Origin of the sequence: Streptomyces sp. Act143 (assembly GCF_003143935.1) — a bacterium.
Classification (GTDB): Bacteria; Actinomycetota; Actinomycetes; order Streptomycetales; family Streptomycetaceae; genus Streptomyces.
Window position 1 is genome coordinate 2,188,704 of record NZ_QFRX01000001.1, and the last position, 55,645, is coordinate 2,244,348.

Sequence of the window (55,645 nt, forward strand, 5' to 3'; positions counted from 1 at the left end):
CTGCCCGAGGAGGCCCACCGCCTGACCGACCACCGGGCCCCGCTCCCAGGAGGAACGGCACGGCGATCAGCACAGCGGGCACACCGCCGCTCCGCGCGGCAGCCGTCTCGTGAGCGGGACCGGCGCTCGTCGCCGCTGCCGTCGTGGTGCGCTTCAACTTCAGTACAGGAGCGGGCCGTTCGGGCTCCGCGCCACCCGTCGACGGTTCGATCCAACGGGCGATCTCGCCGTCGCCGTAGGTGTCGACGGTCTTGAACACGAGCTGCCCGGCGTCCGGCAGCCGACGGATCCTGACCTTGTGTACGACGTCCACCTCGGTCCGCAGGGCGGGGCCCGCGACGCTGCAGCCGTCGGCTGCGGTTCGTGGCTTCCAGCCTCTCGGGGGGCCTCGGCGAGCGCGACGTCTCCGGGTGCGATGCCGTCGGGCAGGACGACACGCACCTGTGTGAAGCCGGCGCTGTCGGACTCGGCCTCGGAGACGAAGGTGGGGGTGACGTTCGGGCCAGGGCCCGCGGCGTGTCGGCCTCGACCTCCGCATGGGCGGAGGGGGGATCGGCCCGGTTCAGGACAGCCGTCAGCGCGGCGGCTCCGGCCACGGCGAGACGACCCGCCGCGCGGGCCGCACGGTGCACGGACACGGGGATGCTCCTTGCAGGGGAAGCCGGACAGCCCGAGAAGGCGGACCGGACGTGGAACCGGTCGGGACGGGGGCGTGTCCCGGAGGTCCCCTGCGCACCAGCGCGTTCCCGAGGAGCTGGGGCCTTGCCCGCACTGGTCGCGCGAGGCATTCGACGGGCGGCGCCACGGGCAGCGGGCGGACCTGAGTGCCGCCGGACAGTGAACGGACCCAGGAGCCAACGGCCGCCGCGACGCCTCTCACGGCATGCGCGATCCCCAGGGCGACCATCACGGCCGCGTCGGCGCGGTGCAGCAGCCAGACCACCGCCAGCGCGGAGAGCAGATGGACTGCGCTCATGGCGGCGGAGGCGTGGTGCCAGGTGTGTCCCTGGGCCGCGGCGGAGACCGCGTGACCGTGTTCGCCGCCCAGAGCGGGGTCCATCCCGCCCACGACGGTCAGCGTCAGGTGCACGGCGCCCTGCGCGGCGAGGGCGGATCCGAGGGCGGAGTACAGGGAGAAACCCCGACGGGCCGCGGGCCAGACAGCGGCGAACTGCGCTCCCGCCAGCAACAGTACGAACCGCCACGGCACCGCCTCGTCGGCGACCGCGTGGTGTCCGAGGGCGGCGATCACACTCCCGGCCAGGGCGAACACTCCGGCCCGGGCGCAGGTCGTACCACGGCCGGTCTCCGCCCGGCCGGGACGACGCGCGACGGTCGCGCTGCCCTCGCCCTGGATGATCTTCCCTCCTCCGCCCCGGCAGGTCCCTGGACCTGAGGGGATACGCGAGCGCCGTCCGCCGCGTTCACGCGCCAAGTGCCACCTGCCACGACCGGGTCGGTGTCCGGCCACAGACCAACGTTGGCGCAAGGCAAACACGGCAGGCATCAACCTACGCGCCCGATCGGCTTCGCCGGTCGTCACGTCCGCACTCCTCATCGCACTGACCGCCGGATGCACACACAGCAGCCCCACCGCCGCCCCCCACCCCCGCCCCTTCGGGGCGTCCGGCTCGCCCGGCGGAATCCCGCTGCTGAACGGGACCACCGTCACCTTCGGCGACGACGCCCCACACGTACTGTTCCGGCACGTGCACCGCGTCACGGCCCACCACACACTGCTAGTAGTACTCCAGTTCGAGGCCGCGGGACTTCTCCGGGTCCAGGCGCGGGTCGCCGTGGGTGAACCCGCGCCCGGACGAAGCGCCCCCTTGACACGTTTTGCATAATGCAAACATATGGAAGGGGAAGGAATGGGCACCACCCAGGCGGCCGGACCGGCGGCCCGACAAACGGCAGAACAGAACGAGCGGACCCGAACCACGAAAGACGCTCTCGCCCCCGCGCGCGGCACAGCAGGGTTGCGTACCGCCCCCTGGGGCCCGATGGCGCTCGCCGTGGTGGTCGGCGCCGGGGCGGGCGTCGGGTCGATCGTCTTCCGCTGGTGCATCACGGCCTTCACCCACCTCTTCTCCGGCCACGCGGACTACGCGGCCGCGCCCGGCACCGGCAACCCGCACGTGCCGTGGCTCGGCCCGTACTTCGTGCTGCTGGCCCCCGTGCTGGGCGGTCTGCTGTACGGGCCGCTGGTGAACCGGTTCGCCAAGGAGGCACGCGGCCACGGCGTGCCCGAGGTGATGCTGGCGGTCGCCCAGCGCGGCGGCCGTATCAGCCCGAAGGTCGCCGTGGTCAAGACGCTCGCCTCCGCCCTGACCATCGGCTCCGGCGGCTCGGTTGGCCGCGAGGGGCCGATCGTGCAGATCGGCTCGGCGCTCGGCTCCACCCTGGGCCGGGTGACGAAGGCGCCCGAGCACCGGATGAAGCTGCTCGTCGCGTGCGGCGCGGCGGGCGGCATCGCCGCGACCTTCAACGCGCCGCTGGCCGGGGTGTTCTTCGCCATGGAACTGATCCTGGGCACCTTCTCCGCGGAGGCGTTCGGCGCGACCGTCCTGGCCAGCGTCACCGCGAGCGTGATCGGCCGGGCCGCGTTCGGCGACGTCGCTTTCCTGACACTGCCCGCCTTCCACGTCGACCACTTCGCGCAGTACGGCCTGTTCGCCCTGCTAGGGGTGGTCGCCGCGGCGGTCGGTGTGGGTTTCGCCCGGGTGCTGTATCTGATCGAGGACGCCTGCGACTGGGTCTGGCGGGGCCCGGAATGGCTGCGCCCGGCGGCGGGCGGCCTGCTGCTCGGCCTGGTACTGCTCGCCCTGCCCGAGATGTACGGGGTCGGCTACCCGGTACTGGAGAAGGCGACCGGCGGCGGGTACGCGGTCGGCTTCCTACTGCTCTTGCTGGTCGGCAAGATGGTGGCCACCAGCCTGACCATCGGGATCGGCGGCTCGGGCGGGGTGTTCGCACCCAGCCTGTTCATCGGGGCGATGCTCGGCGCCGCGTACGGCACGGGCGTCCACCACTTGCTGCCCGGCGCGGCCGGCTCCGTGGGGGCGTACGCTCTGGTCGGCATGGGCGCGGTGTTCGCCGGGGCGGCCCGCGCACCGATCACCGCCGTGGTGATCCTGTTCGAGCTGACCGGCGAGTACTCGATCATCCTGCCGCTGATGCTGGCCATCGTCCTGGCCACCGCCACCAGCCGCCTGCTGACCCGCGACACGATCTACACCCTCAAGCTGCGCCGCCGCGGCATCGACCTCGAAGGCCCCGCGCCCGGAGCCCGGATCGGTGCCCAACAGGTGGGCTCCGTGATGGATCCCCTCCCTTCCTCACTGTCGGAGTCGACCGAACTCGCCGATGCCGCAGACTTGTTGGGTCTGTCCGGCTACGGCGCACTGCCGGTGGTCGACGAATCCGGGCGCTACGTGGGTGTCGTCACCGCTCAGGCGATCGCCGAAGCACTGACCGACCAGCCGGACGCGGCCCCGGCCAAGGTGGGCCAGCTGGCCGAGATGCCCGCCCCCGTCACAACCGACCAGCCCCTCGCGCAGGCCCTGCACACCCTGCTCTCGGCCGCGGGCACCGGCGTACCCGTCCTCGATCCCGCACACCGCGCACCGGTCGGCTGGCTCAGCCACCAGAGCGCGCTGCGCGCGGTGCACACGACCGCGTGAGCAGGCCCCGGAGGAAGACATCGAACCCTATATTGCACTGTGCAAAACTGGGTACTGGTGACCTCGACGGAACGGCCGTCCCCCAGGGAGGTGGACCATGCCCGCACGACACGTCCAGCGCGCCTACTCCTTCGCATGCCTCAATTGCGGACACGGCTGGGAGAGCACGTACGACATCGACCTGACGGTGGACCAGCACACTCGGATCACCGCCGTCTACCACCTCGGCGACCAGCGCGTGCCCTCGCCCCTTCAATCCCCGCAGTGCCCCGCCTGCGAGAGCCACAAAATACGCATCATGCGGCCGGGCCGAGCCGCGTCCGCACACCTGTACGAGACCTGAGCCCATGCAGCCGCACTTCCATCCCCCGGCCTGGCTGGAGGCGCTCGGCTGGGTGAGCCTGATCCTGGCCGGCGCGAGCGCACTGGCGATCGCTGCGGACATGACACTGCGCGGGGCACGCCAGCGCATGTGGATCATGCATGTGGTGTATCCGGTCACGGCCCTGTATTGGGGTCCCGCCACCCTGTGGTTCTACGCCGCTCACGGCCGACGCACCTCCCGCCCGGCGATCGAGGAACAAGGCGAGCCGGATTCGGAAAAACTGCCGGCGTGGGTGTCCTCGGCCAAGGCCATCAGCCACTGCGGCGCCGGGTGCGTTCTGGGCGACATCGCCGGCGAGTGGCTGGTCCACGCGACCGGCTTCACCCTCGCGGGCAAGCCGCTGTACGCGGACTTCCTGCTGGACTTCCTCTTCGCCTGGCTGCTGGGCATCGGCTTCCAGTACTTCACCATCGCCCCGATGCGCGACATCGGGCCTGGGCGGGCATTGTGGGCCGCCGTGAAGGCCGACACCCTCTCCATTGTGTCGTTCCAGATCGGCCTGTTCGCGGGCATGTGGCTCTACCAAGAAGTTCTCTTCGCACCGGGCCTGGCCAAGACGACCACGTCGTACTGGCTGTTCATGCAGCTCGCCATGGTCGCCGGATTCTTCACCGCCTGGCCGGTCAACGGCTGGCTGATCCGCGCCGGCTGGAAAGAGCGCATGTGATGCCGCCCCGAGCCGCGCCGGACTCGTGCGCGGACGGCCGCGTTGCTCTCATCGAGGTATTTTGCACAATGCAAACAAGCGTGTCGCCTCCACCACCCTGAACCGCCGCGGTAGTCCTCGGTAGGTCCAGGCCCGACCTACCATCGCGGAGGCACACCCGATGGCGCAACGCCCCCCACGCCGCACCACCCGCAAGACCCTGTTCGGCGTCGCGGCGTTCGTCGCGCTCGCCACGCTCAACGCCCCCGCCGTCGCGGGCTTCGCCCAGCATGCCTACCACCGCTGGGAGGTCAACCAGCCCGAGTACAAGGCGAAGTACGGCCACTGGGCGCTCGCCGACCTCCCCAAGAAGTACCAGCTGAACTCCATCCACGCGATCCTGCTGCACACCGGGAAGGTGCTGTTGATCGCCGGTTCCGGAAACAGCGTCAAGCAGTTCGACGGCGGTGTCTTCAGAAGCACCCTGTGGGACCCGACCGCCGACACCTTCAAGAAGATCGACACGCCGGCCGACCTGTTCTGCGGCGGCCACGCCCAACTCCCTGACGGCAACGTGCTCATCGCCGGCGGCACCGCCCGCTACGAGGTCCTCAAGGGCGACGTGAAGCGCGCCGGCGGCGCCATGCTGGTCAAGAACGAGGACCCTGACCGCGCCCGTACCTTCCCCAAGGGCACCGTCTTCCGCTCCCCGTCCGGGGTCGAGTACCGCTCCCGGTTCGCCGTCCGGGTGCCGCCCGCGAAGAAGACGCCCACCGGCCGGGGCGGCAACGTCAAGGTCACCGCCAGCGAGGCCCGGGTCTTCGTCGAGGCCGTCGACGAGGGCCCGCTGAGCATCACCAACACCACTGAGCAGTACGCCATTCAGGGACTGAAGGGCACGGACGCCGACAACCTCTACGGCATCGCCAACAAGCTCGGCCTCGACAAGAAGGACTTCCAAGGCATCAAGGACGCCTACGAGTTCGACCCGGTCACCGAGAAGTACACCAAGGTCGCCTCGATGCACGAGGCCCGCTGGTATCCGACCCTGACCACACTCTCCGACGGCCGGGTCCTCGCCGTCTCCGGCCTCGACGACATCGGCCAGGTCGTCCCCGGCAAGAACGAGCTCTACGACCCGCAGACGAAAACCTGGTCACCCGCCCCGACCCGCTACTTCCCCACGTACCCCTCCCTCTTCCTCACCGGCAGGCAGAAGGTCTTCTACTCCGGCTCCAACGCCGGCTACGGCCCCGCCGACAAGGGCCGCGAGCCCGGCCTGTGGGACCTCGGGACCAACACCTTCACCCCCATCGGCGGCCTCAAGGACCCGGACATCCTGGAGACCTCCTCCTCCGTGCTCCTTCCCCCCGCGCAGGACAAGAAGGTGATGGTGCTCGGCGGCGGGGGCGTCGGCGAGTCGCGGGCAGCCACCTCTCGAACCGCGATCGTCGACCTCGACGCCGAACGACCCGCCTTCACCACGGGCCCTCACCTGCCGATGAACACCCGCTACCTGAACAGCGTGATTCTCCCCGACGACACCGTGTTCACCACGGGCGGCAGCTCCGGCTACCGCGGTAAGGGCGCCAGCGACATTCTCAAAGCCCAGATCTACACCCCCGCGACAAACACCTTCGCACCGGCCGCCGAACCGTCCGTGGGACGCAACTACCACACAGAGGCCCTGCTGCTGCCGGACGGCCGCGTCGCCGTCTTCGGCTCCGACCCCCTATTCGCCGACAGGGCGGACTCGCGCCCAGGCCGCTTCGAGCAGCGCGTCGAGGTCTTCTCCCCGTCCTACCTCCACCACGGCGAGCGCCCGGACCTGGCCCTCGGCAGCAGAGTCGAGGTCGAACACGGCGGCCAGGTGGTCCTGCGCACCACCGATCCGACCGGCATCAGCCGCGTGCGGCTCATCCGTCCCGGTTCGACCACCCACGTCACCGACTTCGACCAGCGCTCCGTCGCCCTGGACATCACCCGGCGCGCCGACACGGAGCTCACCGTCAGCGTGCCCGACGACGCCTCCCTGGTCCCACCCGGCTGGTACATGGCCGTCGCCGTCAACGCCAAGGGGGTCCCGTCCCCCGCCACGTGGATCCATGTGTTCGCCTGAAACGAACGCACGGCCTCGCCGCCAGGCTCAAAAGCCACCGGTATGTGACCCACCCAACAAAGCGCAGTGCAAAATTTACCTAGTGCAATGAAGACTTCACAGCGCACCTTCGTACTCCCTGACACACGCTCGCTCACGTCAGGAGTCGCCATGCCCCTCTCCCGCAACTCGGCCGGGACGGTCATCATGGTCGGTGCGCTGGGTCTGACCCTCACCGCTCTCGCCTACCCCGCCATGCTGGGTGTCGACAACGCGGCGACGAACACGTCCCGGATCATCGCCAGCACGCAGTACGGGCCGTTGACCGAGGCCGACCGCGACTTCGTGGTCAAGGTGCGCGCGGCCGGGCTGTGGGAGTACCCGCTGGGGGAGATGGCCATGGAGCGGGGCACCACGAAGGAGATGAAGGAGGCCGGCGAGCACCTCGTCGTAGGCCACGCCGGGCTCGACCAGATGTGCCGCAGGATCGCCCCGGAGCTGAACATCACGCTGCCCAACCAGGCCAGCCCTCAGCAGCAGCAGTTCGTGGCGACCGTGGACTCCAAGCGCGGCAGGGAGTTCGACGTCACCGCGGTCGGCATCATGCGCGTCACGCACGGGCAGATCTTCCCGGTGATCGCCAAGATCCGCGCCAGCACCGAGAACACCCTGGTCCGCCAGTTGGCCGACCTGGCCAACGACACCGTCCTGGACCACATCACGGTCCTGGAGAACACCGGGCTGGTCAACCACCAGCAGGTCAACTTCCAGCAGACCACCCCGCCCAAGCTCCCCAAGGAGCAGCTGACCCCGCCCGCGCCCCAGCCCGGCGCTCCGTTGGTCGCCCTCACTCCCCGACCGGATCTGGACGTCAACACCAGCTCCCCGACGCCCACTCCCAGTCCCACCGTCCAGTGATCGGCGAGAGGGGCGGCCACCCTGCCGGCTGTCAGGACCCGGTGGGGGTCGGCAGAGCGGGAGAGGGAGACCAGGATGCGGGGCGCGAGAGCCGGTAGGAACGGACGACCGCGACCATGCTCGCGACGATCAGCGTGGCAGCCCAACCGCCGAGACCCCGTAGAGGGTCGGCCGGGGACGCACCCGCCTCCACACCGCGCGGAGCCACCAGCCCCCGCGAGTCGTAGGCAACGGCGAGTGTGTCGCCCGGCCGGGTGGTCTGCTCGCAGCCCCGCCAGATGCGCACCTTGAGCGGTACGCCGTCCTGGTCGGCCACCGAACACAGATAACGGCCGCGGCCGGAGACGGCTCCCGGCCCGCCCTCGACCGACGTCACCACCGCGGACTCCACTCGCCCCCGCTCCGCCAACACCACGCCCACAGCCGCCTGGGGCGCCTTGAGCGCGAGGCAGACGCCGAGCACGGCGACGATACCGACCAGCGCCCGCCCGGCGCGCACCACGCGAAGATAGAGCGCGAGGGCAGCCGCGCACACCAGACCGCCCTCGCCGTCCGCCAGCCCGGGAATCCCGTACCAGGCACCGGCGACCGCGGTGCCGACGATCGCCACCGCTCCGGCACACCCGACAGCAAGCGCTTCAGCCGCCAACCACCGAGGCGGCAGACCTACGAACTCGGCCGGCCCCCACACGGTGCTCCGCAGATGCGCCATCAGGTGCCGCTCCGGAGCGGGCAGGGGGCGACGCTGCCCGAACACGTCCGTCTCCCTCCCAGGTCCCTGCACATCCGCCGTTCCGGCCCGGCAGACGTACGGACCGCGCACACGCGGCCCGGCTGCCGAGATCGGGCAGCTTCGCCGCACTTTCACGATTCCCTTGCATTATGCAAAAGGTTCCCGACAGGGGGAAGCGCGGGCCGATGCCCGGCGCCTCTGGCTTGCCGCCGGGCCGGCATGGGGGTCACCCCGTCATGCCACCCGTTTCGATCCCTCCACTCCCGGCCGTGGCATGGCCGGCGACGCGGCCACAAGGACCAGAAACCCGCCCACGGCATGGAAGAGAGCCGCACCGGAAGCGAAGACACGTGCCTGAGCCTTGGACGCCTCGTGGTACTCGGCCTCCGAGAGCGCGACCCGCTCGCTGCGCAGCGTCGTGTTGTTCCACCGGGTGTAATAGTGACTGCCGAACTCGTCCGTCTTGGTGTCCCGCGCCTCGCCCCCGGCCGTCATGGCCAACAGCAGTGTGGCGAACACCACAGCGTAGGAGCACTTCAGACCGGTCGGCAGACTCCATACGAACCGGGCCATCCGGCCGCCGTTGCCCCTGCCGAGCAGGCTTCTGCCGCCCTCGGAGAACAGGACGCTCGCAAGGGCGACACCGACGACCGGGAAGATCGCGACGAACACGACGCCCACCGCGCCGAAGGGGACCTTGCGCGGGCCCGGCAACCATGTGGCCACCACGAGCAGCAGTGCCGCCACGCAGAGGACCCAGGCCATGACGAAGTGGACACGACCGACGCGCGACAGCCCGGCCAGTCCCATCTGGTTCATGCACGATCCCCCCGCTTTGTGCCGGTCCCTTCCGTGTTCCGGCGGCGCGTGCAGCATCGCGCGTGCGGGCAGCGGACGGAGGGCCCACCTCCGGCAACCTGCGGGCCCACTCGGTTCCGGATGCGAGCAACGAGACGCCGTCCGACCCGCGCACCGCTGCAGCCTCCGCTGTCGGTCAGGCCGTCCGGCCAGGCCCGGCCAGTCACTGGGCCGCCCATCGGCGACTGGAACCGACATCGTCTCCGGGGCCGCCGGGGCCGGTGGCGGTCAGGCGTCGTAGGCCACCGGGACGTCCACGGCCCAGCCCAGCGGGTGCGGTTCCGCATCGTCCAGCCCTGGAGCGGGAGGCTCGCCCCCGGCCTCGTTGAACGCGGCGAGCGCCTCGATGAGGGCCAGCCGCTGCGTCGGCCTGAGCCGTTCCACGATCCCGGCGATCTCGGTACGGCGCCGGGCCGTGACGTCCTCGACCGTGCGGCGCCCCTCCTCGGTGAGCTGAAGCAGGGTCTCGCGGCGGTTGGTGGGGTTGGCCTGCCGGTCGGCGAGGCCGGCCGCGATCAGCCGGTCGACCATCCGCATCGCGGTGGACGGCGCCACCTGGAGCAGGTCAGCGAGCGTGACCAGCTTGGTGGCCCCACGGGTGGAGAGCACCACGAGCATTCTGAACTGCGGGAGCGTCACCCGTTCCTCGACCTCGGCGAGGGAGCGGGCGGAGACCGCCACCAGCAGCCTGGACGCGGTCAGCACCGCACGCGTCACCACGTCGACATCATCCATCGCCCCCGAGGGGGTCTCACGCTCCGGCATAGGTCCTTTGTACCGTGCCGAACTCGCTGCTCACTCACGCGATGGGAACAGATTTTCCTTCCCCGTGACCGTGGTAGCGGAGCAGAAGCATCGCGGCGTCGTCATGGGGCGGTCCACCGGCGTGCTGGGCGAGATCCGCGCGCAGGGCCTCCAGGGCACGGTGTGCGTCGTGATCCTTCAGCAGGTGCGCGCGTTCTCCGACCGGGTAGAAGCGGCCGTCCTCGTCGCGGGCCTCGGTGACGCCATCGGTGTAGAGCAGGAGCTGCTCGCCGGGGCCGAAGTCCACTCGGTGGGGTGTCGGACCGTCGCTGCCGTGGGCACCCAGGCCCAGCGGGAGAGCGTAGGACGGCGGCTGCGGGAAGTCGACGCTGCCGTCCCGGCGTACGACCATCGGGGCCGGGTGCCCGTAGTTGAGGAAGACGGCCTCGTGACGTTCGCCGATCTCGGCGAGAATCGCGGTGACGAACTTCTCCCCCTCCAGCTCCCGGGCCACGCTGCGCTCCAGTCGCTCGCCGAGCCCCACCAGATCCGACTCGTCGTGCGCGGCCTCCCGGAAAGCGCCGAGGACGACCGCCGCGGTCTCCACCGCGGCCAGGCCCTTGCCCTGCACATCGCCCACAATCACCCGGATTCCGTGCGGCGAGGCCACCACCTCGTACAAGTCACCGCCGATGCGCGCCTCCGCGACCGCGGACGTGTACGACACGGCCGCCTGGAGCGGTCCGGCGGTCAGCGGGACCGGCCGCAGCAGCACCCGCTGGGCGACCTCCGCGATCGACCGCACGCTGGCCAGCTCACTCTCGCGCCGTGAGCGCATCACAGCCGCCGTGATCCCGACCCCGGTCACACCCGCCACCGACGCCAGCGCGGTGAACCCCCGCCGCTCCTCGAACAGTCCGTCGTACAGCCCGAGAGCCACGCACAACACCAGCGCCACGAGTCCGAACACCGCCGTACGACGCCACCCGCCGACCAGTCCGGAGAAGGCCGGCCCCAGCGACACCAGTGGGAGAAACCCGACTCCTGGGCCGGCCACCACGTCCATCACGGCGACCACCGCCATCACCACCGCCGGCATGCAGGACAGCACGGTCCAGCTCGACGGCGGATTCTTGTCGGTCATGACGCACTCCAGCGATGTCGCGGCCCTCGAGAGCCGCCTCCAGACCCTGCAGGCGCCCCTCCCCCACCTTTAGACTATGCAAAAGTGGCGCGCGCGAGGCGGTGCTCGCACCCGGTCCTTTACCCGATCGAAGCCGAGAACCGACATCCCCGACCCGCGGAGGCTCCATGGCCCACAGAGACACCACAGCCCGCCGTCCCCCGCTTCCCACCGGCTGGCGGCGCCTGGCCGCGCGGCTGCCGATCCTGCTCTTCCGCACCGGGCTCGGCTTCCTCTTCGGCAAACGACTGCTCCTGCTGCACCACGTCGGCCGGATCAGCGGCCTCGACCGCCTGGTGGTCCTGGAAGTGGTGTCCTACGATCCGGCGAACGCGAGCTGGATCATCGCCTCCGGATTCGGACCGAAGGCCGACTGGTACCAGAACCTGCGTGAACAGCCGAAGACCCTCATCCAGTTCGGCAACCGGCCGCACGCCGTCACCGCCCACTTCCTCACTCCGGACGAGGGCGCCGACATCATGGCCGACTATGCCCGTCGGCATCCCCGCACCGCCCACCGTCTGTGCGCGTACATGGGGCTGCCCGGCGGAGGCGAGGCGGCGTACCGCGCCGCCGGCCGCGCCATTCCCTTCGTGCGACTCGACGCCGACATCGGTCACCGTCAGCGCGGACGCGCACGCACGTGACGCCCCGGACGAGGTCTCCGGGGCGCCAGGCCGCGGAGGGCGCACAAAACCGGTCTCCGGCGTCCGACAAGGCCGGGGACTTTGCCGGGCTGCCCGCGCGAAAGCCCCGCGGACGCCGCTTTCGCAGCAGCTAGCGCTGAAGCAGCTTCGCCACCCGCTGATAGGAGTCGAGTCGCTGCTGTTCCCGGGCGGCCCGGACAGCGGGGTCGGGCGACCACAGGTCATGCCGACTGGGGTGATAGGTGCTGACAACCTCGAACCCGCCCTGCTCCATGAGCTGCGGATGGGCCTTCTCCAGCCGCCGCCAGGAGTCCTGGGCGTCGGCTCCCTGCAAGAGGACTACTTCGAGGCACGGAAGCAGGCCGAGGAGACGCGCCAGGACCGTCACTCCAGCCCGGCGCTCTTCGGCGTTGGGCGCACGGTTGATGTACCAGGGGTAGGCGTTCCAGGGCATGGTGTCGCGCGCCTCGATGCCGACGTCGGCGAAGCCCGCGCTCTGCCGTTCGGCGGTGGCGTCGTCGTTCTCTGTGCAGAGGAAGCCCGAGCCTGTGCCGTCCTGGGTTTTGGGGCCGGGGTCGCGGAGGACACTCAGCACGCGTGCCTCCGTGCCAGGGCGCCACCTACGGCATCCAGCCGCGGCCGTCCTGGTCGCGCAGCTCATCGACCATGTCATTGATCGCGCGCACATGCGGCGCGTATCGGTCTCTGTCCTGCTCGGCACGGAACGTGTCGTCCGCCATACGTCTCGCCACGTCGAATCTCCAAGCCCTCGGCTCGGTCGGCTCACCGTAGCGACGCCCTCCGACAAGCCCGCCGCCCGATCGGCATCCTGAAATGACCGAAGGGCTGGCGATCTCATTTTGCATCATGCAATGATCGACCTGGGGCCGACCCGACGGCCGGTTGCCGTCCGGCGCCCGAGAGTGACAGCGGCAAAGGTAAGTGGACGACGCACCGGCCGTCGGCGGGCCCCGCCTGAAGATCTGCGACCATCGCCGCACGTCACTGCGCAGCCTCGACGCTCGGGGGCGAAGGATGCGGATCACCGAAGCGAGTCGGCCCCTACCGACATCACGCACCACAGCCACCGACGAAGCGGGCCCTGCCCACAACCCCGTGGACAGGAAGGGAAGAGGGGGACCGTGACCATTCAAGGGCCGGACGGAACGGGGAGGCCCGAAGAGCCGGATGGCACGCCGGCCGGCGCCGAGGACGTTTGGTTGAAGTTCCTCACGGACAGCGAGGCAGCCATTCGCCGGTCCGCGCCAATAGAGCTCTCCGCCCGGGAACGAGCACCCGGGTGGCGCCTCCGAACTGCCGACGCCGACCGGTCGGAGGAGCGCTCGGGGCAGCCGCACGACGAGTCGGCCGCATACGAGACGGACACGGTCGGGGACTTGTGGCAGCCGGACAACCCGTGGGCCGGCCCGGCCTGGCGGGACCTGGACAATCGAGCCAAGCTCCGGCGCGCAGGCCGGGTGGCCGTCTCCGCTGCCGCGATCATCCTGGCTCTGGGGGCCTGGTCCTGGCTGTCCACCAGCTCGGACGCCCCCGGCAACCCGCCGGACGACACTGTCGTACAGCCGCTGGAAGAGCCACTTCCGGAGCTGTCTCCGACAACTCCCTTCCCGTCCGGGGCCTCCGTCACGTCGCCGTCTTCATCTGCAGTCACGGCCGGATGATGCGATGCGCGCCACCAGGGAGCAGCGTCTCGACGGTCACAGCGCTCCCCAACGGCGAACGAGCGGCAGCGACAAGCCCGAAAACACCTCCCCACCCGATCCACCAACCCTGGACGTGTGACTGATGAATGCTTGTTTAAAGTGCTGTACATGCGTTCAGCCCCTGACGATCGGACAGCGCGGGCGATGATCCGTGACGAGGCGTTGCGACTGTTCGCCGCCAGCGGGCCGGAGTCGGTGACCGTGCGGCAGATCGCCGAGGCCGCGGGCGTGTCGGCCGGGCTGGTGGCACACCACTTCGGTTCGAAGGACGGTCTGCGTGAGGAGGTCGACGCGTACGTCCTGGCCGTGTTCGACGCCATGCTGGGCGAGCTGACCGGAGAGGGGGGCGCTCGGCTGCTCGATCCGGAGACCGGAACGGGGTCCCTGAGCGAGGCGTTCGCCCGCCACCTCCCGGCCGACTCGCCCCTGCCGAGCTACCTGCGTCGGCTGCTGTTGTCCGACACCGATGCCGGACGGCTGCTGTTCCAGCGCCTGTTCGAGATCAGCCGCGCCGCCCTCGAAGGGCTGGCGGCGGCAGGGCTGGCTGCGCCGGGCCGCGAGCCGGCGGTGCGCGCGGCCTTCCTCCTCACCAACGACCTGGCTGTCTTTCTGCTCCGCGACCGGCTCGCCGAAGTCCTGGGCGCCGACCCGTTGTCGCCCGGCGGCATGGCCCGCTGGGCCCCGGAGATGCTCAGCATCTACGCGGGCGGGCTGAACGCGTCACCGCAAGGAGAGGCATCCCCAAAGGGCTAGGTCGTTTCTGATGGCTCTTGGACGGTGTCACGGACCCAGACGACGATCGCTGTGACAGCGAGGGTGCCGTTGAAGATGTAGTCGCGCTTGTCGTAGCGGGTGGCCACCGCGCCGAACTGCTTCCACTTGTTCACGCACCGCTCAACCGCGTTGCGGCGACGGTACTGGGTCTTGTCGAAGGCCGGGGGCCGGCCACCTGCACGTCCGCGATGTACGCGGTGAGCGCGTTGGTCGTCGGGCTGCGCGATGTTGGCTTTGATCCCGCGCCGTCGCAGGTAGGCGCGGTTGTCACGGCTGGAGTACGCCTTGTCGCCGCGGACCCGGTCCGGTCGGCTGCGCGGCCGGCCCGGCCCGCGCCGCCGGATGCGTAAGCCCTCCAGCACGGGGGCGAACATCGGGCTGTCGCCCCGCTGACCGGGCGAGGTCAGCCAGTGCAGCGGGCGGGCCCGGTCGTCAGAGAGCAGATGGACCTTGCTGGTCAGTTCGCCCCGCGAACGCCCCAACGCCTCGCGTCCATCTGCCTCCGCACGGGCCCCGCCCCCTTTTGCGGGTAGTCGGCCGGAGCCTTGCGGGGTGCCCCGGCCGCATGCTGATGCGCCCGGCAGGAGGTCGAGTCGATGTTCACGGCCCACTCCTGCCGACAAACCCGGCGGGAGTGGGCGCCGTCCGGGTCGTCGGCATCCGCCTCGATCTGCAGCTCTTGCAGGATGCTCTGCCAGGTTCCGTCGGCCGACCAGCGGCGATGACGCTCATAGACGGTCTGCCACGGCCCGTACCGGTCCGGCAGGTCGGGCCACGGCACCCCGGTCCGGGCCCGGAACAGCACCCCGTTGACCACCTTCCGGTGATCCGCCCACTGGCCTCCCGGCTTGCCATTACCGGGCAGAAGGGGCTCGATCTTCTGCCATTGCGCATCCGTCAATTCGTGTCGCCGCACCATGCAAGGCTGCTGCCCGGACAGCCACGAGATCCACCCGACCAAGAGCCATCAGAAGCGACCTAAGTCTCAAGGACGTCGACTACATCGACGCGTCCGGAGCGAAGGCACTGCTGACGTTCGTCGACCACTCACACAGGTCCGGTGTCGAGCTGGACATCAAAGAGCTGCCTCCGCATGTCGAGAACAGACTGCTCGCGCTCGCTGACCAGGACCAGCGCGACAAGCTCAAGGCGGTCCTCGAAATCGCCTGAGCAGCATCCCGTTGGCGACGCAGCGGAACTGATCAATTTCCTCCGCCATCATGGCGTTCATGACACAACGCGGACGCACGATGGGCGAGAAGCCAACGTGGGCAGACCTCCTGCTGCCCTTTGCTCTGATGGCGGCCATCCCTGTCACCTCCGGAGGGACCATGCCTCATCGGACTGACGATGTGGGCAACAGCACCGCTACGGCGACGCAGGCGACGCCGACACTCCGGATATAGCCCTATTTCCGATTCCGTACGCAATCAGAGTTGAGTCCTGCCGGCGCCGACCGAAGGAACTGTTCGCGACGTTTGCTGACATACCTCCCCAAGGGCGCCCCCTCAGGGAGGAGCCACTCGACAGGCCCCGACGGCGGAACAGGCCCTACCCGACGGGGCCTTGGAGACGGAGCACGCTATTGTCGTCCGGGAGTTCCCGGACGTAGATCTCCGACCAGAAGACGGGGCTGGTGCACATGTCGTTTCTGAGGTTCTTCTCCGATGACGTGAAGGAGATGGCTCGCACCCTGGAGAACAGCGGTGGACGCATGAAGGACGCGTCGAAGGAAATGTCGCGCTCGGACTCCAGTCAGATGGGTCACGGCGGTCTCGAGTCCGCGTGCAACGACTTCGCTGACTCCTGGGACTACGGCTTCGGCCAGCTCTCCAAGCTGACGAAAGGCGTTTCCAAGTTCGCCAACAAGGCTTCCGAGGAATTCCTCAAGCTGGACCAGGCACTCTACGACGAGCTGAAGAAGTCGGCACGGAAGAATAAGAAGTGAGCTCGGCCTGCCACTCGTCGGCGACCCGTCAGCCCATTGCCGTCATTCCGCTCAGGCGACCGCACGCGGGGGCCACTCCACACCAGCAGCACTCAGGCGGGCTGCGTGCTTGGCACGCCGGTAGCGCGTCACGGCGAGACCAACAAGATAAAGAGCAATGAGGACGACCCAGATGCCTCCAGCGATCACTACGCGTCCGGTGGTGTAGCCAGGAAAGATGAGGAAGATCGCCGCAACAACCGGGAAAAGGAGGATGTTACTCAAGACTCGCGGATTGTAGCGGCCACAGGCATCGACGATCATCTGCGAATACAGCAGATCTACTTCAGGTTGAGCTGACGCATCCGGTGTGAGCCCTCGGCCGGGGCGCATTCCAGGCAACACTCTGCCACCAGGATGGCCAGCCATGGTGGCTGCGGCTCGCTCCCGGGCATCAGGCGTGCGCTGGAACAAGAAGTAGGGATTGTTCAATGCGGCGTTGCCCGGCGCATGCCCCATGTAGCGATAGCCGAACCTTTCGGCAACATACGCGAAGGCAGCGAACTTCTTCATTCCAGGGAAGAAGGGCCTTACGACGTACTCGCTCTGCTCTTCCCCCACAGCCTTCATCAGCCCATTCAGCAGATGCTGTTCGTCCACGCCACTTCCTCCTCCGACTGCTACGAGATGGGGTACCCCCAGTGACACGCAAGCACCGCTGATAACTTACCGTCCCATCCTGAGAGCAGCCGAACGAAGGGGGATGTCGCATATGAGCGACATAAGGCCGCAGGGAGAAGTCCGATGAGTTCCGATAAGTACCCGAATCTGGGGTTCGATCCGGCACCGGGCGATGTCGAGTCCGTCCGGGATCTGGCCAAGGCGGTCGGGCGGGTCATCGAAGGAAGCGGCACGGCCCAGACTGAGCTCAACAAGATGGGCTCCTCCGACGGCGTGTGGGCAGGCAAGGCCGCCGACGCGTTCACGGACACGTTCTCCGCGGTGCCGCCGTACTTGAAGAAGGCCCTGGGCTCGCTGGACACGGCGCACCGCGCCCTCACCTCCTGGGAAACACAGCTGGACGGCTTCCAGACCAGGGCCCGGAAGCTGGAGTCGGAGGCAGCCGAGGCAGCCCGGCGAGCCAACTCCGCCCAGAGCTCCGTGGACGCCCTGCCTTCCTCCACGTCGGGGATGTCGGACAAGGAGAAGGAGAAGCACGAGAAGGACTCCAAGAGCAAGAAAGCTTACCTGGAGTCAGCGAACAGCGACCTTTCCGACATCCGCAGCCGAGCCCACACCCTCAAGTCCGAACACGACGAAGCCGCGAACAACGTCGCACGTCTGGTCCAGGACGCAGCCGACGACGCGCCTCCTGAGCCCGGCTGGTTCGAGGAAGCCCTCGACGCCGTGGGCGACTTGCTCTCGGACGCGTGGGACACCATCACGGACCCGAACTTCTGGAAGCTCATCGGCGACATCCTGGCCGACATCGCCATGGTCGTCGGCGTGCTCGCCCTCTTCTTCTCCGGCCTCGGCGTGGCCGCTTTCATCATCGCCGGACTCGCTCTGGCCTTCCATCTGGCCGCCAAGGCCGGCGGCGCCGACGTGACATGGGAAACCCTCGCGTGGGACGTGGTCGGCGTCGTCGCCGGCGGTGTCAGTCTGGCGGGTGCGCGACTCGCCCAGGCCGGCCGCCCCCTCATCGCTGCCGGACGGGAACTCCGCCTCTCCTCCGGCTTCATGAACGCGCTCGGCAACGTCAGGCTCGGCAACATCTGGGGTGGCCTGAGGGGTTTGCCCAGCGGCGTGGCGAACTCCGCCCGGGGCCTGGCCATGGCGGGCAAGGGATGGTCGTTCGTCGCCTCGGGCACCGCAATCGACAAGGCGGCCACATGGACCGGCGCCGCATTGGCCATCGGCTCCAACATGCACAACGGAACCTGGGACCAAGGCCGTTGGACCGACGGCGAGTTCAAGATCGGTGACATACCGGTGGTCGGTCCCTTCATGGACTACTTCGGCCCGACGAACGAGGGCAAGGTCATGGCTCCGGGCTCTCCCTCGTCGACGTTCGACGCACCCGCCACCCTCGCCTCCTCCGGTAGCACCTTCACCAAACACCTCGACCCGTCACAGATGGGCACGGCTGCGTGAGCGTCACCGAAGGCAGCATGAGCGGCGACATCGCACGCAGCGACACAGCACCGTTCCGTTACGCCTTTCACCATGAGGTGCCCGACGAATTCGTTCGGCTCCCCGAGCCGACGGCCTCCGAAGGCTGGCAGCAGGCCATGGCCCAGATGATGCCCGAGGCCGATGAGGAGCAACTGGCCGCCGCCAGTACGGGTTTGCGCCGGCAGCTACCGCTCCTGAGCGCCGGGGAGAACGTCGTCCTCACCGCCATGTGCATCGGTACAGAGGAGGTGGACGGGGGTGAACGGCTGTCCATGGGCCTGCTCGCCGTGACCGTGCGGTCAAGCGGGCACAGACCCGCGACACGGCTGTTCATCGCTGAGGGGATCTACCAGGCGACCGCGCGGAAATTCTTCGCCGGGGTGGCCCAGGACCGCCTTGAGGAGCTCAGCTTCCCGCTCGGTGAAGGCCTCCAGGGCCCCCAGGACATGCTGCTGGCTGCCAAGCTCCCCGCCGGGCCGGCGGTGATGTCCACCTCCCTGCGCACCCTTCATCTCCCGCCCATCGAGGCCGGGCTCGCCATGCCTCCCCTGCCGATGGCCGCTCTGCAAATGATCGTGCCCGCACCGCACAGCTACTGCGTGTACGTCACGATCTCCACCCCGTCCGTCTTCCTCCTGGACTCCTACAGCGCCCGCCTCGCCCATATCGGCCGCACCCTCAGGTTCGACGACCTCCCTGCTCCAGGCGGCGTGCCACACCAGCCGTAATCAACTTGGCGCCTGAATGGGGGACGGCGCTGCTCAGCAAGGCTCCGTCCCCCATGGCATCAACCGGGGGACGGCTTGGTTGCAGTGTCAGCAGTCGCCTCGTAGTGGCTCCGCGCCCCTGAGGTTCGGGTGCCTGGCCATCGAAGTGATCGCGTCGAGGTGGTCGCTGTGACTGATGCCCCCGACTCTTCCGTTCACCCGCCCTGACGACCGCTTGTTCCGCCCAGCCAGATCCGGGTGTTTGCACGCACTCCTTTGGGCTCCGCCATACCAACGAGTCGTGGCCCCGCTGATGCACCAAGTTGATCTGGCACCACCGGAATGACAGGGCGGCTCAATCGCTCTCTTAATGCCTCAGCCGACGGCTGTAAGGCGGTTGCACACAGAGCCGCTGGACGCGGCGCCCGAAGGCGTGCCGCCTCGGTTCGCGAACTCCTCATAATGAGCCATCGCGTTGACTCGGCTGGCACTGGGCCCTGGCTTGCCGTTCGACCGCTTCCGCAATGCCCCGTCCACCCGCCGCTCGCGAATTGCCCTGGGCCAGCCACCAGACGGAATGACTTGCCCCCAGCGCAGATCACCGCTCTCCAGCAAGGAGACACGCCGAACAATTCCTTCGAAGGCGCACGCTTCGAAGGCGCACGAAGCATCCCGACTCGCTAACCACTAGCTTGGGGCCCATCCCGCACCCGGTGGGCGCCTCATACACCCCATACGCCCCCTACCAAAGGGGCAGGGCGGGCAATACGAGCCGTATATCTTTGCATCGTCCCCCGCCTGAACGGTCCAGATTCGGTCCGGATTCGACCCGGCCAGTTTGTTCAACGAGTAAACGTGTCGTCTGACTTGCAGAAATAAAGAGGGGTAGACGAGCAGGGCTATACGCCGGGCACTTCAGGTGCGATGCCATGGGCTCCGGGTGCGTCAGCCGCGTCGGCAAACTCCCAACGGCCCCGAGCAACGCGGCCGGACCGCACTCCGGGCGAAGGCCTTGGGTGGGGTCCTGCTCGCCGAACTGGCGGTTCTCGTGACCTACGCCTTTGGCACCTGCAAGGAATCCCAGAGGAAAGAAGCCGCCTTCGACAACACCCGTGAAGACGCCCGGCGCTTCGTGGACAACGTCCTCACGTGTGAGGAGGTTGTCCCACCACCCGCCCGCGCACGGAGGACGTGCGCGCCGCAAGGATCGGCCGCACACACATGGGGCTCCAGCACCAACGGCGGCTCACCGCCTACGACGGCGGCCTCGCCGTCGCCTCCCTCGTGGAGGATGGCACCTCGGGCGTCGACTCAGCCGGATACGTCGTACGGGACATCCTCATCGCGCAGTGGACATTGGCCGGTTCGGCGGCTGCCGACCAGCGGGATTCATTTGCGCAGCCATGACCCGTCCATTACGTCGGTGACAAAACTATTCCGTTACCGTTCCATCCAGGGGCCCGTCGGCAGCAGCGCCGACACCGCCGTCAGAGGTGGCTGAGGAATGTCCAAACGCTGCTGCCGCGGGCTCCGCCCGAAAGGCGCCAATGAGTCCCCGTGCCGCAAGGGAGAGCCCATGTTGATCGAACTGGACGAGGACACCGCCATCCGGCACGTCACCGACCACCTCACGGTCTCGCACGGCGCGAGCCACACACCGGATGCCATCGAGGCCGCCGTTGCCGCGGCCCGCGCAACCCTGGAAACCGTGCCCGTGCGCAGCTACGTCCCCGTACTCGTGGAACGCCGGGCCCTCCGCATCCTCTCCGACCACGCCCCGAGCGCCTGAAGGCCGGACGGCGCCGTCCGCTCCGCCCTAGGCTGCGAGCATGCTCGACGACGCACTCGCCCGGCCGACCGAAGCCGACCTCCTCGCCACACCCCACCTGCTGGAAAGCGCGATCGTCGGCCTGCCCAACACCGCGGGCCTGTACGCCTGGTGGGCGCCACCCGACGTGCTGCCCGTCTTTGACGGTCCCGCCAACTACGGCGACCGTACCCAGCGGCTTCTCTACCTGGGCAAGGCCAAGCGACTGCGCTCCCGTATCGCCTCCTACCACCTCAGGGACTCCGGCAGGTCCACCCTTCGCCGCACCCTCGCCGGACTTCTGATGCCCGCCGAGGGCTACCGCACCACGTGGACCGACCGCGTCGTCCTGGTCACCGAGGACGAGCAGCGCCTCACCGACTGGATGCACCGGCACCTCACCCTCACCTGGAGCGAGCACCCCGACCCCGTCCCGCTGGAGAAGGCACTGATCTCCCGGCTGCGCCCGCCGCTGAACGTCGACGGAGCCGATCACGGCGTCGCCCTGGACCACGTCAAAGAGGCCCGGGCCCACTACTACGCCAGCGCCGGGCCCCGCCCTGACAAATAGCAGGGGTCAGGAGGCGTTCAGCAGTGCCGCGGCGGCGTCCGGGTGGCTCTCCAGCCAGGCCACGGCGTCGGGGTTCTCCCGGGTCCAGCGGGCACAGACGGCCCATTCCACGTGCTCGCTGCCCGCGTCGCTCAGCACCACGTCGGCGACAAGGGGCGTGCATTGCGCGGCGGCACCGTGTGCGCTGCACCTGTCCTTGGTGTTCGCGTGCGGGACGATGGAGAGGATCCTGGACGCCATGGCCCGGTCGCCTTCGGCGTAGACGCGGTCGAACCAGTCGATGAACTCGCGGACCGTCCCGATCTTGGCGACGCGGTCGTGCAGGGCCTTCTGGTCGTGCCCGGGCAGGAACCAGCCGACGGTGACCGGCGCGCCGCAGCCGCAGCCGCACTCCCGGGCTGCATGCGGGGACTCGAAGTACGTCACCGGGTTGCGGGTCGGTTCGACCGGCTGTGGCTTTCCGACGTACGCGTCGTAAACCGGGTGCCCCGCCTCAAGGAAACGTCCCTCGATCGCCCGGCGGCCGCCCGACACCGCGACCAGCCGGTCGATCTCGATCGCCTGACGCACCACGCCCTGCGCGGACAGCAGGGCGTACTGCTCCCGGTCGGCCCGTTCGCCGAGAACCCAGCATCCCCGGTTGGCACGGAACAGTGCCTCGTCGTCCATGTTCGGATCCCAGCCGACATGGTCACGGCCCAGTTGGTCCTCCTTGGGACTGACGTAACGCATCGGCCCGAGCGTGATGTGGATCATTGACGCCCCCATAGCTGGATAGACAGGGCCCCTTGCCCTGCAACTATCCACACCCTGCCCCACTCCGCCGATACCCGCAACCCCTAGGCCCCTATGGGTATCGCTCGAAAGAAGCTTCCGGCGGCGGCCCGGTCGGACAACGACCGAGCGACGGGGCCGTTCGCGGACCCGGCCCGGTGGCTGGATGAACTGCGGACGAATTCTCGCTTTTCCTCTGGTCAGAACCTGGTCAGGAACGCGGATCCGCCGTCACGGCCCACTTAGGCTCGGCCGCGCCGCCTCGTTCGTACGACCCCCCGGAGGCCCGGCGTGCCCGAAGCCGCCCCCGACACCGAAGCCGACCCCGGCCTCATACCACCCACTCCCAGCACCCCCACCCGGCGGCGCACGGCGCTGCTCACGGGCGGCGCCCTGGTGGCCGCGGCCGCGGTGACCGCGGGTGTGCTGATGGCCGCAGATTCCGGCCCGTCCACGCACACCTCGGCCTCCGCCGACGGCCTGCGGCACACCACCGTCGAGGTCGCCTCCTCCGCCTGCGGCCGCGGCTGGACCCAACCGAAGCCCGGACGCCAGGTGTTCGATCTCAAGAACACCAGCGGTGCGGCGGCCGAGGTGTACCTCACCGACGCGAAGACCGGCGCCGTCTACGGCGAGGTCGAAGGGCTCGCCCCCGGCACCGTCCGCCCGATGCCCGTGACCCTCGGCGACGGTGCGTATGCCTTCAAGTGCCTGCCCGATGACGCGGACGCCGTCACCGGGCCCACCGTGCGGATCACCGACGCCGCGGCGGTGAAAAGCGGCCCGGCTGCCCTCCCCGTCTCCCAGCAGGACCTCATCCCGCCCACGCTGGCCTACCAGAAGTGGATCCAGGCCCGCACGATGGAACTGGCGCAGAAAACGGACCTGCTGCGGAACGCCGTCGACCGCGGGGATCTCGCCGCCGCCCGTGCCGCCTGGCTGCCGGCACACCAGGTGTACGAGCGGATGGGCGCCGCGTACGGCACCTTCGGCGACGCCGACGCGGAGATCAACGGGACCACGGCCGGGCTGGCCGGCGGGGTGCGGGACAAGGACTTCGCCGGGTTCCACCGCGTGGAGTACGGGCTGTGGCACGGCGAGTCGGCGCGCAGCCTGCGTGGCCCGGCCGACCGACTCGCCCAGGCCGTGCACGCGTTGCGGGACAGCTGGCCCGGTCAGCGGATGGACCCGGCCGACGTCGGCCTGCGGGCGCACGAGATCCTGGAGAACACCGTGCAGTTCGAGCTGACCGGCCGCACCGACTACGGCAGCGGCACCAACCTGGCAACCTCCCGCGCCAACCTCGATGGCACCCGCATCCTGCTGGGCTATCTGCGCCCGCTGCTGAAGACCCGCACCACCGGACTTCCCGGCATCGACACCTGGATGCACCGCACGCGGCGCACCCTCGACGCCTTCGACCACGCCGGCCGGTGGACCCCGCTGGCCGATCTCACCCTCGCCCAGCGCGAGAAGGTCAACGCCGACCTGAGCGAACTCGTCGAGCGGCTGGCCGACGTGGCCGCCCTCACCGACGTACGGAGGACTGCGTGAACACCGTGGGCCGCAGAGGCTTCCTGGCGGGTGCGGCGGCCGTGGCCGGCACCGGGCTCGTGGCCGCCGACGGCAGCGCGGCCACCGCCGCCGGTGCGGACCGCAGAAGCGCGCGCGTGCCCTTCCACGGCGCGCACCAGGCCGGGATCACCACCCCGGCCCCGCGCGCCACTGCCTTCGTGTCCTTCGACACCACCGCCGCCGACCGCGCCGAACTGACCGACCTGCTGCGCACGCTCACCGACCGGGCCCGCTTCCTCACCAGCGGCGGCAGCCCGGCCCCGCTCGGCATCACCGCCCCGCCCTCCGATTCCGGCACCCTCGGCACGGACGTCCCGGCCGACGCGCTGACCGTCACCGTCGGCGTCGGCGCCTCGCTCTTCGACGGCCGCTACGGCTTGGCGAGCCGCAGGCCGCACCGCCTGACCGCGATGCCGTCCTTCCCGGACGACGACCTGGACGCCGCCTGGTGCCACGGCGATCTGAGCGTGCAGTTCTGCGCCGGAAACCCGGACACCGTGCTGCACGCCCTGCGCGATGTCACCCGGCACACCCGCGGCGGCATGCAGGCGCGCTGGCGGATGGACGGCTTCATCAGTCCGCCCCGCCCTTCCGGCACCCCGCGCAACCACCTGGGCTTCATGGACGGCACCGCCAACCCGCCCACCACCGCCCGGGAGATGAACCGCCTGGTATGGGTGGGCCGACGCAGCGGCGAGCCGGACTGGACGACCGGCGGCAGCTATCAAGTCGTACGGCTGATCCGCATGCTGGTGGAGTTCTGGGACCGGGTCTCCCTCACCGAGCAGGAGCGGATGTTCGGCCGCGCCCGCGACACCGGCGCCCCGCTCGACGGCCGCCACGAGAAGGACACCCCCGACTACGCCCAGGACCCCAAGGGCGACATCATCCCGCTGGACAGCCACATCCGGCGGGCCAACCCACGCACCATCGCCACCGAGGATCAGCGGATCCTGCGCCGCGGCTACAACTACGACCGGGGCCTGGACAGCAACGGCAACCTCGACATGGGACTGCTGTTCTGCTGCTACCAGCAGGATCTGGCCCGGCAGTTCGAGGCGGTGCAGAAGCGGCTGGCAGGGGAGCCGCTGGTCGACTACGTCTCCCCGTTCGGCGGCGGCTACTTCTTCGCCCTGCCCGGAGTGCGGGACGGCTCCGACTGGCTGGGACGCACCCTGCTGGCTTGAGCTCTTCCGGCTGCACCGGTCAAGAACGGGCCAAGACACCATGGGTGTTTCCTGACCGAGCATGGACCTTTCCTGACCGCGCGTTCGCCCGCCGGTCTCACCCCTCCCCCAACATGTGCCGAGTAGGGCCGTGCCCGGCACGGCCACCGACGCATCAGCAGCGCAACTCCGCGCCCCGAAAGGCGAGACAGCATGATCGGCACAGCAAGAATCTCAGGCACGCGGCGTGGACTGTCCCGCGTGGGCGCCCTGCTCGGCGCCGCCGCCCTGGCGACCGCCGGCGGCGCCGTCCCGGCGTCGGCGGCCACGGCCCACGGCGGTACGCACACCGCCACCCCGATCAAGCACGTGGTCGTGATCTACGACGAGAACATCTCCTTCGACCACTACTTCGCCACCTACCCCCAGGCCGCGAACACCGACGGCACGAAGTTCACGGCCTCGAAGAAGACCCCGAAGACCATCGACACCCTCGCGCACGCCGGGCTACTGACGAAGAACCCGAACCTCTACGCGCCCAAGCGACTGACCCCGGCCCAGGCGATGACCTGCGACCAGAACCACTCCTACGGCCCCGAGCAGTACGCGGCCAACGGCGGCAAGGCCGACCAGTACGTACAGAACACCGACGTCAGCAAGTGCACCGGGCTCTTCGGCGAACCCGGCCTGGTGATGGATTACTACGACGGCAACACCGTCACCGGCCTGTGGAACTACGCCCAGCACTACGCCATGAGCGACCGCTCCTTCAGCTCGGTCTACGGCCCCTCCACGCCCGGCGCGCTCAACCTGATATCGGGCCAGACCCACGGCGTGATCTCGGTCGACCCGGCCTCCGGCACCGAGCACCCCAAGCAGACCTCCAAGCCCGACTCGTACACCGTCGTCTCCCCTGACGCCAAGGGCGTCGGCACGGTCATCAACGACCCCGACCCGGCCTACGACGACTGCGCCGACAAGGACCACACCAGCACCAGCGCGCTCGCCGCGATGCAGGGCCGGAACATCGGTGACTTGCTCAACTCCAAGCATGTGAGCTGGGGTTGGTTCCAGGGCGGTTTCCGTCCCTCGACCGCGTGGGACGGCAAGCAGGGCGACTACGCCCGGTGCGCCGGTACGACCCACACCAACGTCGGCGGCGCGGCGGTGGAGGACTACAGCCCCCACCACAACCCCTTCGCCTACTACAGGTCCACGGCCAACCCTCACCACCTCGCCCCGAAGAACATCGCCGAGATCGGCCACAACGGGCGTGCCAACCACAACTACGACCTCACCGACTTCGACGCCGCCCTCAAGGCCGGCCGCCTCCCGGCAGTCAGCTTCCTCAAGGCCGGCGAGTACCAGGACGGGCACGCCGGCTACTCCGACCCGATCGACGAGCAGCACTTCCTCGTCAAGGAGATCAACGCCCTCCAGAAGTCCCCGGAGTGGAAGTCCACCGCGGTCGTTCTCGCCTACGACGACTCCGACGGCTGGTACGACCACGTCACCTCCAAGGTCCTTAACGGCTCCAAGGACTCCACCGTCGGTTCCAACGGCAAGGCCCTCGACAGCCCCGCCTGCCAGGCCGGCCCGGCCGCAAAGGGCGGCTACGCGGACCGCTGCGGGCCCGGTACCCGTCAGCCGCTGCTGGTCATCTCCCCCTACAGCAAGGTGAACTCGGTCGACCACACCGCCACCGAGCAGGCGTCGATCACGAAGTTCATCGAGAACAACTGGCACACCGGCCGCATCGGCGACGCCTCCTTCGACCAGCGCGCGGGCAGCCTGACCGGCATGTTCGACTTCCGGCACCCCAACAACAAGCAGGTGCTGCTGAACTCGGACGGCTCGGTCAAGTCCGTGAAGCCGATCCCGCACCACTACGCGCAGACGTCGACGTCGGCCCAGGGCGCGTACCCGCCCTACGTTCAGGACCTCAAGGCCCAGAACGTCGCCGCCAGCGCCTCCGTGTCCCCCACCCTGCCGATCGCCCTGACCGCCGGTCTCGTCACGGCCGGCGCGGTCACCACGGCGTTCGCCCTGCGCCGCCGCAGGAACCACTCCGCGGCGGTGTGAACCCCACGGATCCGCAGCGCTGAGCGCGGCGTGCCGGTCATGTGACCGGCACGCCGCTCTTGTGTGCGCACCGTTCATACGCCATTTCGCGTCGGGAACCGGCTCGGCCCTCCCGCGAGGGTGACGTCGAGGCCGGTCTCGGTGACGTCGACCGAGGTGGCCTTGAGGCCCAGGGGGTAGGCGGTGTCCGTCCGGTCGGTCAGGTTCTTCTGGATCCGGTCGACGAGCGCGGTGGGTGCCGGGTTGCCGAGGATCTCGGCGTCTTCGAGGCGCAGGCTCAGGTGTCCGTTCCGCAGTTCGGGCTTGAGGGTTGCCTGTCCGAGGCCGCCCTGGCCGAGGGCGAGGGTGAGTGTGTCGGCCCGGGCGTCGAGGCGGACACCGGAGACCGGGAGCCTTCCGTTGGGCGTGGTGGCCAGGCTCTGCAGGGAGGCGGCGGGCACCTCGACCTCGGCATGGGTGCGGGCGACGGTGCCCGAGTGGTCGCCGGTCAGGCGTATGTCGTCCAGGCGGGCGTGGACGGACACGTCGGGGAGACGGCCGATGGTGGCATGGTCACTGCTGACGGTGACGGCGTCCAGATGGCGTTCGAACAGGTCGAGCAGGGCCGGCCCGCCGTCGATGTCGACCTCGCTGCCCTGGCCGAGTTTCCGGTCGACCGTGGCGGCGAGGCGGCCCTCCAGCAGGCCACGGGCGGTGAGTTCGGCGGCGGTGACGATCAGGAGCAGGGCGGCGAGGGCGACGGCGGTGATCGACGCGATGCGATGTCGCCGGAAGACGTGGAGCACGTACCGTTTCACCGCTGCTCTCCCAATGTGGCCGGGGCCTCGGCGGATTCCGGTCGCTCATGGCCGCACATGTCCTCCGCATCGGGCGCGGTCGGCGCCGGTCCTTCGGGGTCCAGGCGGGGCAGGAGGCGGTCCAGCCAGTGGGGCAGCCACCAGTTGGCGCGGCCGAGCAGGTACATGGTGGCGGGCACCAGGACGAGCCGGACGACGGTGGCGTCGATGACGACGCTGACGCCCAGTCCGAGGGCCAGCATCTTGATCACCACGTTGGTGGAGAGCAGGAAGGCGAGGAAGACGCTGGTCATGATCAGGGCGGCGCAGGTGATGACGCGGGCGGTGCCGGCCAAGCCGGTGGCGACGCTGAGGTGGTTGTCCTTCGTGTGCAGCCAGGACTCGCGGATGCGGGAGAGGAGGAAGACCTCGTAGTCCATGGACAGGCCGAAGACGATGGCGAACATCATCATCGGGACGTACGACTCGACGGGTACGGGTTCGTCGACGCCGAGGAGTGAGCCGCCCCAGCCCCATTGGAAGACCGCGACGACGACTCCGTAGGCGGCGCCGATGGACAGCAGGTTGAGCAGGGCGGCCTTGAGCGCGACGAGGAGGCTGCGGAAGGCGGTCAGCAGCAGGAGGAAGGCCGCTGCGACCACGACCGCGATGATGACCGGAAGCCGGTCCACCACGACGTCGCGGAAGGTGAGTTGGGCGGCTGTTACGCCGGTGACATGGCCGTGGGCGCCCGTGCCGGCCAGGGCGTCGGGCAGCGTGTCGTCCTCCAGTCGGTGCAGGAGGTCGGAGGTGGCCTGCTCCTCGGGGCCGGTGTCGGGGGTGACCGTGGTCACGAGCAGGGCCTGGTCCTCGGTCGCGCTCGGATTGGACGCCTGGGCGACGCCGGGGGTCGCAGCCAGCGCGTCGTGCAGGGAGGCGGTGAGTTCCTTGATGTCGGTCTGCTGTCCGCCGAGGTCGACGACGACGGTGAACTGACCGTTGGCGCCGGGTCCGAAGCCGTCGGAGATCAGGTCGTAGGCGCGGCGGTCGGTGTAGCCGGTGGGGTCGGCGCCGTGGTCGATGTGGCCGAGGCGCATCGAGGCGGTGGGGATGCTCAGGACGCCGAGGACGACGACGCCGAGGACGAGGAAGAGCCAGGGGCGGCGGCCGACCGTGCCGGCCCAGCGGTGCCAGGTATCAGTGGTTCCGGTCGGCTCGTCCACCGGGGTGCGCACCCGCCAGCGGTCGATGCGGCGGCCGGCGATGCCCAGCAGGGCGGGGGCCAGGGTGAGGGCGGCGACGGCGGCGACCACCACGGTGAGGCCGGCGGCCGCGCCGAGGCTGCCGATGAAACCGACACCGGAGGCGTACAGGCCGCCGAGCGCGAGGGCCACGGTCGCCGCGGCCACGATCACCGCACGTCCGCTGGTCGCGACCGCCCGGCCCGCTGCCTCGGCCGGGTCGGCGCCGGCGCCGATGTCCCGCAGCAGCCTTCGGTGGCGGGTGATCAGGAAGAGGGTGTAGTCGATGCCGACGCCCAGCCCCATCATCGTGGCCAGGGTCGGTGCGGCGTCGCCGAAGGAGACGGCGGCGGCCAGCAGGCCGAGCAGGGAGATGCCGGTGAGCAGGGCGACGATCGCGGTCAGCAGCGGCAGTAGGGCTGCCGCGACGCTGCCGAATCCGACCAGCAGCACGACCACGGCGGTGATCAGACCGATGGCCTCGGACAGCCGGTCGGCGGCCTTGGGACGCGCCAACTGCCCCAGCGGGCCTCCGTATTCGACTTGGACGTGGTCCGTGCGCAGTGGCCGGACGGCGTCGTCGACACGGTCGAGGTAGGACTTGTCGAACTTGGCCGGGCTCTGCGTGAAGCGGACGGTGACGATGGCGGTGGCGCCGTCGGCCGAGACCGCGCCCGGGGTGGTCAGCGGGTCGGCCACCGAGAGCACCTCGGGCAGCTTCCGCAGGTGCGAGACCGTGTCGCCGACCGCGTCCCGGTGCGCGTCGAGCGTCCCGCTGTCCGTGTGCAAGGCGATCTGGGAGGCCGTGCCACGCACCTCCCGGGAACCGTGCGCATTCAGCAGGTCGGCGCCGGTCTGCACGGAGGTGCCGGGCAGGGAGAAGTCGTCGTCGTACGTGCCGCCCCAGGCTCGGTCGGCGCCGATGGCGGCCACCGCCACCAGCAGCCAGGTGCCGAGCACGCACCAGGCCCGGCGGGCGCACCAGCGGCCGAGCCGGTGCAAGCGGCCGACAGGAGTGGGCGGTTGGGAGGTGGTGTCAGTCGGGTGGTTCGTTGTCATGGTGTCGCTTCTGTTCGGGCCCGGGTGGGCGTGGGACAGGCTCAAGGGTGTCGGCGGGGACGGGGTGCCGGCGGGTGGGGCGCAGGAAGACGGCGAGCGTGGTGAGCAGGCCGGTGGCGATGGCGGGGCTCAGCCCGAGGAGGGCAGCTTCTCCCGGGCGGACCGAATCCGCTCCTCCCGAGCCGGCCGCATCAGGTCCGGTGGCCCGAGCCGGGGGCCGTCCGTCGGACGCGTGGTCTCGGCGATCACCTCGCGGACGGTGGGCCGGATCGGCGCCCCGACCGATCAGCAGCGCCGCCTCCGCCCCGACTTGGGGCACCGACATGGACCTACCGCACTTGCGGGCGTAGCCCCCGGGACGCAGGGTGCGGCCACCGAGCGGGGGTCGCCGCAGTTGGAGAACCCGGCCGTACTGCCGCGGGCGCAGCGGATCGGTACCGGCGGGAGCGGCGCCCGTCAGCGACTGGACGGCGACGAGCACGGCCGAAGGCACTTCGGCTCTCAGGGGTGTCATGTTCAGTGCTGCTGCCAGAAACCGCTGCGCCGTTCCGCCCACTGCCGCACCCGGTCGCCGTAGTCACCGTCGAGCGCCTTGTCGCGGATGTCCACGAGTCCGCCGCGCAGTTCGTCTCCGCTCAGTCCGCGCAACTTCCCCAGGTCGCCCCGCAGTTGCTCCGGAAGGAGCCGGTAGCGCTGCTGTGCTCGCTCGGCCCGGAGCTTGACGACGGTGCCGTAGTCACCGTCCAGTGCGTCCTGCCAGATCCGTGCCGCCGCCTTCTGACGCTGCTCCGGGTCCATGCCACGCAGCTGTCGCAGGTCGGTGCGGAGGTCGTCCGGGATCCAAGCGGGCAGCATGTGCGGGTCGGTGTCTGCGACGGCCACGGCGAGTGCCGAAGAGGCCGTAGTAGCCGTGGTGGCCGTAGTCGACCCGGACGATGCCGCCCACAGCGGTCCGGTCACGGCAGTGGCAGCGACGGTGATGGCCAGCAGCGTCCTTCGCGCGCGGCGGGCCGCCACGCTGGTCAAACGGTTCACAAGATCCTCCCCTTGCTCGATCTGCGGCCCAGCGTGTCGAAGGGGTGCGAGGAGGAGGTTCGGCGAATGTTCGGGGCGTGTAAGGGCCCCTGGCGCGGGTGCTCGCGGGGGCCGCGCCTGGTTAGCATCGAGAGCCGGATCGGGAAGTGAGAGGCAGATGCCGGAGAGCAAAGGGCTCGTCCTGGTCGTGGAGGACGAGCGGAACATCGCGGACCTGCAGCGGCGCTACCTGAGCCGGGAGGGATTCGGCGTCCACGTCGAGACCGACGGCCACGCCGCCCTGGCCGCCGCCCGCAGGATGCGCCCGGCGGCGATCGTGCTGGACATCGCCCTGCCCGGCATGGACGGCATGGAGCTATGCCGACGGCTGCGCGAGCAGGGCGACTGGACTCCCGTGCTGTTCGTGACCGCGCGGGACGAGGTCACCGACCGGATCCTCGGACTGGAACTGGGCGGCGACGACTACCTCACCAAGCCCTTCTCGCCGCAGGAGCTTGTCGCCCGCGTCAAGAGCCTGTTGCGCCGCGCGGCGGATCCGGGGCGGGATCCGGTGCGCCGGCTGGGCCGGCTCACGCTGGACGCCGGACGGCGCACCCTCCGGGTGGACGAGCGCCCCGTCGAACTGACCACGACCGAGTTCAATCTGCTCGCCTTCCTCATGCACCACCCCGAACAGGTCTTCACCCGCGAGCAGTTGCTCGCGCAGGTCTGGGGCTACGCGGACTACCGGGACACCCGTGTGATGGACGTCTACGTCTCCCAGCTGCGCGCCAAACTCGCTGACGCCAGCCCGATCCGCACCGTCCGGGGCGTCGGCTACAGCGTCACCGATGCCGATACCGCCCGATGACGATCGCTGCCCGCCGCGGCTCCCTGAGGGGGAGCCTCGTCCTGCTCACCACCACGGTGGCCGCGGTCGCCGTCGTCCTGACCGGGTTGTTCGCCTGGCGGGTCATCCGCACGAACGCCGAGGTGCAGGAACGCGACCAGCTCTCCCGGCAGGCGGAGGTCATGGCCCGCACTCCGCCCCTGGCGTCGTGGATGCTGGACCGGCAGCAGCGCATCGCGGGTCCCGACGAGATCCGGCTCGCCCTGGTGCGTCCCTCCGCCGAGGTCGTGGGACCGGCGGCGGCAGTCGTCGACGACGCGCAGCGCCGGGCCCTGCTCGCCGGGCACGAGGTGTCCGCCACCGCCCGGCTCGACGGCCGGACGGTGCTGGTGGAGGGCACCCCCACCAGCACCGGGGGCGGGCTGGTGCTCACGCAGCCGATGAACGCCGTCGACCAGGCCACCGACCGCATGCGCGGCAGCCTTGTCCTGCCCCTGGTGCTGGGTCTTGTCGGTGCCGCCCTCGCCGGCGCGCTGCTCGCCCGGCGCCTGACCCGGCCGCTCGTCTCCGCCGCCCGTACCGCGCACCGGCTGTCCGAGGGCGAGCGCGGGCTGACGGTGCCCGCCGAGGGGCCCACCGAAGTGGCCGAGCTGGCCGGCGCGTTGAACACCCTGGACGCGGCGCTCGCCCACAGCGAGGGCCGGCAGCGGGACTTCCTGCTCTCCGTCTCCCACGAGATCCGCACCCCGCTGACCGCGGCACGGGGCTACGCCGAGGCCCTCGCCGACGAGGTGATCACCGGCGACGAGGTGCCCGAGGCCGGCCGCATCCTGCGCACCGAGATCGAGCGGCTCGAACGGTTCGTCGGCGACCTGCTCGCCCTGGCCCGCCTCGAAACCGACGACTTCCGTCTCGACACCGGTGAAACCGACCTCGACGCCCTGCTGGCGGAGGCCGCGGACGCATGGGCGGCCCGGTGCGCCCGCCACGAGGTCGACTTCCGCCTCGAACGCCCGGGAGTTCCGCTGACGATCACCACCGACGGCTTCCGGGTACGGCAACTCATCGACGGCCTCGCCGAGAACGCGCTGCGCGTTACACCGGCCGGAAAGCCCCTCGTCCTGGCCCTGCGCACGGAAGGGCCCGGCGCCGTCCTGGAGGTCCGCGACGGCGGCCCCGGCCTCACCGACGACGACATCGCCGTCGCCTTCGAACGCGGCGCCCTCACCGACCGCTACCGGGGCGTCCGCGCCGTCGGCAGCGGACTGGGCCTGGCCATCGCCCACCGCCTCACAGCCCGGCTCGGCGGCACCATCACCGCCGACGGCCGCGCACCCGAGGGCGGCGCCTGCTTCACCGTCTGCCTGCCACCACACCCCGATGCCGGCCCACCGACTGCTCCTTACACGCCCCGAACATCACGCTGACACCGTCGTCGCTCCGATCCGCCACGCTCGCTCCCGGGCCGGTGGACGAAAGGAACGACAGGATCATGCCAGTGCCGCCGAGGTTCCTTCCAGGACGACCGATCGCCCTGCTGCGGCGTACCGCGGCGGCCCTCGTCCGGGGTGGCGCCGGCACGGCATCGGAGCGTGCGCGACGGCAGGGCGCGGCCGCCGACCGGGAGCAGGGCATGCCCCGCAGGCTGCGCCAGGACCTGGACCGGGCCCTGGCTCTCTCCGACGACGCGGCCCGCAGGGCTGCCGTCGACCGCGTCGTCCGGGGCATCGCCGACGGCACCTACGGAACCGGTTTCCGACGAGGCGCGATGGGCGCGGCCGACCACAACCGGCCGGACGACCCGGTCTGAACACCACACATGCGAACCCGACATCACCTCCCTATTCCGCGGCGATCCAGTGCTCGAACGCCGCCAGGTGCCGCTCGGAGGCGGCGAGCAGGTTGGTGTACACCTGGCGGGTGTCCGGGGCGGTGAGTCCGGACAGCGCCTTGGTCAGTGCGGCGATGTCCTCGGTCTCGACCGTGCGCCCGGCCTTCAGGGCCCCGGACAGGCTGTCCTCGCCCTGCTTCAACAGCCGGTCGTAGGTGGCCTGGACGGCCGGGTCGGTGAACTCACCGGCCGGCTTGCCGGCGGTCGGGTCGGTGACGTCGTAGCGGTCCAGCAGGGTGCGCACGGCGGTCAGGTGGCTGGTCTCTGCCGCTGCGATCCGCTCGAAGACGCGTACGTCGTAGCGTGCGGCGAACGCGGTGTAGAGGTCGTGCGCGAGCTTCTCCTCCTCCGCCATGCCCGCCAGCGTGGTCCTTTGGGTCGCGGTCAGGGTGCCCTGCGCGGCGAGGGCGGTGTAGCGGGTGCAGCTCCCGTCGCGGCGGGTGTCCTGCATGCCCTCACCGTGCCGTTCGGCGTAGTGCTGACGGCCCGTCATCATCTGCTGCCGCGCGGTGGTGCCCGGTGCCGTGGTGCCGTCGGTGCCCGCGGCCACCGCGCCGCCGGCCAGTACTCCGCCGATGGCGAGCACGCCCGCGGTGACAGCCGTCGCGACCTTGACGTTGCGCTTCATGGCGAACCTCCTCGACTCCGCGGGAGCGTCCTTGCGTTCCCACACCGTCACCGTCGCGCCCGGTCCTGCAGTCGTCGTGCGCTGCGTGTGGAGACGGGATGGAGACGACCGCCGGGCGGGTTGGGGCTGTTCGGCCCCTCCCGGAGGCGGACCCGTGATGCGTAGATGTGGGGCATGGCCGGCACCGTGCTCGTCGTCGAGGACGAGAGGGAGATCCGTGACCTGCTGCGCCGCTACCTGGAGCGCGCGGGGTACGGGGTGCTGACGACCGGCTCGGGTGCGGAGGCGGTGCGCCTGCTCGGTGAGCCGGGGATCGATCTGACGCTGCTGGACCTCGGGCTGCCGGACGTGGACGGTGACGAGGTGCTGCGCGAGGCCCGCGAGCGCGGCCGGGTGCCGGTGGTCGTGCTGACCGCACGGACGACCGTCGAGGACCGTATCCACGGGCTGCGGCTCGGCGCCGACGACTATGTGACCAAGCCGTTCAGTCCCACCGAGGTGGTGCTGCGAGTAGGTGCGGTGCTGCAGCGGGTCGGGGGTACGGCGACGGGGGCGGTGCCGGTTCTGTCGTACGGCGACGGACGACTGCGGATCGACGAGGCCCGGCACGAGGCAGTAGTGGATGGCTGTTCCCTGGAGTTGACGCCCACCGAGTGGGGTCTCCTGACCGCGCTGGCATCGGTGCCCGGTCGGGTGTTCTCACGCTATGAGCTGGTCAACCGGGTGCGCGGCTACGAGTTCGCCGGGTACGAGCGGACGATCGACTCGCATGTGAAGAATCTGCGGCACAAGCTCGGGGAAGCCGGCGCCGACCTCGTGGTGACGGTGCTGGGCGTGGGCTATCGGCTGGGGTGGTCCCGTGACCCGTGAGCCCGGTGCGCCGCGCTCCGGCGTTCGGCCGTCCGGCGGGCTCGGCCCGCTCGGGCGACGCCTGTTCGCCGCGTTCGCCTTGGTGGCGCTGGCCTCCGTGGCGCTGCTGACGACCGCGGCGCTCGTCGGAACCGACCGCGGGCTGAGCAGCGCCCACCAAGCCGACCGGCAGCGCACCGCCGACCGGGTGGCCGGGGCGGCAGCCGACGCCTACCGGGCCGCGGGCGACTGGTCGACGGCCGACCTGTCGGCGGCGCGTTCTCTCGCCGCGGGCGCCGGGGCGGTGCTCACGGTGCGCAACGCGGACGACGAGACGCTCTCCGGCGGATCCGGATCCCGGGACGAGCACGGCATGCCCGGTTCGGGGCAGGGGCAGCACGGGCAGGGCATGGGCTCGGGCCCCGGCGCGAACGCGCTCGTGATGGTCGACGGCCGCACCGTCGGCTCCGTGCACCTGGCCTTCTCGGCCGGATCCGCGTCGGCGGGTCTGTCCGTCGCCTGGGGCTGGGTGGCCGCGGCCGCCGCCGGTGCGCTGGCTCTGGCGCTGGCCGTGAGCTGGTTCGTCACCCGGCGCCTGACGGCTCCGGTCGTCCGGGTCGCCGTGACCGCGCGTGCGCTGGCGGCAGGGGACCGCAGCGCCCGGGCCCGGATCGACGCACCCGGTGAACTGGGCGACCTCGCCCGCGCCTTCGACGCCATGGCCGACGACGTCGGCCACGCGGAGCAGGCCCGCCACCGCCTCGCCGCAGATGTCGCCCACGAACTGCGCACGCCCCTGACCTCGTTGCAGGCGGGGCTGGAGGAATTGCGCGACGGCTACACCGAGCCGGCCCCGGACCGTCTGGCCTCGCTGCACGACCAGGCCCTGCGGCTGGGCCGCATCGTCGACGACCTCGGGAAACTCGCCGAGGCCGAGTCGGCCCGCCTGTCCCTGCACCTGGCCGAGGTGGATCTGACCGCCCTGACTGAGGCCGCCGTGGCCGCACGGGAGGCCGAACTGCGCACCGCCGGGCTGACCGTACGCACGGTCCTCGGCCCCGCTCCGCTGCTGGTGCGCGCCGACGCCGACTGGCTGCACCAGGCGCTCGGCAACCTGCTCAGCAACACGGCCCGCCACTGCCGTGCCGGCGACACCGTCACCGTCACCACGTCCGCCACGCCCACCGAAGCTCTCGTCGAGGTGGCCGACACCGGCCCTGGCATCCCCGCCGACGAGTTGCCGCACGTCTTCGACCGGCTGTGGCGCGGGGCCCGCGCTCGGGCCGGAGGCGGCAGCGGCATCGGCCTGGCCGTGGTCAAGGAGCTGGTCACCGCTCACGGCGGCACGGTCACCGCGGTCTGCGGACCGGGCGGCGGGACACGTATGACCCTCCGGCTGCCCAGGACCGCGCCGCAGGGATCCCGCCGCGGTGCGGGCACCGTCACCGAGCCGCGAGTTACCTCCCAGGCAAATACCCCCAGGGGTATTTGACGCGGGTCTCCGGGTCGCCGTACTCTCGGCGGCAAGATACCCCCGGGGGTAATCGAGGAGGCAGTCAAGTGGCTCGCGAAGTGACACAGGAAGCGTTCGCGGCGGCCTGGGCCGACGGCGCACTCGTCATCGACGTACGGGAGGCGGACGAATACGCCGCCGGACACGTGCCCGGCGCCCGCCTGATGGCGCTGCGCACCGTGCCCGCCCGGTGCGGTGAACTGCCCAGCGACCGACCGGTGTTCGTGATCTGCGCCAGCGGCAACCGCAGCAAGACGGCTGCCGACTGGATGAACTCCCGTGGCGTCGACGCCTACTCCGTGACCGGCGGCACGGGCGCCTGGGCCCGCGCCGGACGTCCCGTCGCGGCCGGTTCCCACGAGCACGCCGCCTGACCCCGTCCGACACCCGTACAACGGCCAGCCGGAAAGGAGCACCGCCTTGGCCACCACCCCCTCCCCCACCGACACTCCGATCTCCGGCCGCCACCGCGTCGCCGTCATCGGCGGCGGCAGCGCCGGCATCAGCGTCGCCGCCCGCCTGCGCCGCGCCGGCGTCACCGACATCACCCTGATCGAACCGTCCGACACCCACTGGTACCAGCCCCTGTGGACCCTGGTCGGCGGCGGCCAGGCACCCCTGCGCGCCACCCGCCGCCCCGAGGGATCGGTCATCCCGGGCGGCGTGCGCTGGATCCGCCGCAGCGCCCTGGCCATCGACCCCGACACCCGCACGGTGACCCTGTCCGGCGACGCCGAACTCACCTACGAACACCTGGTGATGGCACCGGGTCTCCAGCTCGACTGGGACGGCGTGCCGGGCCTGGCCGAGGCCGTGGGCCACGACCGGGTGAGCAGCAACTACGCACCCGAGCACGCCCCGCGCACCTGGGAACTCATCCAGCAGATGCGCTCGGGCACGGCCGTCTTCACGCACCCGGCGACCCCACTGAAGTGCGGCGGAGCCCCGCAGAAGATCGCCTACCTGGCCGCCGACCACTGGCGCAGGCGGAAGGTCCTCGACGACATCCGGATCGTCCTGGTCATCCCCGATCCGGCGATGTTCAAGGTGCCGGCCTGGTCACAGGTCCTGGAGAAGGTCGCCGCCCGCTACGGCATCGAGGTGCGGCTGCGCTCCGAGATGACCGCCGTCGACGGCGACGCCCGCGAGCTCACCGTCACCGACCACGCGAACGGCACCAAGGAGACCATCGGCTACGACCTCCTGCACGCCGTGCCGCCGCAGAGCGCCCCCGACTGGGTCAAGACGAGCCCGCTCGCCGCCCCGGCCAGCCCGCAGGGCTTCGTCGCCGCCGACAAGCACACCCTCCAGCACCCGCACCACAACAACGTCTTCGCGCTCGGGGACGTGGCGAACCTGCCCACGTCGAAGACCGGTGCCGCGGTGCGCAAGCAGGCCCCGGTCGTGGCCGGCAACCTGCTCGACGTCATGAACGGCCTTTCCCCGTCCCATAGTTACGACGGCTACACGTCCTGCCCGCTGGTGACCGCCCGCGACCGAATGCTGCTCGCCGAGTTCGACTACGACCTCAACCCCACCCCGTCGTTCCCGCTGCTCGACCCCTTCAAGGAGCGGCGCACGATGTGGCTGTTCAAGCGGTACGGACTGCCGCCGATCTACTGGCACGGCATGCTCACCGGCCGCCTCTGACCGGTCGGGCCCGGGCATCCCCCGACCCGGGCCGACCACCACCCCTCCGCCCTCCGACATAGGCGGACCAGCGCCTTCTATATACCCCCCGGGGTAATTCACCTCATCCGACCTGGAGGTCACCCGACCATGTTCTTCGCCCAGTACTACCTCGACTGCCTCTCCCAGGCGTCCTACATGATCGCCGACGAGAGCACCGGCAAGGCCGTCGTCGTCGACCCGCGCCGCGACATCTCCGAGTACCTCACCGACGCCGCCGCGCACGGTTTCACCATCGAGGCCGTCATCAATACCCACTTCCACGCCGACTTCCTCGCCGGCCATCTGGAGCTCGCCGACCGCACCGGCGCCTGGATCGGCTACGGACAGCGCGCCGAGGCCGAATACCCCATCCACAAGCTCGTCGACGGCGAGCGCATCACGCTCGGCGACGTCCAGCTGCAAATCCTCGAAACCCCCGGGCACACCCCGGAGTCGATCAGCGTCCTGGTGTACGAGCACGCGAGCGACGCCGTCCCCTACGGGGTCCTGACCGGCGACGCGCTGTTCATCGGCGACGTCGGCCGGCCCGACCTGCTCGCCTCCATCGGCGTGACCGCCGACGAACTCGGCAAGATGCTCTACGACACCATCCAGCACAAGCTGATGGACCTCCCGGACGCTGTGCGGGTCTTCCCCGCCCACGGCGCCGGCTCCGCCTGCGGCAAGAACCTCTCCACCCAGCGCCAGTCCACCATCGGCGAGCAGCGCGTCACCAACTACGCCTGCCGGCCGATGAGCGAGGAGAAGTTCGTGTCGCTGGTGACGGAGGGGCAGCCGTCCGCGCCCGCCTACTTCGTCTACGACGCCCTCCTCAACCGCAAGGAGCACGGCCTGTTCGACGCGGCCGCCGCACCCCGGCCCCTGTCGGTGGAGGAGTTCATGCAGCGGCGCGCGGCCGGAGCCGTCGTGGTCGACGCCCGTTCCCCGCAGGACTTCGCGCCCGGGTACCTGCGCGGCTCGGTCAACGTGCCCGCCGACGGCCGCTTCGCCGAACAGGCCGGCATGGTCGTCGCCCCCGAACAGGACGTCGTCGTCATCGCGCCGCAGGACCGCGAGGAGGAGGTCGTCACCCGCCTCGCCCGGATCGGCTTCGACAAGGTCGGCGGCTACCTGCGCGAACCCGAGGGCGCCTTCCCCGCCCTGGCCGACGAGATGGAGCAGGCCAGCCGGCTCACCGCCGACGAATTGCACCGTCTGCTCGACAGCGAGGAACCGCCGCTGGTGCTCGACGTGCGCAACACCGCCGAACGCGAAGAGGGCTTCATCGAGGGCTCGTTGCACATCCCGCTGGCCGAACTCGCCCGCCGCGCCGCGGAGATCCCGGCCGACCGGTCCCTGGTCGTGCACTGCGCGGGCGGACACCGCTCCTCCATCGCCGCCAGCCTGCTGCGCCACCAGGGCCGCACCGACGTCTCCGACCTGCTCGGCGGCTACGGCGCCTGGCTCGCCCTGCCCGCATCCGCCGACGTCTGATCCACCCGCGCACCGGGCGGCGACCAGGCCACCGGCCGCCGCCCGCCCCCCATCGAGACAGCACGCTTCACCGACAGCAGGGACCCCCGATGACCATCCATGCCGACAAACCACGCCTCGACCCCGCCACGCTGCGCGACCTGACCCAGTCCGGCGACGGCCCCCGTCTGCTGGACGTGCGCACGCCCGGCGAGTTCCGCACCGCCCACATACCCGGCTCCTACAACGTCCCCCTCGACACCCTGCGCGAACACCGCGCCGAACTGCGCCACCACCTCGACGAGGACGTCATCCTCATCTGCCGCTCCGGAGCTCGCGCCGCCCAGGCCGAACAGGCCCTCGCCGAAGCCGGACTGCCCAACCTGCGCGTCCTCGACGGCGGCGTCCTGGCCTGGGAGACCGCCGGAGGCCCGCTCACCCGCGGGCCCGAACGCTGGGACCTGGAGCGCCAGGTCCGGCTCGTCGCCGGAGCCCTCGTCCTGGTGACCGGCGTCGCGGGCCTGTTCGTGCCCGGACTGCACCTGATCGGCACGGCAGTCGGCGCGGGACTGACCATCGCCGCACTCACCAACACCTGCGCCATGGGAATGCTGCTGTCGAAGCTGCCCTACAACCGCGGCCCGCGCACCGACCTCGACACGGTCGTCGCCGCCCTGCGGGGCACGTCATGATCGCGGTCATCATCGCCGCGTCCCTGCTCATCGGCGTCAGCCTCGGCATCCTGGGCGGCGGCGGGTCCATCCTAACCGTCCCCATCCTGGTCTACCTGGCCGGCATGGAGACCAAGGAGGCCATCGCCACCTCCCTGTTCGTCGTCGGCGTCACCAGCGCCGCCGGAGTCGTCTCGCACGCGCGTGCCGGACGCGTGCGTTGGCGTACGGGCCTGCTGTTCGGGTTCGCCGGCATGACCGGGGCCTACGCGGGCGGACGACTCGCCGAGTTCATCCCCGGCACCGTCCTGCTCGTCGCCTTCGCCCTCATGATGATCGCCACGGCCGTCGCCATGATCCGCGGACGCCGGCAGGCACCGAAGAAGGTCCACCACGAACTCCCCGTTCTGCACGTCCTGTTGGACGGCATCGTCGTCGGCCTGGTGACCGGACTGGTCGGCGCCGGCGGAGGCTTCCTCGTCGTGCCCGCGCTCGCGCTGCTCGGCGGCCTGCCGATGACCGTCGCGGTCGGCACCTCGCTGCTGGTCATCTCCATGAAGTCCTTCGCCGGCCTGGCCGGATATCTCGCCAGCGTGCACATCGACTGGGGCTTCGCCGCACTCGTCACGGCGACCGCCGTGGTCGGCAGCCTGGTCGGCGGTCTGCTCGCCGGGCGCATCCCGCAGGACGCGCTGCGCAAGTCCTTCGGCTGGTTCGTCGCCGTCATGGGCGTCTTCGTCCTCAGCCAGCAGACCGGCTCCGATCTGCGCCACACGCTGCTGACCAGCCCCTGGACATGGGCCTCCGTGGCCGCGACGGCAGGGGTCGCGTTCAGCTGGTACATGCTGGGGCGCTCCGACCGAACGCCGGAGCGGACGGGCGACACCCCGGCGGTGCCGGATGGCGCAACCGAACCTGTGGTCTCGCTCGCCGTCCGTGCCAAGACCGCGCGCGCCAACGGCGTCAGCGCGTCGCCGCAGGACACCTAGGTACGTGGTACACACTCCCCCACCCGGCCCCGAGGAGGTGTCTGGTGCACACCACCGAAGTCGCGAACACCGCCGACAAGGAAGCGGACTCGTGGGCCGAGGTACTCAACCGGCTACGGCGGGCCCAGGGACAACTGGCCGCGGTCATCGCCATGATCGAGGCGGACCGCGACCGCAAGGACATCGTCAACCAGCTGGCCGCGGTCACCCACGCCCTGGACCGGGCCGGTTTCAAGATAGTGGCGGGCGGCATCCGCCAGTGCCTCACCGAACAGCAACAGGGACACGTCCCGCCGCTGAGCGAGGCCGAACTGGAGAAGCTGTTCCTGACGCTCTCCTGACCCGGACCCCGTAATCCCAACTCAGTGGGTGCAAGGTGATCTCCCGCGCCGTCATCACCGACTGGGCCGTCCAGCCGGGCAGTCACTGCCCCGACACCCGACCGGCCGGCCCCCCGACACCGGCGGCGGAGCAACGCGCCCGCCGGCACGTCCAGGAGCGGCTCGCACGCCGATTCCCGGATCTCCCGTCCGAGACACTGGCGACGGCAGCGGCGGAGGCGTTCGCGTTCTTCGCCGACGCGCGCGTACGGCACTACGTTCCCGTCCTGGCCTTGAAACGTGCCGCGGGGCAGCTGTCCGAACGCTTCGCCGCCCTGGGCGCGAGAGGCGGCGGGACGTGAAACCGACCCCGAAGTGTGTCCTGGACCGATCCCGCCCCTGCATCGCCCCGGACCCCAGCAGCTGCCCCTACCCCTGGCTGCTCGCGGAGGACGACACGATGAACCCGGACGACGACATCGACACGGACGACGATCCCGCGCACGCGGAGAAATGAGGCGCAGGACATGGACGCGGCGAGCTGGGACGAGCGCTACCGCGGCAGCGAACTGGTGTGGAAGGCCGAACCCAACCGCTTCGTCGCCGAAGCACTGGCCGCTCTGGAGCCGTCCGGACGGGCGGTGGACCTCGCCGCAGGCGAAGGCCGCAACGCGGTCTGGCTCGCGGAGCGGGGCTGGGAGGTGGACGCCGTCGACTTCTCCGCCGTAGCCCTGGACAAGGCCGAGACGCTGGCCGCCGACCGGGGCGTGCGGCTGCACACCGTTCACGCCGATCTCACGCTCTGGGCGCCCGCGGAGGCCACGTACGACCTGGCCCTGATCGCGTATCTCCACCTGCCGTGGCCGGACATGGCCCAGGTGCTGACCCGGGCCGCCACCGCCGTCGGCAAGGGCGGCACCCTGCTCCTCGTCGGCCACGACGCGGCCAACCCCGAGCACGGCCACGGCGGCCCGCAGGATCCACGCGTGCTGTACACCACCGAGCAGGTCGCCGACCTGTGGCGGCCGCACGCCGCCATCCTGCGGGCCGAGACGGTCATGCGGCAGGCGTCCGACGCCGAGGGCAACAGCTGCACGGCCCTCGACGCACTTGTCCACGCCGTACGACGATCACCCCGGCGGCGCGCCAGGACGTTGCAGCGGGTTTGGCCGCCATGTACCAGTCGGCGAGCTTGACGCTGTCGTCGGCCAACCGGGCCTCCAGCTCCGCCCGAGTGCGTGGGGCACCGAGGACGACATCCTCGCCGGGGTTCCGATTGGCGGGGCAGGCGACTCCGTCGCGATCGGAGGTCTGCAGGGCGTCGAGCAGTCGCTCGATCTCGGGGATAATGCGGCCGGCGTTCCTCAGGCAAGACAGCACCGCCCGCACGATCTGTCCCGGGTGGATGACGAAGACGGCGGGTACGACGGCGGTGGCGTTTGTGCGAGGGGAACATTGCGGCCTCGCCGAGCGCTGACACTTATACCCCTCCGGGTATTCAGGTCGGCGACGACACCGTAGTCGCGGACACCACCCGCCGGGGACCGTCACCCAACCCGGCGGAGGAGCGGGAAGACGGTGGCGACGGCAGGACGTGACCGACCCCCGGTGAGCGAGGACAACTGCGTCGTGACCGCCTGCGGGCGCAGCATCGCCGTGCGATGGCTGCAGATCGCGCCGGCGGAGCGGCCCATCAGCCGGGTCACCCTGGACGTGGGCCGCGACCAGGGCGGCGAGCCGGGCGTGTGGGCGGCGCTCACCGCCGGAGAGGCCCGTGACCTGGCCCGCCTGCTCCTCCTGCACGCCGGCCTGGCCGAGCACAGCACCGAGCCCGTCGGCCCGGCACGCGAGAACTCCCGCTCGACCTGACTCACGCCTGCGGTTCGGGTCACTCCAGGACGCGCAAGTACTCCCGGTCGCCCAGGAGTTCCAGACGACGCCGGAGCACCGGGTTGTCGGACGACTGACTGGCGTGACAGGCGATGGCGCGGCCCTGCCACTCGCGCGGCACCGGCCCGACGACACGGCACTCGGTCGGATCACGCCCGAGGAAGGACGTACCGAACTCGGCGTTCAACCGTTCCGCCACGTCCCGCGGCAGGGTCCACCCCACCACCGCCACGCCGGTGCCGCGGGCGGCGAACAGCACGGCGCCGGTGGCCCGTTGATGATCCCGGTGCCCCGTGACACCCCCCAGGTCGAACACCAGCAGGTGGCTGGGGCGCTGCTCGTCGATCAGCCGGGCCACCTCTCCGGCGAGCCGGTGCGGCGGAATACGGTCGAGGCCACCGTCCGGGTGCCCGGACAGCTCCACCCGCTCGACGCCCAGCTCCCGTGCCGCGCACGCGAGTTCGTCCGCGCGCAGGGCATGCAGGTCGCCGGGCCTGCCGTGAAGGGTGGACGCCTCGCCATGGGTGAAGCAGAGCACGGCTGTGGGCACACCGGACCCGGACAGCAGGGCGAGCAGGCCACCCAGGCCGAACGACTCGTCGTCGGGGTGGGCGACCACCGCCAGCACCCGCCGCATCCCGCCCGGCAGCCCGCGCCCTGCGCCTGTGTCGGCCATCTCAGGTGTAGATGATCTGGCCGCCGGCCGCGTGCTCGTAGAACTCGCCGACCGTGATGACGCCCTGGACCTGCTCGACCAGGTCATCCTTGTCGAGTTCGAAGAGGTCGACGGACGCCTTGCAGGCGTAGATGCCCGCGCCGGTGTCGGCGATCATCTCGATGAACTCCGGGATCGGCGGGATGTCGAGCTTGTCCATCTTGCGTTCCATGTAGCGGGTGACCAGGTCCGGGACCCCCGGCATGCCGCCCAGCAGGGTCGGCAGATGCAGACCGGGGTTGCCGACCGTGGCCAGCTTGATGTGCTCCCAGTGCTTCTTCGTGATGGCATCGAGGCCGAAGAAGGTGAAGAACAGGTCGGCCTCGATTCCCTCGGCGCGGGCTCCGTTGGCCATGATCAGGGCCGGGTAGATCCCTTCCAGGGATCCCTTGGAGACGATGATCGAGACCTTCTCGATGGTTGCGGTGTCGGCCATGACGACTCACGCTCCTCAGATGCAGCCGCGCGGCTTGGGGATACCGGCGATCTTCGCGGCGGTCTTCGCCGGTCCCTTGGGAAACAGCTGGTAGAGCTCCTTGACGCTCACACCGGAGGTCTTGCCGAGAACCCGCACGGTCGGGCCGGTGCCCTTGGCCGCGTACTGCTCACGCATGAAGCGGATGACGATCCAGTGCCGGTCCGTCAGCGTGTCGATGCCGGCCTCCTTGGCGATCGGCTCGGCCATCGGCTCCGTCCAGCACGCGGGGTCAGTGAAGAACCCCTCGTCGTCGACGTGGATGTCGGTGTTGTCGTAGGTGGTGGTGGGCATGACGGGGTCCTCTCCCCTGGGCGGACCTGGACGCACACGTGGCCGCAGACGGACACGTGGTTCTCAGTCCGATACGTGATGCTTGCCGTGCTCGGGCATCGCCGAGCCGATGCCAGGCAGGTCCCGGCCGGGCAGCAGGCTGTGCCAGTACAGCCACTCGAAGGCGAGCTTGCCGAGGTGGGCGGCGTGCGACTCCTTCATCAGCGGCAGACCGACCGGGCCCGGGAAGTGGCCGGGCAGCGGCTCGGTGTCGTAGTTGAAGTCGATCAGCAGCGCCTTGTGGAAACCCGTCTCCACGAAGCAGTTGGCGTGCCCGTCGAAGGAGGCGTTCAACGACTGCCCAGCAAGGTGACGGCCGATGTTGTGCACCACCACCTCACCCTCGAAATGGGCCACCGATCCTGCCTTGGAGGCGGGCAGGCCCGCCGCGTCCCCGATCGCGAACACCTCGGGACGGTCCGGGAGTTGCAGCGTGTGCGGGTCGACGGGGACAAAGCCGAGTTCGTCGCCCAGGCCCTCGGAACGCTCCACGTACTCGGCGCCGCCGTGCAGGGGCACCACGACCGCCAGGTCGAAGGGCACTTCGCGCTCGTCGTACGACACCAGCCGCCCGCGTTCGCCATCGACCTCGCCGAGGGTGAACTCCGTGACCAGCTCGATGCCCTTCTCCTTGAGCAGCCCGCCCAGCGCCCTGGCAGCGACCGGCTTGGTGAACGCACCGTCGAGCGGGGTGGCGTACGTCAGCTCGACCCGGTCCCGGATGCCCCGGTGCTGGAAGTACCAGTCCGCCAGAAAGGCGAACTCCAAAGGCGCGACGGGGCACTTGAGGGGCAGGTCGGCGACATCGATCACCAGGCGGCCGCCCTCGAAGCGCTCCAACGCGTGATGCAGGGCGGCGGTGCCGGGCAGGTCGTAGAAGGTGAAGACCTTCTCGCGCCAGCCGGTTCCGGTCAGTCCCTCGGTCTCCTCCGGCAGCAGCGTCGCTCCGGTGGCGACCACGAGGACGTCGTACGGCAGCCGGATGCCACTGGCGAGGTGCACGGTCCGCGCGTCCAGATCGACCCGCTCGATCCGCGCCTGCTTGTAGTCGACAGCCGCGTCCAGCTGCCGGGAACGGGGCCGGACGAGGTGGTCGGGCTGGGCCAGCCCGAAGGGCACGAACAGCAGGCCGGGCTGGTAGAGGTGGTCGTCGTTCTGGTCGACGACCGTGATCCGGCACTCGCTCTGGTCGTACGTGCGACACAGGCGGTTGGCCGTCATGGTGCCGGCGGTCCCGCCGCCGAGAATCACGATGTGTTTGCCCATGACCCCACTGTCGAGCGGCAGATGACAGCCCGGCATGGGCCGCTGGTCCCCACCCGAGTACCCACCCGGGTATGTCTTCGGCCAGGCCCACCGGCCCCAGGACCCCATGCGCCTGGCACGAACACCCTGATAAAATACCCAGCAGGGTATATCGCCGCACATGCAGGCACGAGGGCCGAACGGTCCCCGGCACACCCCGTCGGCCCCTCACCCCGCCCCCGCACTCAGCGGTCGACTGGAGTCCGGAGCAGTCGACATCAGCGAGAAGGGCTCGGCCATGACCGGCAGCACACCGCAGACCCTCAGCACGAACCGCACCCAGTCCGGGGACGTGCACCGCCTGGAGGTCATCCACGTGGAAGGCGACGCCTACAGCGTGGACATCCGCGAACACCGCCTCCATGTCGACCAGCCCCTGGAGGCGGGCGGCACCGACACCGCACCCACGCCCACCGAGCTCTTCGCGGCGTCGCTGGCCACCTGCGTCGCCTTCTACGCGGGCCGCTACCTCCACCGGCACGGCCTGCCCCAGGCCGGCCTGCGCGTCCGCACGGAGTTCACCATGGCCACCGACCGACCGCCACGTGTCACCTCCCCGCGCCTCGCGATCGTCCCGCCACCGGAGCTGCCAGAGCAGCGGCGTGCGGCCCTGCTGGCCGTGGCCTCGCACTGCACGGTCCACAACACCCTCCATCAGCCGCCCGAGATCGACATCGAGGTGGAGCCATGAGTACGACCTCGGCGCCGACCGTGCCGGCACTGGTGGACCGCATCCGCGGCGGCCTGATAGGCGACGACGAGGTGCTCGACGGGCCCTACGGCCCGAAGCGAATCGTCTACGCCGACTACACCGCCTCCGGCCGCTCCCTCGACTTCATCGAGGACCTGATCCGCGAGCAGGTGCTGCCGCGCTACGGCAACACCCACACCGAGAGCTCCAGCACCGGGTTGCAGACGACCCGGCTGCGCGAGGACGCCCGCCGGATCATCCGCGTCGCGGTCGGCGGCACCGAGGACGACCTCGTCATCTTCTGCGGCTCCGGCGCGACGGCCGCGGTCAACAAACTCGTCGGCATCCTTCAGCTGCGTCGCCCGGAGAAGCCGCCCGAGGCCGAGCGTCCGGTGGTCTTCGTCGGACCGTACGAGCACCATTCCAACGAGCTGCCCTGGCGTGAGTCCATCGCCGACGTCGTGGTCATCGACGAGGACCCGGACGGCCACGTCGACCTTGCCCGACTCGAGGCGGAACTGCGGCGGTACGCCAATCGTCCGCTGCTGATCGGCACCTTCTCCGCCGCCTCCAACGTCACTGGCATCCTCACCGACACCGACCGCATCGCACGGTTGCTGCACACCTACGGCGCGCTGTCCTTCTGGGACTACGCCGCGGCGGCACCGTACATCCCCATCCGGATGGCCGAGAGCGCTCCGGGCGCCGGGGACCACAAGGACGTGCTGTTCCTGTCCCCGCACAAGTTCGTCGGCGGCCCGCAGACCCCCGGCGTGCTCGTCGTGCGCCGCGAGCTGGTGCGCAACCCGGTGCCCACCGCCCCCGGCGGCGGCACGGTCGCCTTCGTCGACCCGCGCGGCCACCGTTACCTCGACGACCCGGTGGCCCGCGAGGAGGGCGGCACCCCGGCGATCGTCGAGTCCATCCGGGCCGGGCTCGTCTTCGCCCTCAAGCAGGCCGTCGGTACCGACACCATCCAGGCCGCCGAGGAGCGCCACTGGCGCCGCGCGCTCGCGGCCTGGGCCACCCACCCCGGCATCGAGATCCTCGGCAACCACCACGCCCGCCGTCTGTCCATCGTCTCCTTCCGCATCCGCCACGGCGACCGCTCCTATCTGCACCACAACTACGTCGTCGCCCTCCTCAACGATCTGTTCGGCATCCAGGCCCGTGGCGGCTGCTCCTGCGCGGGCCCGTACGGCCACCGCCTGCTGGCCATCGACGCCCCCACCTCGCACGCCCTGCTCGACGAGGTCGTACTCGGCTGTGACGGCATCAAGCCCGGCTGGATCCGCGTCAACTTCAACTACTTCATCAGCGACACCGTCCGCGACTACCTGATCGACGCGGTTGATCTGATCGCCGCGCAGGGGCACCGGCTCCTGCCGGACTACCGCTTCGACCCGCACACCGGCCAGTGGCGCCACCGCAGCGGCCCCACCGACGCTCCGCTGCGGCTGACCGACGTGCGCTTCGGCGTCGACGGCCGGATCTCCGCCCCGGCCGTCCGCCACCACCGGCTGGGCGAGGAAACCCTGTCCGGTCAACTCGCCCGCGCCCGCGAGATGCTGGCCGCTCGCCCCGACAGGGTCGACGACGGCCCCACCGGACTGCCGGCCGACTTCGAGCGCATGCGCTGGTTCCCGCTGCCGCCCGCCTGTGTGGAACAAACCCGGGCCGACACCGGTTGAACCGAGCAGACCAAGATACCCCACCGGGTATATCGGAGCGGAGGGAATCCCATGCCGACCGTCGAACTGACCAAGGACAACTTCGAGGAGACCGTCACCGGCTCCGAGATCCTGCTGATCGACTTCTGGGCCGCCTGGTGCGGACCGTGCCGGATGTTCGGCCCCGTCTACGAGAAGGCGGCCGAGCGCCACCCGGACATCGTCTTCGGCAAGGTCGACACCGAGGTCCAGCCCGAACTCGCCGGCGCCTTCCAGATCTCCTCCATCCCCACCCTGATGGCCGTCCGTGACCGGACCGTCCTGTACTCGCAGCCCGGCGCGCTGCCACCGCAGGCCCTGGAGGAGCTCATCGGCAAGATCCGGGCCGTTGACATGGAGGACGTTCGCCGGAAGGCCGCCGCGGGCTCGGCGGAAGCGAACTGACGCCCAGGGCGCCCATCAAGCATGAAGGGCGCCCTGGAACGTCGGGTTCAGTGGGCGCGAAGAGCGGCGAGTGCGGCGTCGAGGTCGGCCCCGCGGGGGCGGTTGTGCGGCAGCTTGCCGAGCATGACGGCCATGCCGCAGGTGTTGGTGAGGGCGGAGAAGACCAGGCCGCCCGCGATGCCGGCCGAGATCAGAAGGGGGGCCGGATGCACGAGCAGGCCCAGAACCAGGCCGAGGAGGACCAGGCTGCCGGCGGTGAAGCGCACCTGGCGTTCCATGCTCCAGCCGGAACGGGTGCCGCAGGCGGCCGGGGTGTGCAGGTCGTGCCCCTCGGCGGCCCAGGCGCCGGTGCCGCCGGCGAGGGTCGCCGTGGCGATGCCCTGCTCGGCCAGCAGCTTGCAGGCGTTCTCCGAGCGGGCGCCCGAGGCGCACACGACGAGGACGTCGCCACGCTCGGCGGCGTGCCGTATCTCCGGCAGCGCCCGCCGGACGTGATCCAGGGGGATGTTGAGCGCACCGGGCAGATGGCCGGAGGCATACTCGGCGGGCGTGCGCACGTCGATGACGGTCAGCTCGTGCAGCCGGTGCGGGCCTGGTCCGTGCCGAGGGCGACAGGGGTCGGGAAGTTGGTCATGACGAGTGTGATCCTTAATGGTCGACGCCGTCCCGAACCGGGACGTACAGTACCCCTAGGGGTATTTTTCGAGGAGTGGTCGTGGAACTGGAGCTTGAGGGTGCGGACCTGAAGGCCGTGCTGAACCGGCTGCGCCGGGCGCAGGGTCAGATCTCCGGGGTGATCCGGATGATCGAGGAGGGGCGCGACTGCGAAGACGTCGTCACGCAGCTCGCCGCAGCATCGCGCGCGCTGGACCGTGCCGGTTTCGCGATCATCGCGACGGGCCTGCAGCAGTGCGTGACCGACATGGAGTCAGGGCGCAAGAACGGCGAGGACCCGGAGGCGATGCGCGCCCGTCTGGAGAAGCTGTTCCTGTCTCTGGCCTGATCACGCATCTCTCACGACCTCATACCACCGCGTCGATGAGCATGAAGGCGGCCACGGCCAGCAGCACCAGGGCGAAGATGCGCTGAAGCGTGTGCCCGGTGACCTTCGTGGCCAGCCGCTTGCCGTCCCAGGCACCGAGGATCGCGGCTCCGATGAACGGGCCGACCACCGCCCAGTCCAGCCCCTCGACCGTGCCCGCGCGCATCGACAGTGCGGCCAGCGAGTTGACGGTGATGATCAGCAGGCTGGTGCCCACCGCGTTACGCATCCGCATGCCCAGCACGCCCACCAGGGCCGGTACGGCGAGGAAGCCGCCGCCGACACCGAGGACACCGGTGACCGCGCCGAGCCCGGCACCGGCCGCCGCCGCCCGCACCGGCCGCACCGTCACAGCACCCTCGGCAGCCGGCCGGGAACGCAGCATGCGCACGGCGGCCACTCCCGCGACCACAGCGAAGGCCGCCGTCAGTGCGGCCGCCGGGACATGGGCGGCGAGTGCGCCGCCCAGCATCGCCGGGCCGATCCCGGCCGCCGCGAACAGCAGCCCGGTACGCCAGCGCACATGCCCGTCGCGGGCGTGCGCGACCATCGCGGTGACCGAGGTGAGCGTGACGATGACCAGACTTGCGGTCGTCGCCCCGACCGGGCTGAAGCCGAGCAGGTAGATCAGCGCGGGGACGGCCAGGACACTGCCGCCGCCCCCGAGCGCACCGAGCGCCAGGCCGATGACTGCTCCGGCGGCCAGGGCGAGTATGAGTGCGCTCACGCGACGGTGCCGCTATGTCCGCGCGCGTCCACCACCGACAGCCCCGCCTTGGCCCAGTCCCGCATCCCGCCGACCACGTCAACGGCCTGCGAGCCCCGGGCGACGAGCAGTTCGGCGGCCTGCCGTGAGCGGTTGCCGGAACGGCAGATCACGATCAGGAGCCGCCCTTGCGCGTGGGCGGGCAGCCCCGCCCCGGCGGCCAGCGCCGACAGGGACAGGTGCACGGCCCGTGGCGCGTGCCCTGCCTGCCACTCGTAGGGCTCGCGCACGTCCAGCAGCACGGCGTCACCGCCGCCATCGGGGTTGCCGTGCCCGGTGCGTAGGGCCGCCTCCTGCACACTCACGCGCCCCGGGCCACCCCGGGCCCGTCGGAAGATACTCATCTCGGTTTCTGGCTCCTGTTCGTCACGTCGTCAGGGAAGATCGGCCGACCTCCGCAGCGGCCGGCGCCGTCAAGAGGTCCGGAGGGTGAGTCCCGCCTTCTCGGCCGTCTCGAAGGAGTCGTCCACGGCGACGACGTCCCGGCCAACGGCATCCAGCAGGGAAGCGGCGATCGCGGCGCGCATGCCGCCCGCGCAGTGCACCCACACCTGCCCCTCGGGCACCTCGTCTAGGCGGCGGGGCAGGGTGTGGATCGGGATGTGGAGCGAACCCTCGACGAATCCATCCGTACGTTCGGACGCCCGGCGCACGTCGAGGACCACGACGCCGTCCCGCAAGCACCCCGCGAGATCGGCGAACGTCGCCCGGCGGATGGACGCCGGCGTCTCGCCCGCGCGCACCCAGTCGGCCGGCCCGCCGGTGGCCGCGGCGGCCGGGCGGTCGATGCCCACCCGGACCAGCTCCCGCTGCGCGGCGGCGAGTTGCTCGGGCGACTCGGCGAGCAGGGTGACCGGCTTGCCCCACGGGATCAGCCAGGCCAGATACGTGGCGAGCTGCCCCTCCGCCTCGAAGTTGAAGGAGCCCGCGAGGTGCCCGGCGGCGAAGGCGACCCGGTTGCGCAGATCGACCACCCACTCCCCCGCATCCAGCCGCGCGGCGATCTCGTCGGCGTCCGCGACGGACGGCGGGGTCAGGTCGACGGGCGCGGGTCCGGCGGCGTTGGCCGGGCCCATGTGCGTGTAGTAGGCGGGCACGTCGTCCAGGCCCGCCAGCAGCTCGGCGACGAAGCTGTCGACGTCCCGGGTGAGCGCCTCGTTGGACACCTTCTCCTTGCCGATGGTCGTGTCGCCGCCCTCGGCCTGCGAGGAGGAGCAGAAGCTGCCGAAGCCGTGCGTGGGCAGCACGGCTGTCTCGTCGGGCAGCTCGGCCGCCAGCCGGTGCGCGGAAGCGTGCTGGGCGCGGGCCAGGCCCTCGGTCAGCCGGGGCTCGACGAGGTCGGGGCGGCCGACTGTGCCGATGAGCAGCGAACCACCGGTGAACACCGCGACCGCCGTGCCGTTCTCCTCCAGGACGTAGGAGGTGTGGTGCGGGGTGTGCCCGGGGGTGGCCAGCGCGCGCAGGGTCAGGCCCGCCGCGGAGTCGATCTCCGTTCGGTCGCCGTCGCGCACTGGTACGTGCCCGAAGGAGACGGGGGCTCCCGCGGGCACCAAATAGGCGGCGCCGGTGATCCGGGCCAGCTCCAGGCCGCCGGTCACGTAGTCGTTGTGCACGTGCGTCTCCACCACGTGGGAGATCCGCACCCCACGCCGGGAGGCCGCCGCGATCACCCGGTCGAGGTCGCGCGGCGGGTCGACCGCGACCGCCGCCCGCTCACCGCCCGCCAGGTAGCTCCGATTGCCGAGCCCCGACACCTCGATCGTGTCGACGAAGAACACGAGGTACTCCCTTCCGTGCAGATTTACCCCAGGGGGTATATCTTCGACGGTAGCATGAGTACCCCCGGGGGTATTTTCAAGGGCAGGAAAAGCCCGCGGAAACAACTCCCGAGTACCTCGCACATACGGCCGGACACCCGTCCCGCGCCACGCGAGCCGACGAGAAAGGCCATCGCCATGCGCTATGACCGCACCGTGCACCTCGACACCGACTTCGCCACCGCCGTGGAGCGTGTCCGCGACGCCCTCGCCGCCCAGGGCTTCGGCATCCTCACCGAGATCGACGTCACCGCCACCCTCAAGGCCAAGCTCGACCACGACATGGAGGACTACGTCATCCTCGGCGCCTGCAACCCGCCCCTCGCCCACCGCGCCCTGGAGACCGACCGCTCCATCGGCCTGCTGCTGCCCTGCAACGTCGTCGTCCGCCGCGACGGCGACCACACCGCCGTACAGGCCCTCGACCCGAACACGATGGTCACCCTCACCGAGCTCGACGCCCTACGCCCGGTCGCCGAAGAGGCCACCCGCCGCCTCGACGCCGCCCTCGCCTCGCTCACCACACCCGGCGCGAAGAGCTGAGCCGGGGCGCGGCCCTCACGGAACCGCGTCGCGGGCAAGACCGGTCCCAGGCCGAACCTTCCCTGGTGCTGCGGGGCTTCATATACGGGTTCTCCACCGCACCCGCCTCGGGGACCCCGGTCGGCCGACGGCGTCCGGCGGAGGACGTCGCACCCCCGGACGCCGCTCCTGAAGGTCAGGTCACCCAACCTTCAGATGTTCCTCACCCGATGCGTCCCCGCGCGTGGGGACGTACGACTGCGCAGCCTGGGGCTCCCGCTCGACGGCCATGAGGACGACCTCCCCCCCGGCCCCCTCCTCGGCACACTCGGCCAGCCGCGTGGACAGCCGACCCAGGCACGCATCCGGCGCCAGGGTTGCCAGGCCGTCCGCCTGAGCTCGGAGCACGTCCACCAGCGGGTGCCCGTCCCCGCCCTCCCGATCCCGCTCCAGCGGCGCGTTCATGTGCAGCAGCAACCGTCGCCCCGCGGTGAGCCGCACCGCCGTCGTATAGATCGGCACGTCCGCTCGGTGCGAGGTGAATCGGCCCAGCGCCGGCAGCGGGGCCAGGACATTCAGCGGCTGGACCTTGTCCTCGGCCATGAGGAGAGGTGATGCCCGCCCACAACAAATCACCTCGGCGGCGGTGTCGGACGCGAGGGAGACCAGCAGGGCACTGACACCCCTGTCGGACCCCTCCCGCTCAGCACTCACGGCCGCGTCCAGTCTCCGGGCGGCCTCAGCGAGGCTCGACTCCTCCTCGGCGGTCTTCGCCCAGTGGTGCAACAGGTGCGCGGCGGTCTCCTCCGGGTGTGCTTCTCCGTGCGGGGACGCGGCGACGAGCAGCCGGGGGCCGAATCGTGTGGGTCTCAGGTCGTAGGACACCCTGCGCAGGCGGTCCTGCCCGGGAGCGGGAACGACGCGTGCCTCCACGCGCACATCGCCGACCCGGGAGGACCAAGTCCGCAGCGGGTCCGGCTGTGCCGGGGCGATCGCGGGTGTGCTTTCGGAGCTGACCGGTCGTTCGATGTCCTGCCCGCGCCGTTCGATGCGCCGCATGGCAAGGGTGACCAACGTGATGTTGACCAGCGTTCCAACGACCACGAAAGGCCGGTCCCGCCACTCCAGCGAACCCAGTGCCAGCGCACCGCCGAAGGCCATGCCCCCTGCGAACAGCGGCAGGCGACGGTGGGGTGGCAGGCACAGCCCGAGGGCCGGGGCGACGGCAAGCAAGGTCATGATCCCCCGGTGGCTTCCGCGGAAGGCCACGTCACATCCGGCGACGGCGAGAACCAGTACCAGGGTCGCGGCCCCCACCACAATGTGGGCCCTGGGAGCGGAGAGTCGAGTGAGCACCGCGCCCCACCTTCTCCGACAGCGTTTGCCTCCCGCACAGCGTAGCCGCGAGTGGACACTCCGTCAGGGCAGGAGCCGCAATTGGGGCGGTGAGCTTGGAGCGCGGTGCCGCCCAGCGCGCTGCACCCTCCAGTGCAGGGCCTCCACCACCCGCACGCCCACCGGGATGGTGCATCGAGCGTCGTCGGGCCCGTCTTGTCGGCCTGCCGCAAACGGCGACGAGGACCTGACGGCAGCGCTTGGCGAGCAGGTCCGTCCGTGGCCGTTCACGGTGTCTCGGCGCCGCCTGTCGGCTCACCGAGGTGTTCGGCGAGCTGGAACAGGGCGGGCAGCGCGTTCGCGATGGCGGCGCGGGCCTCGTGGTCGAGGGCCGCGAGGGCGGCGTCCATCCGGCGTTCGTGGGCGGCGGTCCAGGCGGCGAGCTGATCGCGCCCGGCGTCGGTGAGGGTGACGACGGAGGCGCGGCGGTCGGCGGGGTCGACGTCACGGGCCACCAG

The 55,645-nt window shown here is 70.5% G+C and carries 60 protein-coding genes and 2 pseudogenes (2 of these 62 only partly in view); 37 read left to right on the forward strand and 25 right to left on the reverse strand.

The features are described 5' to 3' along the window. Nucleotides 1–538: the 5' portion of a YcnI family protein gene (locus DI272_RS09765; protein WP_258314500.1), read on the reverse strand. Its footprint begins 20 nt before the window's first position; the window shows 538 of its 558 coding nt (coding positions 1–538); its start codon is at nt 536–538; its stop codon lies off the left edge, out of view. 36 nt (nt 539–574) lie between these two features. After that, nucleotides 575–1,435: a hypothetical protein gene (locus DI272_RS09770; protein ID WP_258314501.1), complete on the reverse strand. Its 861-nt coding sequence runs from the start codon at nt 1,433–1,435 to the stop codon at nt 575–577. A 568-nt stretch (nt 1,436–2,003) separates the two neighbouring features. On the opposite strand from DI272_RS09770, the gene DI272_RS09780 reads away from it, so the two are divergent. The 5 genes from DI272_RS09780 to DI272_RS09800 all read left to right on the forward strand — a co-directional run bounded on the left by DI272_RS09780 (nt 2,004) and on the right by DI272_RS09800 (nt 7,730). Next, entirely contained in the window at nt 2,004–3,683 is a 1,680-nt protein-coding gene (locus DI272_RS09780; RefSeq protein WP_109494969.1) for a chloride channel protein, read from the forward strand. A gap of 97 nt (nt 3,684–3,780) precedes the next feature. Next, entirely contained in the window at nt 3,781–4,026 is a 246-nt protein-coding gene (locus tag DI272_RS09785) for a hypothetical protein (protein WP_109494970.1), read from the forward strand. A gap of 4 nt (nt 4,027–4,030) precedes the next feature. Beyond that, a complete protein-coding gene (locus DI272_RS09790) occupies nt 4,031–4,735 on the forward strand; it encodes a DUF4396 domain-containing protein (protein ID WP_109494971.1) in 705 nt (234 codons plus the stop codon). Between the two features lie 160 nt (nt 4,736–4,895). Further along, the gene (locus tag DI272_RS09795) at nt 4,896–6,833 is read left to right on the forward strand and encodes a kelch motif-containing protein (RefSeq protein ID WP_109494972.1); all 1,938 of its coding nucleotides are present in this window, start codon (nt 4,896–4,898) and stop codon (nt 6,831–6,833) included. A gap of 150 nt (nt 6,834–6,983) precedes the next feature. Continuing rightward, nucleotides 6,984–7,730 carry a DUF4142 domain-containing protein gene (locus DI272_RS09800; protein ID WP_109494973.1) on the forward strand — a complete coding sequence of 249 codons (747 nt, stop codon included), beginning with the start codon at nt 6,984–6,986 and terminating at the stop codon, nt 7,728–7,730. A gap of 31 nt (nt 7,731–7,761) precedes the next feature. Here DI272_RS09800 and DI272_RS09805 read toward each other — a convergent pair whose 3' ends face one another. The 4 genes from DI272_RS09805 to DI272_RS09820 form a co-directional block, all read right to left on the reverse strand. Continuing rightward, nucleotides 7,762–8,340 (reverse strand): hypothetical protein, encoded by a 579-nt coding sequence (locus tag DI272_RS09805; RefSeq protein ID WP_258314502.1) that lies wholly within the window; start codon nt 8,338–8,340, stop codon nt 7,762–7,764. A gap of 357 nt (nt 8,341–8,697) precedes the next feature. After that, nucleotides 8,698–9,282 carry a hypothetical protein gene (locus DI272_RS09810; RefSeq protein ID WP_109494974.1) on the reverse strand — a complete coding sequence of 195 codons (585 nt, stop codon included), beginning with the start codon at nt 9,280–9,282 and terminating at the stop codon, nt 8,698–8,700. A gap of 267 nt (nt 9,283–9,549) precedes the next feature. Beyond that, nucleotides 9,550–10,086: a MarR family winged helix-turn-helix transcriptional regulator gene (locus tag DI272_RS09815; protein ID WP_109494975.1), complete on the reverse strand. Its 537-nt coding sequence runs from the start codon at nt 10,084–10,086 to the stop codon at nt 9,550–9,552. 34 nt (nt 10,087–10,120) lie between these two features. Further along, entirely contained in the window at nt 10,121–11,209 is a 1,089-nt protein-coding gene (locus DI272_RS09820; RefSeq protein WP_109494976.1) for a PP2C family protein-serine/threonine phosphatase, read from the reverse strand. A gap of 167 nt (nt 11,210–11,376) precedes the next feature. On the opposite strand from DI272_RS09820, the gene DI272_RS09825 reads away from it, so the two are divergent. After that, nucleotides 11,377–11,895 (forward strand): nitroreductase family deazaflavin-dependent oxidoreductase, encoded by a 519-nt coding sequence (locus tag DI272_RS09825; protein WP_109494977.1) that lies wholly within the window; start codon nt 11,377–11,379, stop codon nt 11,893–11,895. A gap of 130 nt (nt 11,896–12,025) precedes the next feature. Here the strand turns inward: DI272_RS09825 and DI272_RS09830 are convergent, their stop codons facing one another. Next, nucleotides 12,026–12,490: a uracil-DNA glycosylase gene (locus DI272_RS09830; protein WP_258314503.1), complete on the reverse strand. Its 465-nt coding sequence runs from the start codon at nt 12,488–12,490 to the stop codon at nt 12,026–12,028. A 1,237-nt stretch (nt 12,491–13,727) separates the two neighbouring features. Here DI272_RS09830 and DI272_RS09840 point away from each other — a divergent pair. Continuing rightward, nucleotides 13,728–14,372: a TetR/AcrR family transcriptional regulator gene (locus DI272_RS09840; RefSeq protein ID WP_109500765.1), complete on the forward strand. Its 645-nt coding sequence runs from the start codon at nt 13,728–13,730 to the stop codon at nt 14,370–14,372. On the opposite strand, the gene DI272_RS09845 is transcribed toward DI272_RS09840, so the two are convergent. Further along, nucleotides 14,369–15,312, reverse strand: a protein-coding gene (locus DI272_RS09845) for an IS5 family transposase (protein ID WP_181387137.1) whose coding sequence is annotated in 2 segments (ribosomal slippage) — nt 14,369–14,893 and nt 14,896–15,312 — 942 coding nt in all. Because the reading frame shifts where the segments join, the coding sequence is not laid out codon by codon here. The two genes, DI272_RS09840 and DI272_RS09845, sit on opposite strands and share 4 nt — an antisense overlap. 47 nt (nt 15,313–15,359) lie before the next feature. Between DI272_RS09845 and DI272_RS46180 the strand changes: the two genes are divergently transcribed. Next, on the forward strand, nt 15,360–15,563 hold the full coding sequence (locus tag DI272_RS46180) for an STAS domain-containing protein (RefSeq protein ID WP_375138110.1): 204 nt from the start codon (nt 15,360–15,362) through the stop codon (nt 15,561–15,563). Between the two features lie 472 nt (nt 15,564–16,035). Continuing rightward, a complete protein-coding gene (locus DI272_RS09860) occupies nt 16,036–16,341 on the forward strand; it encodes a hypothetical protein (protein ID WP_109494979.1) in 306 nt (101 codons plus the stop codon). A gap of 51 nt (nt 16,342–16,392) precedes the next feature. On the opposite strand, the gene DI272_RS09865 is transcribed toward DI272_RS09860, so the two are convergent. Beyond that, the gene (locus tag DI272_RS09865) at nt 16,393–16,980 is read right to left on the reverse strand and encodes a hypothetical protein (protein WP_109494980.1); all 588 of its coding nucleotides are present in this window, start codon (nt 16,978–16,980) and stop codon (nt 16,393–16,395) included. 144 nt (nt 16,981–17,124) lie between these two features. On the opposite strand from DI272_RS09865, the gene DI272_RS09870 reads away from it, so the two are divergent. The 5 genes from DI272_RS09870 to DI272_RS09890 all read left to right on the forward strand — a co-directional run bounded on the left by DI272_RS09870 (nt 17,125) and on the right by DI272_RS09890 (nt 21,580). Continuing rightward, complete coding sequence (locus DI272_RS09870; RefSeq protein WP_109494981.1) at nt 17,125–18,474, forward strand: putative T7SS-secreted protein; 1,350 nt, start codon at nt 17,125–17,127, stop codon at nt 18,472–18,474. Next, nucleotides 18,471–19,223, forward strand: coding sequence for a hypothetical protein (locus DI272_RS09875; RefSeq protein WP_258314505.1), 753 nt, complete (start codon nt 18,471–18,473; stop codon nt 19,221–19,223). Before DI272_RS09870 ends, DI272_RS09875 begins: the two co-directional genes overlap by 4 nt. Before the next feature lie 1,200 nt (nt 19,224–20,423). Next, a complete protein-coding gene (locus tag DI272_RS09880) occupies nt 20,424–20,609 on the forward strand; it encodes a hypothetical protein (protein WP_109494982.1) in 186 nt (61 codons plus the stop codon). A 169-nt stretch (nt 20,610–20,778) separates the two neighbouring features. Continuing rightward, nucleotides 20,779–20,991: a three-helix bundle dimerization domain-containing protein gene (locus DI272_RS09885; RefSeq protein WP_109494983.1), complete on the forward strand. Its 213-nt coding sequence runs from the start codon at nt 20,779–20,781 to the stop codon at nt 20,989–20,991. A 40-nt stretch (nt 20,992–21,031) separates the two neighbouring features. Next, entirely contained in the window at nt 21,032–21,580 is a 549-nt protein-coding gene (locus DI272_RS09890; protein ID WP_109494984.1) for a GIY-YIG nuclease family protein, read from the forward strand. A 6-nt stretch (nt 21,581–21,586) separates the two neighbouring features. Here the strand turns inward: DI272_RS09890 and DI272_RS09895 are convergent, their stop codons facing one another. After that, nucleotides 21,587–22,312, reverse strand: a complete 726-nt coding sequence (locus DI272_RS09895; protein ID WP_181387138.1) for a hypothetical protein — start codon at nt 22,310–22,312, stop codon at nt 21,587–21,589. A gap of 333 nt (nt 22,313–22,645) precedes the next feature. Between DI272_RS09895 and DI272_RS09900 the strand changes: the two genes are divergently transcribed. From DI272_RS09900 to DI272_RS09910, 3 genes are all read left to right on the forward strand, one after another. Further along, nucleotides 22,646–23,908, forward strand: coding sequence for an EfeM/EfeO family lipoprotein (locus DI272_RS09900; protein WP_109494985.1), 1,263 nt, complete (start codon nt 22,646–22,648; stop codon nt 23,906–23,908). Continuing rightward, the gene (efeB, locus tag DI272_RS09905) at nt 23,905–25,116 is read left to right on the forward strand and encodes an iron uptake transporter deferrochelatase/peroxidase subunit (protein ID WP_181387583.1); all 1,212 of its coding nucleotides are present in this window, start codon (nt 23,905–23,907) and stop codon (nt 25,114–25,116) included. Before DI272_RS09900 ends, efeB begins: the two co-directional genes overlap by 4 nt. A gap of 192 nt (nt 25,117–25,308) precedes the next feature. After that, a complete protein-coding gene (locus DI272_RS09910; RefSeq protein ID WP_109494987.1) occupies nt 25,309–27,177 on the forward strand; it encodes a phospholipase C in 1,869 nt (622 codons plus the stop codon). Between the two features lie 74 nt (nt 27,178–27,251). Here the strand turns inward: DI272_RS09910 and DI272_RS09915 are convergent, their stop codons facing one another. The 3 genes from DI272_RS09915 to DI272_RS09925 all read right to left on the reverse strand — a co-directional run bounded on the left by DI272_RS09915 (nt 27,252) and on the right by DI272_RS09925 (nt 31,288). Then, the gene (locus DI272_RS09915; RefSeq protein ID WP_181387139.1) at nt 27,252–27,974 is read right to left on the reverse strand and encodes a DUF2993 domain-containing protein; all 723 of its coding nucleotides are present in this window, start codon (nt 27,972–27,974) and stop codon (nt 27,252–27,254) included. After that, the gene (locus DI272_RS09920; RefSeq protein WP_109494989.1) at nt 27,971–30,253 is read right to left on the reverse strand and encodes an MMPL family transporter; all 2,283 of its coding nucleotides are present in this window, start codon (nt 30,251–30,253) and stop codon (nt 27,971–27,973) included. Before DI272_RS09920 ends, DI272_RS09915 begins: the two co-directional genes overlap by 4 nt. 516 nt (nt 30,254–30,769) lie before the next feature. After that, entirely contained in the window at nt 30,770–31,288 is a 519-nt protein-coding gene (locus DI272_RS09925; RefSeq protein WP_146238316.1) for a hypothetical protein, read from the reverse strand. Between the two features lie 157 nt (nt 31,289–31,445). Here DI272_RS09925 and DI272_RS09930 point away from each other — a divergent pair, with 157 nt between their 5' ends. The 3 genes from DI272_RS09930 (at nt 31,446) to DI272_RS09940 (ending at nt 33,927) form a co-directional block, all read left to right on the forward strand. Next, entirely contained in the window at nt 31,446–32,138 is a 693-nt protein-coding gene (locus DI272_RS09930; protein WP_109494991.1) for a response regulator transcription factor, read from the forward strand. After that, nucleotides 32,135–33,544: a sensor histidine kinase KdpD gene (locus tag DI272_RS09935; RefSeq protein WP_109494992.1), complete on the forward strand. Its 1,410-nt coding sequence runs from the start codon at nt 32,135–32,137 to the stop codon at nt 33,542–33,544. The genes DI272_RS09930 and DI272_RS09935 overlap by 4 nt, the downstream gene beginning before the upstream one ends. A 65-nt stretch (nt 33,545–33,609) precedes the next feature. After that, nucleotides 33,610–33,927, forward strand: coding sequence for a hypothetical protein (locus DI272_RS09940; protein ID WP_146238317.1), 318 nt, complete (start codon nt 33,610–33,612; stop codon nt 33,925–33,927). Between the two features lie 31 nt (nt 33,928–33,958). Here the strand turns inward: DI272_RS09940 and DI272_RS09945 are convergent, their stop codons facing one another. After that, nucleotides 33,959–34,636: a DUF2202 domain-containing protein gene (locus DI272_RS09945; RefSeq protein ID WP_109494994.1), complete on the reverse strand. Its 678-nt coding sequence runs from the start codon at nt 34,634–34,636 to the stop codon at nt 33,959–33,961. Nucleotides 34,637–34,810: 174 nt separating this feature from the next. On the opposite strand from DI272_RS09945, the gene DI272_RS09950 reads away from it, so the two are divergent. From DI272_RS09950 to DI272_RS09995, 11 genes are all read left to right on the forward strand, one after another. Next, nucleotides 34,811–35,506, forward strand: a complete 696-nt coding sequence (locus tag DI272_RS09950) for a response regulator transcription factor (RefSeq protein ID WP_109494995.1) — start codon at nt 34,811–34,813, stop codon at nt 35,504–35,506. Then, on the forward strand, nt 35,496–36,977 hold the full coding sequence (locus DI272_RS09955) for a HAMP domain-containing sensor histidine kinase (RefSeq protein ID WP_109494996.1): 1,482 nt from the start codon (nt 35,496–35,498) through the stop codon (nt 36,975–36,977). Before DI272_RS09950 ends, DI272_RS09955 begins: the two co-directional genes overlap by 11 nt. Before the next feature lie 68 nt (nt 36,978–37,045). Next, nucleotides 37,046–37,372 carry a rhodanese-like domain-containing protein gene (locus DI272_RS09960; protein WP_109494997.1) on the forward strand — a complete coding sequence of 109 codons (327 nt, stop codon included), beginning with the start codon at nt 37,046–37,048 and terminating at the stop codon, nt 37,370–37,372. A gap of 46 nt (nt 37,373–37,418) precedes the next feature. Next, nucleotides 37,419–38,648: an FAD/NAD(P)-binding oxidoreductase gene (locus DI272_RS09965; RefSeq protein ID WP_109494998.1), complete on the forward strand. Its 1,230-nt coding sequence runs from the start codon at nt 37,419–37,421 to the stop codon at nt 38,646–38,648. 129 nt (nt 38,649–38,777) lie between these two features. Next, nucleotides 38,778–40,163: a rhodanese-like domain-containing protein gene (locus DI272_RS09970; protein WP_109494999.1), complete on the forward strand. Its 1,386-nt coding sequence runs from the start codon at nt 38,778–38,780 to the stop codon at nt 40,161–40,163. Between the two features lie 89 nt (nt 40,164–40,252). Further along, nucleotides 40,253–40,834, forward strand: coding sequence for a rhodanese-like domain-containing protein (locus tag DI272_RS09975; RefSeq protein ID WP_109495000.1), 582 nt, complete (start codon nt 40,253–40,255; stop codon nt 40,832–40,834). Further along, nucleotides 40,831–41,802 (forward strand): sulfite exporter TauE/SafE family protein, encoded by a 972-nt coding sequence (locus DI272_RS09980; RefSeq protein WP_109495001.1) that lies wholly within the window; start codon nt 40,831–40,833, stop codon nt 41,800–41,802. Before DI272_RS09975 ends, DI272_RS09980 begins: the two co-directional genes overlap by 4 nt. 44 nt (nt 41,803–41,846) lie before the next feature. After that, on the forward strand, nt 41,847–42,143 hold the full coding sequence (locus tag DI272_RS09985; protein ID WP_109495002.1) for a metal-sensitive transcriptional regulator: 297 nt from the start codon (nt 41,847–41,849) through the stop codon (nt 42,141–42,143). A gap of 35 nt (nt 42,144–42,178) precedes the next feature. Next, nucleotides 42,179–42,484, forward strand: a complete 306-nt coding sequence (locus DI272_RS09990; protein WP_109495003.1) for a three-helix bundle dimerization domain-containing protein — start codon at nt 42,179–42,181, stop codon at nt 42,482–42,484. Next, nucleotides 42,481–42,639: a hypothetical protein gene (locus DI272_RS44445; protein ID WP_181387140.1), complete on the forward strand. Its 159-nt coding sequence runs from the start codon at nt 42,481–42,483 to the stop codon at nt 42,637–42,639. The genes DI272_RS09990 and DI272_RS44445 overlap by 4 nt, the downstream gene beginning before the upstream one ends. A 10-nt stretch (nt 42,640–42,649) precedes the next feature. Beyond that, nucleotides 42,650–43,318, forward strand: coding sequence for a bifunctional 2-polyprenyl-6-hydroxyphenol methylase/3-demethylubiquinol 3-O-methyltransferase UbiG (locus tag DI272_RS09995; protein ID WP_109495004.1), 669 nt, complete (start codon nt 42,650–42,652; stop codon nt 43,316–43,318). Between the two features lie 43 nt (nt 43,319–43,361). Here DI272_RS09995 and DI272_RS46185 read toward each other — a convergent pair. Then, a pseudogene (locus tag DI272_RS46185) lies at nt 43,362–43,673 on the reverse strand (hypothetical protein); the annotation flags it as partial. Nucleotides 43,674–43,730: 57 nt separating this feature from the next. On the opposite strand from DI272_RS46185, the gene DI272_RS10005 reads away from it, so the two are divergent. Further along, nucleotides 43,731–43,991, forward strand: coding sequence for a hypothetical protein (locus DI272_RS10005; protein ID WP_258314506.1), 261 nt, complete (start codon nt 43,731–43,733; stop codon nt 43,989–43,991). Between the two features lie 19 nt (nt 43,992–44,010). Here the strand turns inward: DI272_RS10005 and DI272_RS10010 are convergent, their stop codons facing one another. The 4 genes from DI272_RS10010 to DI272_RS10025 form a co-directional block, all read right to left on the reverse strand. Next, entirely contained in the window at nt 44,011–44,688 is a 678-nt protein-coding gene (locus tag DI272_RS10010) for a PIG-L deacetylase family protein (RefSeq protein WP_219933843.1), read from the reverse strand. Nucleotide 44,689: 1 nt separating this feature from the next. Further along, nucleotides 44,690–45,163, reverse strand: coding sequence for a DsrE/DsrF/DrsH-like family protein (locus DI272_RS10015; protein ID WP_109495006.1), 474 nt, complete (start codon nt 45,161–45,163; stop codon nt 44,690–44,692). A 15-nt stretch (nt 45,164–45,178) separates the two neighbouring features. Next, nucleotides 45,179–45,496 carry a TusE/DsrC/DsvC family sulfur relay protein gene (locus DI272_RS10020; RefSeq protein WP_109495007.1) on the reverse strand — a complete coding sequence of 106 codons (318 nt, stop codon included), beginning with the start codon at nt 45,494–45,496 and terminating at the stop codon, nt 45,179–45,181. A gap of 63 nt (nt 45,497–45,559) precedes the next feature. Next, complete coding sequence (locus DI272_RS10025; RefSeq protein WP_109500770.1) at nt 45,560–46,801, reverse strand: NAD(P)/FAD-dependent oxidoreductase; 1,242 nt, start codon at nt 46,799–46,801, stop codon at nt 45,560–45,562. A 277-nt stretch (nt 46,802–47,078) separates the two neighbouring features. Between DI272_RS10025 and DI272_RS10030 the strand changes: the two genes are divergently transcribed. Genes DI272_RS10030 through DI272_RS10040 form a run of 3 tightly spaced genes read left to right on the forward strand, consistent with a single transcriptional unit; the run spans nt 47,079 to nt 49,645 of the window. Beyond that, nucleotides 47,079–47,531 (forward strand): OsmC family protein, encoded by a 453-nt coding sequence (locus tag DI272_RS10030; RefSeq protein WP_109495008.1) that lies wholly within the window; start codon nt 47,079–47,081, stop codon nt 47,529–47,531. Next, nucleotides 47,528–49,222, forward strand: a complete 1,695-nt coding sequence (locus DI272_RS10035; protein ID WP_109495009.1) for an aminotransferase class V-fold PLP-dependent enzyme — start codon at nt 47,528–47,530, stop codon at nt 49,220–49,222. Before DI272_RS10030 ends, DI272_RS10035 begins: the two co-directional genes overlap by 4 nt. 51 nt (nt 49,223–49,273) lie before the next feature. Further along, complete coding sequence (locus DI272_RS10040; RefSeq protein ID WP_109495010.1) at nt 49,274–49,645, forward strand: co-chaperone YbbN; 372 nt, start codon at nt 49,274–49,276, stop codon at nt 49,643–49,645. Nucleotides 49,646–49,692: 47 nt separating this feature from the next. On the opposite strand, the pseudogene DI272_RS10045 reads toward DI272_RS10040, so the two are convergent. Next, nucleotides 49,693–50,279, reverse strand: a pseudogene (locus DI272_RS10045) (rhodanese-like domain-containing protein). Between the two features lie 81 nt (nt 50,280–50,360). Here DI272_RS10045 and DI272_RS10050 point away from each other — a divergent pair. Then, a complete protein-coding gene (locus tag DI272_RS10050; protein WP_047017838.1) occupies nt 50,361–50,648 on the forward strand; it encodes a metal-sensitive transcriptional regulator in 288 nt (95 codons plus the stop codon). Between the two features lie 19 nt (nt 50,649–50,667). Here DI272_RS10050 and DI272_RS10055 read toward each other — a convergent pair whose 3' ends face one another. The 3 genes from DI272_RS10055 to DI272_RS10065 form a co-directional block, all read right to left on the reverse strand. Further along, nucleotides 50,668–51,414 carry a sulfite exporter TauE/SafE family protein gene (locus tag DI272_RS10055; protein WP_109495011.1) on the reverse strand — a complete coding sequence of 249 codons (747 nt, stop codon included), beginning with the start codon at nt 51,412–51,414 and terminating at the stop codon, nt 50,668–50,670. Next, nucleotides 51,411–51,797 (reverse strand): rhodanese-like domain-containing protein, encoded by a 387-nt coding sequence (locus DI272_RS10060; protein WP_109495012.1) that lies wholly within the window; start codon nt 51,795–51,797, stop codon nt 51,411–51,413. Before DI272_RS10060 ends, DI272_RS10055 begins: the two co-directional genes overlap by 4 nt. Before the next feature lie 69 nt (nt 51,798–51,866). After that, complete coding sequence (locus tag DI272_RS10065; protein WP_109495013.1) at nt 51,867–53,231, reverse strand: rhodanese-like domain-containing protein; 1,365 nt, start codon at nt 53,229–53,231, stop codon at nt 51,867–51,869. A gap of 177 nt (nt 53,232–53,408) precedes the next feature. Here DI272_RS10065 and DI272_RS10070 point away from each other — a divergent pair, with 177 nt between their 5' ends. Further along, the gene (locus tag DI272_RS10070) at nt 53,409–53,813 is read left to right on the forward strand and encodes a DUF302 domain-containing protein (RefSeq protein ID WP_109495014.1); all 405 of its coding nucleotides are present in this window, start codon (nt 53,409–53,411) and stop codon (nt 53,811–53,813) included. A gap of 180 nt (nt 53,814–53,993) precedes the next feature. On the opposite strand, the gene DI272_RS10075 is transcribed toward DI272_RS10070, so the two are convergent. Both DI272_RS10075 and DI272_RS10080 read right to left on the reverse strand, forming a co-directional pair. Then, nucleotides 53,994–55,031 (reverse strand): SpoIIE family protein phosphatase, encoded by a 1,038-nt coding sequence (locus DI272_RS10075; RefSeq protein ID WP_146238318.1) that lies wholly within the window; start codon nt 55,029–55,031, stop codon nt 53,994–53,996. A 383-nt stretch (nt 55,032–55,414) separates the two neighbouring features. Further along, nucleotides 55,415–55,645, reverse strand: the 3' end of a protein-coding gene (locus DI272_RS10080; protein ID WP_109495016.1) for a MarR family winged helix-turn-helix transcriptional regulator. Its footprint extends 276 nt past the window's final position; 231 of the gene's 507 nt are visible here — the last part of the coding sequence; the start codon falls outside the window, past its right edge; the stop codon is at nt 55,415–55,417.

Coding starts and splice junctions, on each gene's coding strand:
- DI272_RS09780 (WP_109494969.1), top strand. CDS start 2,004: ATGGCGCTCGCCGTGGTGGTCGGCGCCGGGGCGGGCGTCGGGTCGATC.
- DI272_RS09785 (WP_109494970.1), top strand. CDS start 3,781: ATGCCCGCACGACACGTCCAGCGCGCCTACTCCTTCGCATGCCTCAAT.
- DI272_RS09790 (WP_109494971.1), top strand. CDS start 4,031: ATGCAGCCGCACTTCCATCCCCCGGCCTGGCTGGAGGCGCTCGGCTGG.
- DI272_RS09795 (WP_109494972.1), top strand. CDS start 4,896: ATGGCGCAACGCCCCCCACGCCGCACCACCCGCAAGACCCTGTTCGGC.
- DI272_RS09800 (WP_109494973.1), top strand. CDS start 6,984: ATGCCCCTCTCCCGCAACTCGGCCGGGACGGTCATCATGGTCGGTGCG.
- DI272_RS09810 (WP_109494974.1), bottom strand. CDS start 9,282: ATGAACCAGATGGGACTGGCCGGGCTGTCGCGCGTCGGTCGTGTCCAC.
- DI272_RS09815 (WP_109494975.1), bottom strand. CDS start 10,086: ATGCCGGAGCGTGAGACCCCCTCGGGGGCGATGGATGATGTCGACGTG.
- DI272_RS09820 (WP_109494976.1), bottom strand. CDS start 11,209: ATGACCGACAAGAATCCGCCGTCGAGCTGGACCGTGCTGTCCTGCATG.
- DI272_RS09825 (WP_109494977.1), top strand. CDS start 11,377: ATGGCCCACAGAGACACCACAGCCCGCCGTCCCCCGCTTCCCACCGGC.
- DI272_RS09840 (WP_109500765.1), top strand. CDS start 13,728: ATGCGTTCAGCCCCTGACGATCGGACAGCGCGGGCGATGATCCGTGAC.
- DI272_RS09860 (WP_109494979.1), top strand. CDS start 16,036: ATGTCGTTTCTGAGGTTCTTCTCCGATGACGTGAAGGAGATGGCTCGC.
- DI272_RS09870 (WP_109494981.1), top strand. CDS start 17,125: ATGAGTTCCGATAAGTACCCGAATCTGGGGTTCGATCCGGCACCGGGC.
- DI272_RS09880 (WP_109494982.1), top strand. CDS start 20,424: ATGGGGCTCCAGCACCAACGGCGGCTCACCGCCTACGACGGCGGCCTC.
- DI272_RS09885 (WP_109494983.1), top strand. CDS start 20,779: ATGTTGATCGAACTGGACGAGGACACCGCCATCCGGCACGTCACCGAC.
- DI272_RS09890 (WP_109494984.1), top strand. CDS start 21,032: ATGCTCGACGACGCACTCGCCCGGCCGACCGAAGCCGACCTCCTCGCC.
- DI272_RS09895 (WP_181387138.1), bottom strand. CDS start 22,312: ATGCGTTACGTCAGTCCCAAGGAGGACCAACTGGGCCGTGACCATGTC.
- DI272_RS09910 (WP_109494987.1), top strand. CDS start 25,309: ATGATCGGCACAGCAAGAATCTCAGGCACGCGGCGTGGACTGTCCCGC.
- DI272_RS09920 (WP_109494989.1), bottom strand. CDS start 30,253: ATGACAACGAACCACCCGACTGACACCACCTCCCAACCGCCCACTCCT.
- DI272_RS09930 (WP_109494991.1), top strand. CDS start 31,446: ATGCCGGAGAGCAAAGGGCTCGTCCTGGTCGTGGAGGACGAGCGGAAC.
- DI272_RS09935 (WP_109494992.1), top strand. CDS start 32,135: ATGACGATCGCTGCCCGCCGCGGCTCCCTGAGGGGGAGCCTCGTCCTG.
- DI272_RS09940 (WP_146238317.1), top strand. CDS start 33,610: ATGCCAGTGCCGCCGAGGTTCCTTCCAGGACGACCGATCGCCCTGCTG.
- DI272_RS09945 (WP_109494994.1), bottom strand. CDS start 34,636: ATGAAGCGCAACGTCAAGGTCGCGACGGCTGTCACCGCGGGCGTGCTC.
- DI272_RS09950 (WP_109494995.1), top strand. CDS start 34,811: ATGGCCGGCACCGTGCTCGTCGTCGAGGACGAGAGGGAGATCCGTGAC.
- DI272_RS09970 (WP_109494999.1), top strand. CDS start 38,778: ATGTTCTTCGCCCAGTACTACCTCGACTGCCTCTCCCAGGCGTCCTAC.
- DI272_RS09975 (WP_109495000.1), top strand. CDS start 40,253: ATGACCATCCATGCCGACAAACCACGCCTCGACCCCGCCACGCTGCGC.
- DI272_RS09980 (WP_109495001.1), top strand. CDS start 40,831: ATGATCGCGGTCATCATCGCCGCGTCCCTGCTCATCGGCGTCAGCCTC.
- DI272_RS09995 (WP_109495004.1), top strand. CDS start 42,650: ATGGACGCGGCGAGCTGGGACGAGCGCTACCGCGGCAGCGAACTGGTG.
- DI272_RS10010 (WP_219933843.1), bottom strand. CDS start 44,688: ATGGCCGACACAGGCGCAGGGCGCGGGCTGCCGGGCGGGATGCGGCGG.
- DI272_RS10015 (WP_109495006.1), bottom strand. CDS start 45,163: ATGGCCGACACCGCAACCATCGAGAAGGTCTCGATCATCGTCTCCAAG.
- DI272_RS10020 (WP_109495007.1), bottom strand. CDS start 45,496: ATGCCCACCACCACCTACGACAACACCGACATCCACGTCGACGACGAG.
- DI272_RS10025 (WP_109500770.1), bottom strand. CDS start 46,801: ATGGGCAAACACATCGTGATTCTCGGCGGCGGGACCGCCGGCACCATG.
- DI272_RS10030 (WP_109495008.1), top strand. CDS start 47,079: ATGACCGGCAGCACACCGCAGACCCTCAGCACGAACCGCACCCAGTCC.
- DI272_RS10035 (WP_109495009.1), top strand. CDS start 47,528: ATGAGTACGACCTCGGCGCCGACCGTGCCGGCACTGGTGGACCGCATC.
- DI272_RS10040 (WP_109495010.1), top strand. CDS start 49,274: ATGCCGACCGTCGAACTGACCAAGGACAACTTCGAGGAGACCGTCACC.
- DI272_RS10060 (WP_109495012.1), bottom strand. CDS start 51,797: ATGAGTATCTTCCGACGGGCCCGGGGTGGCCCGGGGCGCGTGAGTGTG.
- DI272_RS10070 (WP_109495014.1), top strand. CDS start 53,409: ATGCGCTATGACCGCACCGTGCACCTCGACACCGACTTCGCCACCGCC.
- DI272_RS10075 (WP_146238318.1), bottom strand. CDS start 55,031: ATGACCTTGCTTGCCGTCGCCCCGGCCCTCGGGCTGTGCCTGCCACCC.